This is a genomic window from Kocuria sp. CNJ-770, from assembly GCF_001942375.1.
In the GTDB taxonomy this organism is placed as follows: domain Bacteria; phylum Actinomycetota; class Actinomycetes; order Actinomycetales; family Micrococcaceae; genus Kocuria; species Kocuria oceani.
The window spans coordinates 1-57,671 of the sequence record NZ_MKJW01000075.1; the positions used below are offsets into that span (position 1 = coordinate 1).

General features: G+C 73.6%; 48 protein-coding genes, 1 tRNA gene and 5 pseudogenes (1 of these 54 running past the window's edge). 41 read left to right on the plus strand and 13 right to left on the minus strand.

What is annotated here, in order from left to right; genetic code table 11:
- Positions 1–217: hypothetical protein (locus BJF77_RS03525; RefSeq protein WP_139318427.1), on the minus strand; the 217-nt coding region annotated here is incomplete at its 3' end.
- Between the two features lie 270 nt (positions 218–487).
- Here BJF77_RS03525 and BJF77_RS03530 point away from each other — a divergent pair.
- From BJF77_RS03530 to BJF77_RS03540, 3 genes are all read left to right on the plus strand, one after another.
- On the plus strand, positions 488–1,945 hold the full coding sequence (locus BJF77_RS03530) for a GuaB1 family IMP dehydrogenase-related protein (protein WP_075871290.1): 1,458 nt from the start codon (positions 488–490) through the stop codon (positions 1,943–1,945).
- Positions 1,946–2,123: 178 nt separating this feature from the next.
- Entirely contained in the window at positions 2,124–3,470 is a 1,347-nt protein-coding gene (locus BJF77_RS03535; protein ID WP_047802496.1) for a hemolysin family protein, read from the plus strand.
- A complete protein-coding gene (locus tag BJF77_RS03540) occupies positions 3,467–4,549 on the plus strand; it encodes a hemolysin family protein (RefSeq protein WP_047802497.1) in 1,083 nt (360 codons plus the stop codon). The genes BJF77_RS03535 and BJF77_RS03540 overlap by 4 nt, the downstream gene beginning before the upstream one ends.
- Positions 4,550–4,634: 85 nt before the next feature.
- Here BJF77_RS03540 and BJF77_RS03545 read toward each other — a convergent pair whose 3' ends face one another.
- Positions 4,635–5,591, minus strand: coding sequence for a diacylglycerol kinase family protein (locus tag BJF77_RS03545; RefSeq protein WP_075871291.1), 957 nt, complete (start codon positions 5,589–5,591; stop codon positions 4,635–4,637).
- Entirely contained in the window at positions 5,584–6,009 is a 426-nt protein-coding gene (locus BJF77_RS03550; RefSeq protein WP_075871292.1) for a Fur family transcriptional regulator, read from the minus strand. Before BJF77_RS03550 ends, BJF77_RS03545 begins: the two co-directional genes overlap by 8 nt.
- A gap of 132 nt (positions 6,010–6,141) precedes the next feature.
- Here BJF77_RS03550 and BJF77_RS03555 point away from each other — a divergent pair, with 132 nt between their 5' ends.
- Together BJF77_RS03555 and BJF77_RS03560 are read left to right on the plus strand one after the other, a co-directional pair.
- Positions 6,142–6,879, plus strand: a complete 738-nt coding sequence (locus BJF77_RS03555) for an MBL fold metallo-hydrolase (RefSeq protein ID WP_082157251.1) — start codon at positions 6,142–6,144, stop codon at positions 6,877–6,879.
- A gap of 40 nt (positions 6,880–6,919) precedes the next feature.
- Entirely contained in the window at positions 6,920–7,348 is a 429-nt protein-coding gene (locus tag BJF77_RS03560) for an HIT family protein (protein ID WP_047802500.1), read from the plus strand.
- A gap of 43 nt (positions 7,349–7,391) precedes the next feature.
- Here BJF77_RS03560 and hrpA read toward each other — a convergent pair whose 3' ends face one another.
- Positions 7,392–11,465 carry an ATP-dependent RNA helicase HrpA gene (gene hrpA, locus BJF77_RS03565; protein ID WP_075871293.1) on the minus strand — a complete coding sequence of 1,358 codons (4,074 nt, stop codon included), beginning with the start codon at positions 11,463–11,465 and terminating at the stop codon, positions 7,392–7,394.
- 174 nt (positions 11,466–11,639) lie between these two features.
- Between hrpA and BJF77_RS03570 the strand changes: the two genes are divergently transcribed.
- The 4 genes from BJF77_RS03570 (at position 11,640) to BJF77_RS03585 (ending at position 15,052) form a co-directional block, all read left to right on the plus strand.
- A complete protein-coding gene (locus BJF77_RS03570; RefSeq protein WP_075871294.1) occupies positions 11,640–12,647 on the plus strand; it encodes an ABC transporter substrate-binding protein in 1,008 nt (335 codons plus the stop codon).
- A gap of 146 nt (positions 12,648–12,793) precedes the next feature.
- Positions 12,794–13,732 carry an ABC transporter permease gene (locus BJF77_RS03575; RefSeq protein WP_047802503.1) on the plus strand — a complete coding sequence of 313 codons (939 nt, stop codon included), beginning with the start codon at positions 12,794–12,796 and terminating at the stop codon, positions 13,730–13,732.
- A 3-nt stretch (positions 13,733–13,735) separates the two neighbouring features.
- A complete protein-coding gene (locus BJF77_RS03580) occupies positions 13,736–14,563 on the plus strand; it encodes an ABC transporter ATP-binding protein (protein WP_047802504.1) in 828 nt (275 codons plus the stop codon).
- Between the two features lie 96 nt (positions 14,564–14,659).
- The gene (locus BJF77_RS03585; RefSeq protein WP_053004779.1) at positions 14,660–15,052 is read left to right on the plus strand and encodes a hypothetical protein; all 393 of its coding nucleotides are present in this window, start codon (positions 14,660–14,662) and stop codon (positions 15,050–15,052) included.
- A gap of 9 nt (positions 15,053–15,061) precedes the next feature.
- Here BJF77_RS03585 and BJF77_RS22475 read toward each other — a convergent pair whose 3' ends face one another.
- From BJF77_RS22475 to BJF77_RS03595, 3 genes and pseudogenes are all read right to left on the minus strand, one after another.
- Positions 15,062–15,280, minus strand: a complete 219-nt coding sequence (locus BJF77_RS22475; RefSeq protein ID WP_369821353.1) for a hypothetical protein — start codon at positions 15,278–15,280, stop codon at positions 15,062–15,064.
- Between the two features lie 27 nt (positions 15,281–15,307).
- Positions 15,308–16,455, minus strand: a pseudogene (locus BJF77_RS03590) (APC family permease); the annotation flags it as partial.
- A 151-nt stretch (positions 16,456–16,606) separates the two neighbouring features.
- Positions 16,607–16,679 (minus strand) — tRNA-Arg (locus BJF77_RS03595).
- A 105-nt stretch (positions 16,680–16,784) separates the two neighbouring features.
- Here BJF77_RS03595 and argS point away from each other — a divergent pair.
- From argS to BJF77_RS22480, 9 genes and pseudogenes are all read left to right on the plus strand, one after another.
- Positions 16,785–18,451 (plus strand): annotated as a pseudogene (gene argS, locus BJF77_RS03600) (arginine--tRNA ligase).
- Positions 18,452–18,455: 4 nt separating this feature from the next.
- Positions 18,456–19,904: a diaminopimelate decarboxylase gene (lysA, locus tag BJF77_RS03605; RefSeq protein ID WP_075871295.1), complete on the plus strand. Its 1,449-nt coding sequence runs from the start codon at positions 18,456–18,458 to the stop codon at positions 19,902–19,904.
- Entirely contained in the window at positions 19,905–21,227 is a 1,323-nt protein-coding gene (locus tag BJF77_RS03610) for a homoserine dehydrogenase (protein WP_075871296.1), read from the plus strand. It abuts the gene before it with no gap.
- A gap of 92 nt (positions 21,228–21,319) precedes the next feature.
- A complete protein-coding gene (gene thrC, locus BJF77_RS03615; RefSeq protein ID WP_047802509.1) occupies positions 21,320–22,429 on the plus strand; it encodes a threonine synthase in 1,110 nt (369 codons plus the stop codon).
- 6 nt (positions 22,430–22,435) lie between these two features.
- A complete protein-coding gene (gene thrB, locus BJF77_RS03620) occupies positions 22,436–23,392 on the plus strand; it encodes a homoserine kinase (RefSeq protein WP_075871297.1) in 957 nt (318 codons plus the stop codon).
- 324 nt (positions 23,393–23,716) lie between these two features.
- Positions 23,717–25,891, plus strand: coding sequence for a transcription termination factor Rho (gene rho / locus BJF77_RS03625; protein WP_075871298.1), 2,175 nt, complete (start codon positions 23,717–23,719; stop codon positions 25,889–25,891).
- A gap of 138 nt (positions 25,892–26,029) precedes the next feature.
- Positions 26,030–27,110: pseudogene (gene prfA / locus BJF77_RS03630) on the plus strand (peptide chain release factor 1).
- A 16-nt stretch (positions 27,111–27,126) separates the two neighbouring features.
- A complete protein-coding gene (prmC, locus tag BJF77_RS03635) occupies positions 27,127–28,047 on the plus strand; it encodes a peptide chain release factor N(5)-glutamine methyltransferase (protein ID WP_075871299.1) in 921 nt (306 codons plus the stop codon).
- A gap of 4 nt (positions 28,048–28,051) precedes the next feature.
- Entirely contained in the window at positions 28,052–29,083 is a 1,032-nt protein-coding gene (locus BJF77_RS22480) for an L-threonylcarbamoyladenylate synthase (RefSeq protein WP_075871300.1), read from the plus strand.
- A gap of 111 nt (positions 29,084–29,194) precedes the next feature.
- Here the strand turns inward: BJF77_RS22480 and BJF77_RS03645 are convergent, their stop codons facing one another.
- The gene (locus tag BJF77_RS03645) at positions 29,195–30,166 is read right to left on the minus strand and encodes an NAD(P)-dependent oxidoreductase (RefSeq protein WP_075871301.1); all 972 of its coding nucleotides are present in this window, start codon (positions 30,164–30,166) and stop codon (positions 29,195–29,197) included.
- Positions 30,167–30,336: 170 nt separating this feature from the next.
- Here BJF77_RS03645 and BJF77_RS03650 point away from each other — a divergent pair, with 170 nt between their 5' ends.
- The 15 genes and pseudogenes from BJF77_RS03650 (at position 30,337) to murA (ending at position 44,573) form a co-directional block, all read left to right on the plus strand.
- The gene (locus BJF77_RS03650; protein WP_075871302.1) at positions 30,337–31,248 is read left to right on the plus strand and encodes a glycosyltransferase; all 912 of its coding nucleotides are present in this window, start codon (positions 30,337–30,339) and stop codon (positions 31,246–31,248) included.
- The gene (locus BJF77_RS03655; RefSeq protein ID WP_255396121.1) at positions 31,245–32,090 is read left to right on the plus strand and encodes a glycosyltransferase; all 846 of its coding nucleotides are present in this window, start codon (positions 31,245–31,247) and stop codon (positions 32,088–32,090) included. The genes BJF77_RS03650 and BJF77_RS03655 overlap by 4 nt, the downstream gene beginning before the upstream one ends.
- Positions 32,091–32,257: 167 nt before the next feature.
- Positions 32,258–34,069, plus strand: a pseudogene (locus BJF77_RS03660) (polysaccharide biosynthesis protein).
- On the plus strand, positions 34,066–35,181 hold the full coding sequence (locus tag BJF77_RS03665; RefSeq protein WP_255396122.1) for a glycosyltransferase family 4 protein: 1,116 nt from the start codon (positions 34,066–34,068) through the stop codon (positions 35,179–35,181). The pseudogene BJF77_RS03660 and the gene BJF77_RS03665 overlap by 4 nt, the downstream one beginning before the upstream one ends.
- Positions 35,178–35,672 (plus strand): hypothetical protein, encoded by a 495-nt coding sequence (locus BJF77_RS20430; RefSeq protein WP_075871303.1) that lies wholly within the window; start codon positions 35,178–35,180, stop codon positions 35,670–35,672. Before BJF77_RS03665 ends, BJF77_RS20430 begins: the two co-directional genes overlap by 4 nt.
- Complete coding sequence (locus BJF77_RS03675) at positions 35,659–36,069, plus strand: AtpZ/AtpI family protein (RefSeq protein ID WP_053004730.1); 411 nt, start codon at positions 35,659–35,661, stop codon at positions 36,067–36,069. Before BJF77_RS20430 ends, BJF77_RS03675 begins: the two co-directional genes overlap by 14 nt.
- A gap of 33 nt (positions 36,070–36,102) precedes the next feature.
- Positions 36,103–36,894: a F0F1 ATP synthase subunit A gene (gene atpB, locus BJF77_RS03680; protein ID WP_075871304.1), complete on the plus strand. Its 792-nt coding sequence runs from the start codon at positions 36,103–36,105 to the stop codon at positions 36,892–36,894.
- A gap of 117 nt (positions 36,895–37,011) precedes the next feature.
- Positions 37,012–37,215, plus strand: a complete 204-nt coding sequence (gene atpE, locus BJF77_RS03685) for an ATP synthase F0 subunit C (protein ID WP_017833261.1) — start codon at positions 37,012–37,014, stop codon at positions 37,213–37,215.
- Positions 37,216–37,262: 47 nt separating this feature from the next.
- Positions 37,263–37,814: a F0F1 ATP synthase subunit B gene (locus BJF77_RS03690; protein ID WP_047802197.1), complete on the plus strand. Its 552-nt coding sequence runs from the start codon at positions 37,263–37,265 to the stop codon at positions 37,812–37,814.
- Positions 37,814–38,626, plus strand: a complete 813-nt coding sequence (locus tag BJF77_RS03695; protein ID WP_075871305.1) for a F0F1 ATP synthase subunit delta — start codon at positions 37,814–37,816, stop codon at positions 38,624–38,626. Before BJF77_RS03690 ends, BJF77_RS03695 begins: the two co-directional genes overlap by 1 nt.
- A 148-nt stretch (positions 38,627–38,774) precedes the next feature.
- Positions 38,775–40,400 (plus strand): F0F1 ATP synthase subunit alpha, encoded by a 1,626-nt coding sequence (gene atpA / locus BJF77_RS03700; RefSeq protein ID WP_047802195.1) that lies wholly within the window; start codon positions 38,775–38,777, stop codon positions 40,398–40,400.
- Positions 40,401–40,460: 60 nt separating this feature from the next.
- Complete coding sequence (locus BJF77_RS03705; RefSeq protein WP_047802194.1) at positions 40,461–41,372, plus strand: F0F1 ATP synthase subunit gamma; 912 nt, start codon at positions 40,461–40,463, stop codon at positions 41,370–41,372.
- 54 nt (positions 41,373–41,426) lie between these two features.
- On the plus strand, positions 41,427–42,893 hold the full coding sequence (gene atpD / locus BJF77_RS03710; protein WP_047802193.1) for a F0F1 ATP synthase subunit beta: 1,467 nt from the start codon (positions 41,427–41,429) through the stop codon (positions 42,891–42,893).
- 2 nt (positions 42,894–42,895) lie between these two features.
- Positions 42,896–43,168, plus strand: coding sequence for a F0F1 ATP synthase subunit epsilon (locus BJF77_RS03715; RefSeq protein ID WP_047802192.1), 273 nt, complete (start codon positions 42,896–42,898; stop codon positions 43,166–43,168).
- Between the two features lie 127 nt (positions 43,169–43,295).
- The gene (murA, locus tag BJF77_RS03720) at positions 43,296–44,573 is read left to right on the plus strand and encodes a UDP-N-acetylglucosamine 1-carboxyvinyltransferase (protein ID WP_075871306.1); all 1,278 of its coding nucleotides are present in this window, start codon (positions 43,296–43,298) and stop codon (positions 44,571–44,573) included.
- A gap of 78 nt (positions 44,574–44,651) precedes the next feature.
- Here murA and BJF77_RS03725 read toward each other — a convergent pair whose 3' ends face one another.
- Entirely contained in the window at positions 44,652–44,855 is a 204-nt protein-coding gene (locus tag BJF77_RS03725) for a cold-shock protein (protein WP_017833253.1), read from the minus strand.
- Positions 44,856–45,134: 279 nt separating this feature from the next.
- Positions 45,135–45,830 (minus strand): endonuclease NucS, encoded by a 696-nt coding sequence (nucS, locus tag BJF77_RS03730; protein WP_047802190.1) that lies wholly within the window; start codon positions 45,828–45,830, stop codon positions 45,135–45,137.
- Between the two features lie 63 nt (positions 45,831–45,893).
- Between nucS and BJF77_RS03735 the strand changes: the two genes are divergently transcribed.
- The gene (locus tag BJF77_RS03735) at positions 45,894–46,238 is read left to right on the plus strand and encodes an ATP/GTP-binding protein (protein ID WP_075871307.1); all 345 of its coding nucleotides are present in this window, start codon (positions 45,894–45,896) and stop codon (positions 46,236–46,238) included.
- Between the two features lie 15 nt (positions 46,239–46,253).
- On the opposite strand, the gene BJF77_RS03740 is transcribed toward BJF77_RS03735, so the two are convergent.
- Complete coding sequence (locus tag BJF77_RS03740; RefSeq protein ID WP_083664946.1) at positions 46,254–47,498, minus strand: AI-2E family transporter; 1,245 nt, start codon at positions 47,496–47,498, stop codon at positions 46,254–46,256.
- Positions 47,499–47,722: 224 nt separating this feature from the next.
- Here BJF77_RS03740 and BJF77_RS03745 point away from each other — a divergent pair, with 224 nt between their 5' ends.
- From BJF77_RS03745 to BJF77_RS03765, 4 genes are all read left to right on the plus strand, one after another.
- Complete coding sequence (locus BJF77_RS03745) at positions 47,723–48,682, plus strand: tetratricopeptide repeat protein (RefSeq protein WP_075871308.1); 960 nt, start codon at positions 47,723–47,725, stop codon at positions 48,680–48,682.
- A gap of 250 nt (positions 48,683–48,932) precedes the next feature.
- Complete coding sequence (locus BJF77_RS03750) at positions 48,933–49,691, plus strand: ABC transporter ATP-binding protein (protein WP_369821351.1); 759 nt, start codon at positions 48,933–48,935, stop codon at positions 49,689–49,691.
- Positions 49,692–51,375: 1,684 nt separating this feature from the next.
- The gene (locus BJF77_RS03760; RefSeq protein WP_082157209.1) at positions 51,376–51,714 is read left to right on the plus strand and encodes a DUF3039 domain-containing protein; all 339 of its coding nucleotides are present in this window, start codon (positions 51,376–51,378) and stop codon (positions 51,712–51,714) included.
- Between the two features lie 124 nt (positions 51,715–51,838).
- The gene (locus tag BJF77_RS03765; protein WP_075871310.1) at positions 51,839–53,641 is read left to right on the plus strand and encodes a DEAD/DEAH box helicase; all 1,803 of its coding nucleotides are present in this window, start codon (positions 51,839–51,841) and stop codon (positions 53,639–53,641) included.
- A 114-nt stretch (positions 53,642–53,755) separates the two neighbouring features.
- On the opposite strand, the gene BJF77_RS03770 is transcribed toward BJF77_RS03765, so the two are convergent.
- Positions 53,756–54,367 (minus strand): isochorismatase family protein, encoded by a 612-nt coding sequence (locus BJF77_RS03770; protein ID WP_047802185.1) that lies wholly within the window; start codon positions 54,365–54,367, stop codon positions 53,756–53,758.
- Between the two features lie 98 nt (positions 54,368–54,465).
- A complete protein-coding gene (locus BJF77_RS03775; RefSeq protein WP_369821352.1) occupies positions 54,466–55,815 on the minus strand; it encodes a nicotinate phosphoribosyltransferase in 1,350 nt (449 codons plus the stop codon).
- Positions 55,816–55,870: 55 nt separating this feature from the next.
- On the opposite strand from BJF77_RS03775, the pseudogene clpS reads away from it, so the two are divergent.
- The 3 genes and pseudogenes from clpS to murI form a co-directional block, all read left to right on the plus strand.
- Positions 55,871–56,208 (plus strand): annotated as a pseudogene (clpS, locus tag BJF77_RS03780) (ATP-dependent Clp protease adapter ClpS).
- A complete protein-coding gene (locus tag BJF77_RS03785; protein ID WP_075871311.1) occupies positions 56,209–56,769 on the plus strand; it encodes a DUF2017 domain-containing protein in 561 nt (186 codons plus the stop codon).
- 149 nt (positions 56,770–56,918) lie between these two features.
- A protein-coding gene (gene murI, locus BJF77_RS03790; RefSeq protein ID WP_047802181.1) for a glutamate racemase crosses the window boundary here: on the plus strand, positions 56,919–57,671 show its 5' portion. 192 nt of this gene lie beyond the right edge of the window; the window shows 753 of its 945 coding nt (coding positions 1–753); its start codon is at positions 56,919–56,921; its stop codon lies off the right edge, out of view.

Here is a 57,671-nt window from a genome sequence, read left to right on the forward strand (position 1 = left end):
CGCTGGTGGCGGGCGCGGCGGGGGTCCGCTCGGTGGAGGACTGGGCGCCCGGCTGCTCCGTCGCAGTGCCGTTGTCAGCGCTCATCGCCTCGAAGATGGGCCACCACTTCTCGTCCACCGAGTTCTTGTCCGACCGGTACTTCTCGAACAGTTCGTCGACGAGCCACTCGTTACCTGCGAATTCTTCAGGGATGGGGTGCTGTGGCTGATGTGGCACGGGGAATACGCCTCTTCCATAGGTTGATCGCGCGCAGGACCGGCTCTCCGGTCCCCGCGTTGTCGGTCCCAGCAGCATCCGGTCCCGCCGCCGGTGTTCGTCGCCGGCCGTCTCCCGCGACAGCCGACGGCGTCCTCCGGACCTGCCGGACGGTCGTGAACCGGGCGCGGCCGTACCTCCGGCGAGTCTAGTGATCTGCGCGGCGGCATGGCTAGTCCGCGCCTCCCGTGCCGCGGCGCGTGTCGCGGGCCCCCCGCTAGACTGGTCCGCGTGCGCTTCCTCAACACCCCCACGTCCGACCTGACCTACAACGACGTCTTCCTGGTCCCCGCCAGCTCCCGGGTCACCTCCCGCTTCGACGTCGACCTGACGCCCCGCGACGGCACGGGCGCCACGATCCCCCTGGTCGCGGCGAACATGACGGCGGTCACCGGCCGCCGCATGGTCGAGACGCTGGCCCGGCGGGGCGGTCTGGGCATCCTCCCGCAGGACATCCCGCTCGACGTCATCGCCGAGGTGACCTCCTGGGTGAAGAACCGCTCCCCGCGCTTCGAGACGCCCGTGGTGCTGGGCGCGGAGGACACGGTCCACGACGCCCTCGGCATCATGCACAAGCGCCCCCACGGCGCCGTGGTGGTGTGCGGCCCGGACCGTGCCTATCGCGGGGTGGTGCTCGCCGCGGACTGCACGGAGGTGGACCGCTTCACCCAGCTCGGCTCGATCATGCGCACCGACGCGCCGGTGTTCTCGCTCGCGGAGGTCTCCGCGCGCTCCGGCGAGGACGTCCTGGCCGCCGCCTACGACCGCCTCACCCAGACGCGGGCGCACGTGGCCCCGGTGCTCGACGGCGACACCGTGGTGGGCGTGCTGACCCGCAAGGGCACCGTCCGCTCGACGATCTACACCCCCGCCCTCGACGGCGCCGGCCGGCTCCGGGTCGGCGCGGCGGTGGGCATCAACGGCGACGTCCGGGGCAAGGCGCGGGCGCTGCTGGACGCCGGGGTGGACGTGCTGGTGGTGGACACCGCCCACGGCCACCAGCGCAAGATGATCGAGGCCCTCGGCCAGGTCCGCGCGGCGGCGCCGGACGTGCCGGTCGTGGCGGGCAACGTGGTCACCGCCGACGGCGTGCAGGACCTCGTGGACGCCGGGGCGGACATCGTGAAGGTCGGCGTCGGCCCCGGGGCGATGTGCACCACCCGGATGATGACGGCCGTGGGCCGGCCCCAGTTCTCCGCGGTGCTCGAGTGCGCCGACGCGGCCGCCGGCCTGGGCCGGCACGTGTGGGCCGACGGCGGGGTGAAGCACCCCCGCGACGTCGCCCTCGCGCTCGCGGCCGGCGCCAGCCAGGTCATGGTCGGCTCCTGGTTCGCCGGCACGCACGAGGGACCGGGCGAGCTCAACGTCGACGCCGACGGGCGCGCGTACAAGGAGAGCTTCGGGATGGCGTCCACCCGCGCCGTGCGCGAGCGCACCCGGGGCGAGGGCGCCTTCGCCCGGGCCCGCAAGGGCCTGTTCGAGGAGGGCATCTCCAGCTCCAAGATGTACCTGGACCCCGAGCGCCCCGGCGTGGAGGACCTCGTGGACCAGATCACCGCGGGCGTGCGTAGCTCCATGACCTACGCGGGGGCCACCAGCCTCGAGCAGTTCGCGGCGCGCGCGGTGGTCGGCATCCAGTCCGCCTCCGGCTACGAGGAGGGCAGGGCGCGCCCGGTCAGCTGGTCCTGAGCACGCGCCGGCGGGTCCCGCTCCGGTACCCTGGAGACCTCATGGACTCCTTCAGTAGTTGCCGGCCCGGCCGCGGCGGCCCCCGCCGCGGCCCCCGAGCCGGCTCACCCACCGACCCCCCACCAGCCTCCGACCGCCCGGCCCCGGGCCGGCGGTCCCCCCGGGGAGGCAGCGCCTGATGGAGTGGTTGCTGCTGGCCGCGGGCCTGCTCCTGATCCTGGGCACGGGCTTCTTCGTGGCCGTGGAGTTCTCCCTCGTGGCCCTGGACCAGACCACGGTCCGCCGCGCGATCGCCGAGGGCGACCGGGCGGCCGAGCCCCTGCTGAAGTGTCTCAAGTCACTGTCCACGCAGCTCTCCAGCTGCCAGCTGGGCATCACCCTCACCACCCTGCTCACCGGGTACACCCTGGACCTGGCGCTGCAGTCCTTCCTGCGCGAGCCGATCGTCGAGCTGACCGGCCTGTCCGTGACCGCCGCCGGCGGGGTCACGCTGGCCCTGTCCATGCTCATCTCCACGCTGCTGTCGATGCTGCTGGGGGAGCTGGTCCCGAAGAACTGGGCCATCGCGGAGGCCTTCCGGGTGGGCCGGGTCGTCGCCCGCCCGCAGCTGCTGTTCACCGCGGTGTTCAAGCCCTTCGTGCTCGCGCTCAACGGCGTCGCCAACCGGGTCCTGCACCTGTTCGGCATGGAGGCCAAGGAGGAGCTCTCCGGGGCGCGCTCGCCCGAGGAGCTGTCCTCGATGGTGCGCCGCTCCGCGAAGATGGGCACGCTCGACGTCGGCACCGCCACCTTCGTGGCCAAGACGCTGACCTTCGCCGAGCGCACCGCCGCGGACGTGATGACGCCGCGCATCCGCGTGCAGATGCTCGACTCCCACGAGTCCGTGGCGGACGTCGTGGCGCTGGCCTCCCGCACCGGGCACTCCCGCTTCCCCGTCATGGACGACTCCCCGGACGACGTCCGCGGCGTGGTGCACATCAAGAAGGCCGTGGCCGTGCCGTCGGAGCGCCGGACCGCCCTGGAGTGCGGGGCGATCATGGAGGAGGTCCTGCGGGTGCCCGAGACCGTGCACCTGGACTCGCTGCTCGTGCAGCTGCGCTCCGGCGGGCTGCAGATGGCCGTGGTCGTCGACGAGTGGGGCGGCACCGCCGGCGTCGTCACCCTCGAGGACCTCGTGGAGGAGGTCGTCGGGGAGGTCTCGGACGAGCACGACCGGCTCACCCTCGGGGCCCTGCAGTCGGCCACCGGCGAGTGGTACTTCCCCGGTCTGATGCGCCCCGACGAGGTCTCCGAGCAGATCACCGAGCTCGACATCGAGGACGGCCCCGCCTACGAGACCATGGGCGGGTTCATGATGGACCGGCTCGGGCAGATCCCGAGGCCCGGGGACGCCGTGCCCGTCCAGGGCGGGACGCTGGAGGTCGCCCGGATGGACGGCCGGCGCGTGGACCGCATCCGCTTCGTCCCGTCCGCGGACGGCCAGCAGGACGCGGGAGCCGCCGCGGCCGGGGAGGAGGCACGATGAGCGACTGGGCAGGCCTGGCGTGGCTGGTGGTCCTCCTGGCCGGCAACGCCTTCTTCGTGGGCGGCGAGTTCGCCGTCATGTCCGCGCGGCGCAGCCAGATCGAGCCGCTCGCCGAGGCCGGGAACAAGCGTGCGCGCACCGCGCTGTACGCGATGGAGCGGGTCTCCCTCATGCTGGCCTGCTGCCAGCTGGGCATCACGGTGTGCTCGCTGCTGATCCTCAACATCTCCGAGCCCGCCCTGCACCACATCGTCTCCGGGCCGCTGGAGCACCTGGGCGTGCCCGTCGAGGTGGCCGACGTCAGCGGGTTCCTCACGGCACTGGTCGTGGTCACCTTCCTGCACGTGGTCTTCGGCGAGATGGTGCCCAAGAACATGTCCGTCTCGGCCGCCGACCGCGCGGTGCTGCTGCTGGCCCCGCCGCTGGTGTTCGTCTCGCGGGTGGTCAAGCCCGTCATCGCGACGCTGAACTGGTCGGCCAACCACGTCCTGAAGCTCATGGGCATCGAGCCGAAGGACGAGGTGTCCTCGACCTTCACCCTCGACGAGCTGCAGTCCATCGTCGCGGAGTCCACGAAGGAGGGCACCGTGGCCGACCAGACCGGCCTGCTCTCCGGGGCCCTGGAGTTCTCCACGAAGCGCACCGCCGACGTCATGGTCCCGCTGCGCGAGCTCGTCACCCTGCCCGAGGACGTGTCCCCGGCGGAGGTCGAGAAGGCGGTGGCCCGCACCGGCTTCTCGCGCTTCGCCCTGACCGAGGACGACGGCGTGCTCAACGGCTACCTGCACATCAAGGACGTGCTCTCCATCCCGGGCAGCCGGTACAACGAGCCCGTGCCGGTGACCCGGGTCCGGTCCCTGGCCAACCTGCGCCCCGAGATCGAGATCGACGACGCCCTCGCCGCGATGCAGCGCACGGGCTCGCACCTGGCCCGCGTGGTCGACGCGGGCGGGCGGACGCTGGGCGTGCTGTTCCTCGAGGACGTCATCGAGGAGCTCGTGGGCGAGATCCGCGACACCACGCAGGACCGCCGCCAGCGCCGCGGGGACCGGGTCGACTCCTCGGAGCCGCCGGGCTGACCTGCGGGGCTGTCCTGCAGGGCTGCACCGCCGGGCTGTCCTACGGGGCTGCACCGCCGGGCTGGGCCGCCGCGCGCCGGAGGGCTCAGGCCAGGATCCGCACCGCCGCGGGGAGCACGTCCACCCGCACGGGCAGCGGGCCGAGGCGCTCCCCGTCGGCGTAGGCGGTGATCCCCGGCGCCGTCACGCGCACCGAGCGCACCCGCTCGGTGCGCACGCTGGGCAGGGCGACGTGGCGGCCCGAGAACAGCCGCGGGAACAGGACCAGGAACCTCGCCCGGCCCAGGGGCGCCACGGTGAACAGCTCCAGCAGCCCGTCGTCCTCCCGGGCGCCGGGCACGACGGGCAGCCCGCCGCCGATCGAGGAGGTGTTGGCCACGTTCAGCAGCACCCCCGTCCGGTCCTCCGTGCGGCGCCGTCCCGCGGCATCCTCGACCTCCAGCCGGTAGGCGATGGTGCGCAGCCGCACGATCTCCACGAGGACGGCCAGCAGGTACCTGCCGGGCCCGGTCAGGCGCGGCCAGCGGTTGGCGCGCTCGTTGACCACGGCGTCGAAGCCGGCGCACAGGGCGGTCCCGAAGCAGCGGGTGCGCCCGTCCGGGAAGCGGACGCGGCCGACGTCGAGCCGGCGCGGGACCGGGTCGTCGAGCCGGCGCAGGATCCGTCCGGCCGCGCCCACCGGGTCCCGCAGGGGAACGGCGAAGTGCCGGGCCAGGTCGTTGCCGGTGCCGCAGGGCACCACGCCCAACGGGATCTCGATGCCCTGCTCGGCGAGCTCCACGAGCACCTCCAAGCCGGCCTGCACCATCCCGTCCCCGCCCACGACCACCAGGGCGCGGGTGGAGAGGGCGGCGGCGCGGAGCCGGTCGCGGACCAGCGTCATCAGGGTGCCGAGGTCCCCCGCCGAGAGCACCACGGCGTCGTCGCCGCCGGTGCGGAGCAGGTCCGCGGCCAGGTGCGCCTCCGCGAGGGCACGGCCGCGGCCGGCGCGGGGGTTGACGGCGAGGACGAAGGTGCCGCGGGGGAGCGCGGGCTCAGCCATCGGCGCGCCGCGCGCTGCAGGCGGCGCACAGGCCGGTGATCTCGACGGTGTGGTCCACCTCGGTGAAGCCGTGGGCGGCGGCGGTGCGCCCGGCCCACTCCTCCACCGTGGGGGCTTCCAGCTCCACGGCGGCGCCGCAGCGGCGGCAGACCAGGTGGTGGTGGTGGTGCTCCGCCGCGCAGCGGCGGTAGATCGCCTCGCCGTCGCCGCCGCGCAGGACGTCCAGCTCACCGAGCTCGGACATCGACTGCAGGATCCGGTAGGTGGTGGCCAGGGAGACGGACTCACCGCGCTCGCGCAGCAGGGCGTGCAGGTCCTGGGTGGAGATGAAGTCCTCGAGGGAGGCCAGGGCCTGGCTGACGGCACGGCGCTGCCGGGTGTTGCGGACCTCACCGCCCCCGCTGGTTCGCACGCTCACGCCTCGTCCTCTCGTCGGTCTGCTCCGCCGGGCGGCCCGGCCCGGGCGCCGGCGCCCGGACGCGTCCGGGCGAGCCACCAGCTTAACAAGGCCGGTGCCGGCCCGCTCCCGGGGCCGGGCTAGGCTGGGCCCATGGAGCTGATCAAGTACACCCACTCGTGCGTCCGGCTCGAGAACGAGGGCCGGGTCCTGGTCATCGACCCGGGCAACTTCTCCGGGCCGGAGGAGCTGGCGCGGGCCCTCGACGGGGCGGACGTGCTGCTCGTGACCCACGTGCACCCGGACCACCTGGACGCCGAGCCCGTGCAGGAGCACCTGCGGGCGCACCCGGAGATCCAGGTGCACGCCCCGGCGCCCGTGGCCGCCGGGCTGCGGGAGGCGCTCGGGGAGGAGGCCTCCGTGCACGACGCGGCGCCGGAGACGGTGCTGGAGCTGGACGGCTTCACGGTCCGGACCTTCGGCGGTCAGCACGCCCTGATCCATCCGCTGATCCACACCGTCGACAACGTGGGGTACCTGGTCAACGACACCGTCTACCACCCCGGCGACTCCTTCGTGGTGCCGCACGGGGTGGAGGTCCCGGTGCTGCTCGCCCCGATCCACGCGCCGTGGAACAAGCTCTCGGAGGTCGTCGACTTCGTCGTGGCCGTGCGCCCGCGCCAGGTCTTCCAAATCCACGACGGACTGCTCTCGGCCAACGGCTTCGGCATCATCGAGGGTCAGCTGACGGCGTTCGCCGCCAAGTACGGGGCCGAGTACCGCCACCTGGACACCGGGGAGCGCGTGCGGCTGCAGCCGCCCCGCCCCGTGCCGGGCCGGCGCGCCGAACGCGCGGACGGCGGCGCCGCGGCCGCCACCCCACGGACCTGACCGCGGACACCCCGTCCGCACGAGGAGCGAAGGAGCACCTGTGAGCACCGTGTTCACCAAGATCATCGAGGGGGAGATCCCCGGCCGCTTCGTGTGGCAGGACGAGCGCTGCGTGGCGTTCCTGTCCATCGAACCGCTCGGGCCGGGGCACACGCTGGTGGTCCCGCGCGAGGAGTACGACCACTGGATCGACCTGCCCGAGGACCTGGCCGCCCACCTGATGGTGGTCTCCTGGAGGATCGGCCGGGCCCTCGACGCCGTGTGGCGGCCCGCGCGGGTCGGCCAGATGATCCAGGGCTTCGAGGTCCCGCACACCCACGTGCACGTGTGGCCCGCGAACTCCGTCGAGCAGTTCCAGTTCGCCAACGCGGACCGGCACCCGGACGCGGCCGCGATGGACGAGGCCGCCAGGCGGATCCGGGCGGCCCTGGCCGACGCCGGGCACGGCAGCTCGGTCCCGCAGCCCTGACCCGGCCCGCCGGGGCGGACCCCGGCGCGCGGGCCCGTGCGGGTCAGGCCCGGGCGGCCTCCAGCGCGTCCTTGAGCGCCTTGCGGATCCGCTTCTCCGACACCGTGTGGGCGGTGCCCAGCTCCTGGGCGAACAGGGAGACCCGCAGCTCCTCGATCATCCAGGCCACCCGGCGCAGCTCGTCGGGCACCGGCGCCGAGGGCGGCAGGGTGTCCAGCGCGGCGTCGTAGTCGTCCTCGAGCTTCTGCACCGCGAGCATGTTCACCGTGTCCCGCTGCAGGTGCCCCGCGAGCTTCTCCAGCCGCACCTCCATGGCCCGCACGTAGCGGGGCAGGTGCTGGAGCTGGTCGTAGCCGGTGGCGGCCACGAACCCGGGGTGCACCAGGTGCTCGAGCTGGGCCTTGACGTCGTTGAGCGAGTTCACCGCGGCGAGGGAGGGCGCCCGCTTCAGCTGCCTGCGGATCCGCGCGGCACCGGAGAGCACCTGCTCCACCAGCGCGGTGACCTCGAAGACCGTGTCGATGAGCTCGGCCCGCACCTGCTCGTGCAGGGTGTCGTACGCCGCGCGCGTGAACGGCGGCTCGGACGGGGTGAGCTTGTCGATCGCCGCGACCGTGCAGTCGGCGATGAGCTCGGTCACGGACCCGTGCGGGTTCTGCGTGAAGACGAGCTTCTCCCTGTTGTTGAGGTGCTCGAGCACGTACCGCTCGGGGGAGGGGACGCGCAGCAGCAGCAGGGTGATCACCCCGCGCCGCTGGGCGGCCCGCTGCTCCGCGGCCGAGGACAGGATGCGCACCGCCACGGTGGCGTCCCGGCCCGGGGTCCGCCGGCCCGGCTGCCGGTCCGCGGCTCCCCGCGGCCGCTCGGGGACGAGGGCCGGCCAGCCGGTGATCCGCTGGCCCGCCACGGTCGTCTCCACGCTGCGCGGCAGGTCGGGCTCCGGCCACGCGGTCAGGCCCGTGCGCTCCAGCGACGGCGCCGCCGGGCCGGCCGCAGGCCGCGGGGCGGGGGAGGGCCGGTCCGTGCGCCCGGAGGCCCCGGACGGCGCGGCACCGGCACCGTCGGCCGAGGGGACCGCGCCGAGGGACTCGGCCAGGGCCGCCCGGATCTCGTCGTGCAGCTCGGCCTTGAGCTGCTCCAGGTCCTGGCCCTCGCCGAGCACCCGGTTGCGGCGGTCCCGCACCTCGAAGCGCATCCGCAGGTGCGCCGGGACCGCGTCCCGGTTCCAGGACCCGGGGGGCACCACGTGGCCCCTGAGCCGGCGCAGCACCAGCTCCAGGGACGGCTCCAGGGCGTCGACGGCGGGGTCGAAGTCCTCCTGGAGCATCCGTACGGCCTGGCGGGCGACGTCCGGGGCGGGCACGAAGTTGCGCCGCACGGCCTTGGGCAGCGACTTGATGAGCGCGGTCACCAGCTCCGTGCGGAGGCCGGGGATCTGCCACTCGAACTGCGCGGGGTCGAGCTGGTTGAGGAACAGCACGGGCACCCGCACGGTCACCCCGTCGGCCTGGTCCGCGCCCGGGGCGAACTCGTAGACGAGGTCCAGCACAAGCTCCCCGTCGGCGGTCCGGCGCACCCACTGCCGCGGGTACAGGGACTCGTCGTAGTCGCGGGCGTCCTCGGCGATCAGGTCCTCGGGGTCGAGGTCGAGCAGGTGCTCGTCCTGGTGCCGGGCCTTCTTCCACCAGGCGTCGAAGTGCCGGGCCGAGACCACCGACGCCGGGATCCGGGCGTCGTAGAACGCGAACAGGGCCTCGTCCTCGACGCGCAGGTCCTTGCGGCGCAGCCGGTTCTCGAGCTCCTCGACCTCCGCCAGGCGCTTGCGGTTGCGCGCCCAGAACCGGTGCCGCGTCTGCCAGTCGCCCTCGACGAGCGCGTGGCGGATGAACAGCTCCCGTGCCAGGTCAGGGTCCACCCGCCAGAAGTTGATCCGGCGCTGGGCCACCACGGGGACGCCGTAGAGGGTGACCTTCTCGTAGGCCATCACGGAGCCCTGGGCGCGGGACCAGTGCGGCTCCGAGACGCTGCGCTTGACCAGGTGGGGAGCCAGCTCCTCGGCCCACAGGGGGTCGATCGCCGCGTTGACGCGGGCCCACAGCCGGGAGGTCTCCACCAGTTCCGCGGACATGATCCAGTCCGGGGACTTCTTGAACAGGTTGGAGCCGGGGAAGACGGCGAACCGGGAGCCGCGGGCGCCCTGGTACTCGCGCTTGCGCTCGTCCTTGAGCCCGATGTGGCTGAGCAGGCCGGCCAGCAGCGAGACGTGGATCTCCCGCTCCTTCCCGGACGGGTCCACCTCCCGGCCCTTGCCGACCCGGATGCCGACCTGCTGACCCATCTGGCGCAGCTGGGCGTAGAGGTCCTGCCACTCGCGGATCCGCAGGAGGTTCAGGAACTCCCGCTGGCACAGCTTCCGGAACCGGGTCGAGGAGAGCTCCTCCTGCTGCTCCTGGACGTAGCGCCACAGCAGCAGCCAGCTGGTGAAGTCGGAGTTCTCGTCGAAGAAGCGCTTGTGCAGCTCGTCGGCCTGCTGCCGCTTCTCCAGGGGACGCTCCCGGGGGTCCTGGACGGTCAGCGCCGCCGCGAGCACCATGACCTCCCGGGCGCAGCCCCGCCGGTCCGCCTCCACGATCATCCGGCCCAGCCGGGGGTCCACCGGCAGCTGCGCCAGCTGGCGTCCGACCGGGGTCAGCGGCCCGCCCGCGTCGTCGTCCCGGCGCTCCCGCGGGGCGGTGCCCCGGGCCTCCTTCAGGGCGCCGAGCTCCCGCAGCAGCGCCACGCCGTCCTTGACGGCCCGCGACTCCGGCGGCTCCACGAACGGGAAGCGCTCGATGTCCCCGGGCTCCTTGACGACCCCCACGGAGGTCATCTGCAGGATCACGGACGCGAGGCTGGTGCGCAGGATCTCGGGGTCGGTGAACTCCGGGCGGGAGAGGTAGTCCTCCTCCGCGTAGAGGCGGATGCAGATGCCGTCCGAGACGCGCCCGCAGCGGCCCGCCCGCTGGTTCGCGGAGGCCTGGGAGATGCGCTCGATCGGCAGCCGCTGCACCTTGGTGCGCGCCGAGTACCGGGAGATGCGGGCGGTGCCGGGGTCGATGACGTACTTGATGCCCGGGACGGTCAGTGACGTCTCGGCCACGTTGGTGGCCAGCACGATCCGCCGCCGGCCGGACGGGGCGAACACCCGGTGCTGCTCGGCCATGGACAGCCGGCCGAACAGGGGGAGGACCTCGGCGTCGGCCATCCCCCGGATCCGTTTCAGCGCGGCCTGCAGCGCCTCCTGGGCGTCACGGATCTCGCGCTCGCCGGCGAAGAAGATCAGGATGTCCCCGGGCGGCTCGTGCGAGAGCTCCTCGACCGCGTCGCACACCGCGTCGATCGGGTCGCGGTCCTCGTCCTCGAGGCCGTCGCCGGCGTCCTCGGCGTCCGGCCCGCCGTCCCCGGACCGGGGCTCGGAGAGCGGGCGCCAGCGGATCTCCACGGGGTAGGTGCGCCCGGACACCTCGATGACCGGCGCCGGCTCGGGCTCCCCGGCGGCGGCGTCCGGTCCGGCCGCGCCGGTGGGCTCCGGGGCGAAGTGCCGGGCGAAGCGGTCCGGGTCGATCGTGGCCGAGGTGATGATGACCTTGAGGTCGGGGCGCCGGGGCAGGATCCGCCGCAGGTAGCCCAGCAGGAAGTCGATGTTCAGCGAGCGCTCGTGCGCCTCGTCGATGATGATCGTCGAGTACCGGCGCAGCAGCCGGTCGTGCTGGATCTCGGCGAGCAGGATGCCGTCGGTCATCAGCTTGATCCGGGAGTCCGCGCCCACCTCGGAGGTGAAGCGCACCTGGTAGCCGACGGTCCCGCCGATCTTCTCGCCCAGCTCCGAGGCGATCCGCTCCGCCACCGAGCGCGCGGCGATCCGCCGCGGCTGGGTGTGCCCGATCAGCCCCTGCTCGCCCAGGCCGAGCTCGAGGCACATCTTCGGGATCTGCGTGGTCTTGCCGGAGCCGGTCTCACCGGCGATCACGACGACCTGGTGCTCGGAGATCGCGCGCTTGATGTCCTCCCGGCGCGCGGAGACCGGGAGGTCCTCGGGGTAGACGACGGTGCGGGGGCGGCTGGGCGATGCTGGCATGACCCCCCGATCCTACCGGCGACGGGCCCCGGTCCGGGCCCGGGCGCGGTGGACGATCCGGGCCCGGCGCTCCGCCGGCGGAGCCGTTCTGTCATCATTTGTGAGCTGCCTCTCATTTCTCGACCGAACGGCAGGTAATATCCCTGACATCACCCGTTCCAGAAAGGACACACCATGCAGCGACTGTTCCCGTTGACGGCGGCCCTCGCCTCCTCCGCCCTCCTCCTCACGGCCTGCGGCGGCTCCGACAGCTCGGGCGCCGCCGGCTCCGGGGAGTCGGGCACGGCCGTCGAGGAGGCCACCGTCGGGATCAGCCAGTTCGTGGAGCACCCCTCCCTCGACGCCGCCCGCGAGGGCTTCGTCGCCGCGCTGGAGGAGGGCGGCTACACGGAGGGCGAGAACCTCACCCTCGACCTCCAGAACGCCTCGGGCGACCAGGGCACCTCCACCAGCATCGCCTCGAACCTCGCCGGCTCCGACGCCGACCTCGTCCTGGCCATCGCGACCCCCTCGGCCCAGGGCGTGGCCCAGGCCGTCACCGACCGGCCCGTGCTCTTCACCGCCGTGACCGACCCGGTCGAGGCGGGGCTCGTGGAGTCCCTGGAGAACCCCGGGGGCAACGTCACGGGCACCACGGACATGAACCCCGTGGCCGAGCAGATCGCGCTGATCAAGCAGCTCGACCCGGACGCGAAGTCCGTGGGCATCATCTACAGCTCGGGCGAGACCAACTCGCAGGTCCAGGTGGAGATGGCCAAGGAGGCCGCCGCCGAGGAGGGCCTGGAGGTCGTCGAGAAGGCCGTGACCAACACCTCCGAGGTCGCCCAGGCCGCCGAGTCCTTCGACACGGACGCGATCTACGTGCCCACCGACAACAAGGTGGTCTCCGGCCTGGAGGCGGTCATCTCCGCCGCCGAGGCCAAGCAGATCCCGCTGATCGCGGGCGAGGGCGACTCCGTGGAGCGCGGCGCCCTCATCACCAAGGGCATCGACTACGAGCAGCTCGGGCGCCAGACCGGTGAGATGGCCGTGCGGATCCTCGCCGAGGGCGCCGACCCGGCCACCATGCCCGTGGAGTCCCAGGAGGAGACCGAACTGGTCATCAACATGCAGGCCGCCGAGCGGATGGGCGTGGAGGTCCCGCAGGAGCTGCAGGACTCCGCCGCGCAGGTCATCGAGTAGGCCCCCGGACGGGCCCGCACCGTGTCCCCGGCGCCCGGTGACCCCGGGCGCCGGCCGGCCCGGGCCCACCCCACCACAGTCGGGGCGCCCCCGCCCGATCGGCGGCGGCGCCCCGTGTCCCACCAATCAGAACGGATCCACCAGAAGTGATAGCCGGTATCGAACTCGGACTGCTCTACGCGGTCATGGCGCTGGGCGTCTACCTCACGTTCCGGGTGCTCGACTTCCCCGACCTGACGGTCGACCAGTCCTTCACCACGGGCGCCGCCACCACGGCGATGATCATCCTCGGCGGCGGCAGCCCCTGGCTGGCCACCGCCGCCGGCTTCGTGACCGGCGCGCTCGCCGGGCTGATCACGGGCCTGCTCCACACCAAGGCCCACATCAACGGGCTGCTCGCGGGCATCCTCACCATGACCGCCCTGTACTCCATCAACCTGCGCGTGATGGACGGGCGGGCCAACCTGTCCCTGTTGCGCGAGGACACGATCTTCACCCCCCTCGCCGAGCTGGGCGTGCAGGGCACGTGGATCGGCATCGCCCTGTTCCTGCTGGGCGTGGCCGTGGTGAAGGTGCTGCTCGACTGGTTCCTCTACACCGACGCCGGCCTGGCCATGCAGGCCACCGGCGACAACCCGGAGATGATCCGCTCCTTCGGGGTGAACACGGACCACCAGAAGATGCTGGGCCTGTGCCTGTCCAACGGGCTGGTGGGCCTGGCCGGGTCCCTCGTGGCCCAGTACCAGGGCTTCGCCGACATCGGCATGGGCATCGGCCTGATCGTCGTCGGGCTCGCCTCCGTGATCCTGGGCCAGGGCCTGTTCGGCTCGCGCACCGTGGTCGTCGCCACCCTCGCGGTGGTCCTCGGCTCGATCGTCTACCGCCTGGTGATCACCGTCGCACTGCAGGCCGGGCTCAACCCGTCCGACATGAAGCTGATCTCCGCGGTCCTGGTGGTGCTCGCCCTGGTGGTCCCGCAGATGCAGTTCTTCCGGCGCCGCCGGGAACGGCACCTGGCGAGCCAGGCGGCACAGCTCGTCGACGACCTGACCGACACGCCCGCGACCACGAAGGCAGGTGCCTGAGCCGTGCTCACCATCGACAACGTCCACAAGACGTTCTTCGCCGGGACCGTCAACGAGCGCCGCGCCCTCGCCGGCGTCTCGCTGACCCTGCAGGAGGGCGACTTCCTCACCGTGATCGGCTCCAACGGCGCCGGGAAGTCCACGATCCTCAACGCGATCTCCGGCACCCTCATCCCGGACACCGGCACCGTGCGCGTGGACGACACCGACGTCACCCGGCTGCCCGAGCACAAGCGGGCCCGGTACCTCTCCCGGGTCTTCCAGGACCCCATGAAGGGCTCCTCGCCGACGATGACGGTGGAGCAGAACATGGCCATCGCCCTCCAGCGGGGAAAGCAGCGCGGACTCGTCCCGGGACTCACCGGCGCGCGCCGGCAGCTGTTCCGGGACAAGCTCGCCAGCCTCGAGCTCGGGCTGGAGAACCGGCTGGGCGCGAAGGTCGGCCTGCTCTCGGGCGGTCAGCGACAGGCCCTGTCCCTGCTCATGGCCACGTTCTCCGAGCCGCGCATCCTGCTCCTCGACGAGCACACCGCGGCCCTCGACCCGCAGCGGGCGGACCTCGTGTCCCGGCTCACGGCGGACATCGTGGCCGAGCAGCGCCTGACCACGGTGATGGTCACGCACAACATGGAGCAGGCGCTGCGCCTGGGCAACCGGCTGATCATGATGCACGAGGGGCGGGTGCTCTTCGAGCTCGACGCCGCCCAGAAGCAGACCATGACCGTGCCGGGCCTGCTGGAGCAGTTCCGCCGGCTCCAGCCGGGGGCGGAGCAGGGCGCCTTCGACGACGCTACGCTGTTCGAGAGCGTCAAGACCGAGGACGGCCACTGACCGCACGTCCGTGACCGGCACGGACGGGGCGGGCCGGACACGGCCCGCCCCGTCGCCGTTCCCCGCGCGACCCCACCAGCCCAGGAGGCCCCGACCGTGCCCGAGTCCACCGAGCAGCAGCGCGCCCGCCGCCGACGCACCGGGGGGTGGATGCTGGCCGTGGGGGTGGTGGCGCTGTTCGCCTCCACCTTCACGGTGCCCGAGGCGCTCCACGACCTGGCCCGCGTCTCGGCCGGGCAGGAGGCCGGGCTGACCACGCGCGGGGTGGTGGTCACCGTGGTGGGTGCTGCGACCCTGCTCGGCGGCGGGGCCCTGGCGATCCTCGGCTTCAACTGGCGGCGGTCGGTGGGGGAGGGCCCCCACCCGGAGGACCTGCTGCTCGACGAGCAGTTCGGCGACGCGCCCGTGCGCCCGTACGACCCCGACGAGCTCCGCCGCCGGCCGCGGCGCCTCGATCCCGAGGACGGGCCGCGGGACGACCGGTCCTGACCCCGTGTGTCAGCCGCGCAGGCCCGCCCGGCCGGAGGCGTCCTCCGCGGCCGCCGGGGAGACCCCGTCCGCGGTGACGTCCTCGCGGCCCGGGGCCCCGGGGCGCCGGCCGGTCAGCCGGGCGACGGCGTAGAGCAGGGCCCCGGCCCCGATCAGGAACCCGCCGCGCCACCACACCTCGGCGCTCTGCTGGGACAGCAGGACGAGGCAGGACAGCACGGCCAGCACGGGCAGCGGCGTCCAGGCGCGGAAGTGCTCGTGCGCCACCGGCTCCCGCCGCAGCACGAGCACGGCGATGTTGGAGCTGAGGAAGACGAACAGCAGCAGCAGCACCAGGGTCTCGGCCAGGACCACGACCCCGCCGGTGGTGGTGAGCACGACGGCCACGGCCGTGGTCCCGGCGATCGCCGCCCAGGGGGTGCCGCGCCGCGGCAGGACCCGCCGGAAGGCCCCGGGGAGCAGCCCCTGCACCCCCATGCCGTAGGCAGCCGGCTGGCCATGATCATGGTCAGCAGGGCACCGTTGGCCACCGCGACGAGCGCGATGAGGCTGAACAGCCAGCCCGGGACGGCGATGCCGGAGGCGGCGACGACGTCGAGCAGCGGGGCGCTCGAGGCCGCGAGCCGCTCCGCCGGCAGCACGACGGACGCCGCCGTGCCCACCAGCACGTACATCACCCCGGCCGCCGTCAGCGCGCCGAACAGCGCCCGGGGGTAGGTGCGCGAGGGCTCCCGGAGCTCCTCCGCGACGTTGGCGGAGGTCTCGAAGCCCACGAAGGAGTAGTAGGCCAGCAGCGCCCCGCCGAGGACCGCGGGCAGCGGGTCCACGCCCTCCCCGAAGCTCAGCGCCCGACCGGGGTCGCCCTCGCCCCGGCCGAGCAGGAGGGCCGCGGCGACGACGACGATCAGCAGGCCGGTCAGCTCCACCGCGGTCATGACGACGTTGGCCCGCAGGGACTCCTTGATGCCGCGCGCGTTCAGCAGGGCCACCAGGACCAGGAAGACCGCGGCGCCGGCCGTCGGCGGGACGTCGAGGAAGACCGAGAGGTAGTCGCCGCTGAAGGCCAGGGCCAGGGCGGCCGCGCTGACCACGCCGGCCGCGAGCATGCAGAACCCGACGAGGTAGGAGACGAGGGGCACGCCGAAGGCCCGCTCGGCGAACACCGCCGCGCCCCCCGCCCTCGGGTACTTGGTGACCAGTTCGGCGTAGGAGGCCGCGGTCAGCAGCGCAAGCACCAGGGCCAGCAGCATGGGCGCCCAGGTCACGCCCCCGACCCGGCCCGCGATGGTGCCCACCAGGGCGTAGACGCCGGCGCCGAGGACGTCGCCGAGGATGAACAGGAACAGGAGCGGTCCCGTGATGTCCCGCTTCAGGGCGGAACCGACAGTGTGCTGTTGAGTCATGGGGGGCACTCTATGCGCCCCGCCGGGCGGGGGCGTGCGGCCGGGGCGCGGGCACGCCGGAGGGGCGACAGAGAGGGGCGACAGCGAGGTCGACAGGCGGGACGACACAGGGCCCCGGACCGTTCGGTCCGGGGCCCTGTGTCGTACGGGGTGCCCGCGGTAGGATTCGAACCTACGGCCTTCTGCTCCGGAGGCAGACGCTCTATCCCCTGAGCTACGCGGGCCTTTCACCGCCTCAGCGATGAACCTCGACGATACTAGCAGGTTTTGCGCGGCTGTCGTTCCCCGTCCGGCACGGGGCCTGTGGGGCGCCCGGTTACACTGGTCCGGTGACTCCAGAACAACTTTCTCTCGCTGTATCCGCATGCCTGCAGGACGCCGTGGCCCAGGGCGATCTCGCCCTCGCCGACGGCGCCGCGCTGCCGGAGGTGCGCATCGAGCGACCGAAGAACCGGGAGCACGGGGACTGGGCGACGAACGTCGCCATGCAGCTGGCCAAGAAGGTGGGCAGGGCCCCCCGCGACGTCGCCGCCGTCGTGCAGGACCGGCTGCAGGGCACCCCGGGCGTGGCCGCCGTGGACGTGGCCGGCCCGGGATTCCTCAACATCACCCTCGACGCCGCCGCCGCCGCCGGGATCGCCCGCACCGTGGTGGAGCAGGGGGAGGCCTTCGGCCGGGCGGACTCGCTGGCGGGGACGTCCATCAACCTCGAGTTCGTCTCGGCGAACCCCACCGGCCCGGTGCACCTGGGCGGCACGCGCTGGGCCGCCGTCGGCGACTCCCTCGCGCGGGTGCTCGAGGCGCAGGGTGCGGAGGTGGTGCGGGAGTACTACTTCAACGACGCCGGCGCGCAGATCGACCGCTTCGCCCGCTCCCTGCTGGCCCGCGCCCAGGGCCTGCCCGCCCCGGAGGACGGCTACGGCGGGGAGTACATCACCGAGATCGCCGAGCGGATCGTGGCCGAGAACCCCGGCGTGCTCGACTCCGGGGACCCCCAGGAGGCTTCCGGGCCGCCGGGGTGGAACTGATGTTCGCCGAGATCAAGTCCTCGCTGCACGAGTTCGGCGTGGACTTCGACGTGTACTTCCACGAGCAGTCGCTGTTCAGCAACGGCGCGGTGGAGGGCCTGCTGGAGCAGCTCAAGTCCTCCGGCGCCCTCTACTTCGCGGACGGGGCGTGGTGGCTGCGCTCCAGCGCCTACGGCGACGACAAGGACCGGGTGGTCGTCAAGTCCGACGGCCAGGCCGCCTACATCGCCGGGGACATCGCCTACTTCAAGAACAAGCGGGACCGCGGCGCGGACCTGTGCATCTACATGCTCGGCGCCGACCACCACGGCTACGTGGCCCGTCTCAAGGCCGCCGCGGCCGCCCTGGGCGACGCCCCGGAGCGGGTGGAGGTGCTGATCGGCCAGATGGTCAACCTGGTCAAGGACGGGGTGCCGGTGCGGATGTCCAAGCGGGCCGGCACGGTGGTGACCATGGAGGACCTCGTCGAGGCCGTCGGCGTGGACGCCGCCCGCTACTCGCTGACCCGGTTCTCCGTGGACTCCAACATCGACGTCGACCTGGACCTGCTGACCCGCCGCTCCAACGAGAACCCGGTCTTCTACGTCCAGTACGCCCACGCCCGCACCTGCGCCGTGGGCCGCAACGCCGAGGCCGCAGGGGTGTCCCGCACGGGGGCGGACGGCGAGGTCGTGTTCGACGCCGCCCTGCTCGACCACCCGATGGAGGGTGAGCTGCTCGCCGCCCTGGGCCAGTACCCCTCCGTGCTCGCGCAGGCCGCCGAGTTCCGGGAGCCGCACCGGGTGGCCCGCCACCTGGAGGTCCTCGCCGGGACCTACCACCGCTGGTACGACGTCTGCCGCGTGGCCCGCAGCGACGACGACGTCACCGACCTGCACCGCACCCGGCTGTGGCTCAACGACGCCGCGCGCCAGGTCCTGGCCAACGGCCTGGGCCTGCTCGGCGTGTCGGCCCCCGAGAGGATGTGATCGCATGACCGCCCACCCCACCACCCGCCCCGGGGGCTCGCCCCTGGCCCCGCCGTGGCTCAGCGTGCCCGAGGACCTCGACGCGCTCGACCCGGCCATCTGGCCCGAGGCGTTCCGGCGCGACGCCGAGGGAGCGCTGACCGTGGCCGGGATCCCCGCCACGGAGCTCGCCGAGCGCTACGGCACCCCCTCCTACGTCTATTCCGAGGACACGTTCCGGGCGCGCGCCCGGGAGTTCCGCACGGCCTTCACCGAGGCGTTCGCGCGGATCGGGGCGGAGGTCTCCGTCTACTACGCCGGGAAGTCCTTCCTGACCACCGAGGTGGTGCGCTGGATCCGCGAGGAGGGGCTCAACGTCGACACCTCCTCGGGCGGGGAGCTGGCCGTGGCCCTGCGCGGCGGCATGGAGCCGGCCCGGATCGCGCTGCACGGCAACAACAAGTCGGCCGCCGAGATCGCCCGTGCCCTCGACAACGGGCTCGGGCGGATCGTGGTGGACTCCCTCGCCGAGATCGAGCTCGTCGCGCGCCTGGCGCGCACCCTGGGCGTCGTGGCGCCGGTGATGATCCGGGTGACCCCGGGGGTGCACGCCTCCACGCACGAGTTCATCGCCACCGCCCACGAGGACCAGAAGTTCGGCCTGTCCCTGGCCGCGCCCGAGGGCGGCGGGGACAGCCCCGCGATGCAGGCCGTCGCCGCCTGCGTGGTGGACCCCGACCTCGACCTGCGCGGCCTGCACTGCCACATCGGCTCCCAGATCTTCGACGCCGACGGCTTCGGCAAGGCCGCGGAGCGGGTGCTGACCTTCATGGCACTGGCCGACGAGCGCTTCGGACTGACCCTGCCGGAGCTCGACCTCGGCGGCGGCTACGGCATCGCCTACACCGAGGCGGACACCCCGCGCCCGGCACGCGAGATCGCCGAGTCCCTGGCGGACCAGGTGGCCGCCACGGCCCGGTCCCTGCACATGGCGGTCCCGCACCTGTCCATCGAGCCCGGCCGGGCGATCTCCGGGCCCGCCGCGTGCACCCTCTACACCGTGGGCACGCTGAAGACCGTGACCGTCGAGGACGGCGCCCGGCGGCGCTACGTGTCGGTGGACGGCGGGATGAGCGACAACGCCCGTCCCGTGCTCTACGGCGCGGACTACACCGCCGTGCTCGCCAACCGCCGTGCCGAGGGCGCCCCCGTGCTCTCCCGGGTGGTCGGCAAGCACTGCGAGTCCGGGGACGTCGTGGTCCGCGACGTCTACCTGCCCGAGGACCTCGCCCCCGGCGACGTCCTGGCCGTGCCGGCCACGGGGGCCTACTGCTGGGCCCTGGCCAGCAACTACAACTGGATCGCCCGCCCGCCGGTCGTCGCCGTGCGCACCGCCGCGGACGGGCCCGAGGCCCGGCTCATCGTGCGGGGCGAGACCGAAGATGACCTGTTCGCCCGCGACCTGGGAGCCTGATTGAGCGACTCGACCCCCGCGACCCCCCGCCCGACCACGACCGTGAAGGTCGCCCTGCTCGGGGCAGGAAACGTCGGCGCCGAGGTGGCCCGCATCCTGCTCGACCACGGCACCGAGATGGCCGCCCGCGTGGGCGCCCCCCTCGAGCTGGCCGGCATCGCCGTGCGGGACCTCGCCGCGCGGCGCACGGTGGAGCTGCCCGAGGAGCTGTTCACCACCGACGCCGAGGCCCTCATCGACGCCGCGGACGTGGTCATCGAGCTCACCGGCGGCATCGAGCCCGCCCGCAGCCGCATCCTGCGCGCCCTGCACGCGGGAAAGCCCGTGATCTCGGGCAACAAGGCGCTCATCGCCCGGCACGGCCGCCAGCTGCAGGACGCGGCCGACGACGCCGGGGTGCCGCTCTCCTACGAGGCCGCCGTGGCCGGGGCGATCCCGATCGTGCGGCCCATGGCCGACTCCCTGGCGGGGGACCGGGTGGACCGCGTGCTGGGCATCATGAACGGCACCACCAACTACATCCTCGACCAGATGGACACCACGGGCGCGCAGTTCGACGACGCCCTCGCGGAGGCCCAGCGGTTGGGCTACGCCGAGGCGGACCCGACCGCCGACGTCGAGGGACACGACGCCGCGGCCAAGGCCGCGATCCTGGCGTCCCTGGCCTTCCACTCCACCTACACCATCGACGACGTCTACTGCCGCGGCATCACCGGCGTCACCGCCGAGGACGTCGCCGCGGCCGCGGAGGCCGGCTACGTCATCAAGCTCCTCGCCGTGTGCGAGCGCTGCGCGGGCGGCGTGAACCTGCGGGTCACCCCCACCATGATCCCGCGCGAGCACCCCCTGGCCGGCGTGCACGGGGCCTACAACGCCGTGTTCGTCGAGGCCGCGAACGCGGGGTCCCTGATGTTCTACGGCGCCGGCGCCGGCGGCGCCCCCACCGCCTCCGCCGTGCTGGGGGACTTCGTCTCGGCGGCCCGCCGCCTGGTGCTGGGAGCCCCCGCCCAGGGCGCGGAGCCGCACGCCCAGCTGCCCGCGGTGCCCATGGACGACGTGCGCACCAGCTTCTCCATCACCCTCACCGTGCAGGACCGTCTCGGCGTCCTGGCCCGGATCGCCCAGGTCTTCGCCGACCACGGCGTGTCCATCCACACGATGCAGCAGAAGGACGACCCGCACGGGTCCACGCAGCGCTCCGAGATCCGCCTGGTGACCCACCGGGGCTCGAACAAGGACCTCGTGGCCACCGTGGAGTCCCTGCGCGAGCTGCCGTTCGTCGAGGACGTCACCGGCGTGATCCGCGTGGAGCACGCCGACTGACTCCCCGGCGGCGCCCTCCCGCACGGCGCCGCCCTCCCGGGGCACCAGCACCCCACCGCACCCTCCGCAGTCCACAGGAAGAGATCCAGCACATGGCACACGTCTGGCAGGGCGTCATCAACGAGTACCGGGACCGGCTGCCGGTCACCGACTCCACCGAGGTCATCACCATGGGGGAGGGCGGCACGCCGCTCATCCGCGCCCGCGCCCTGTCGGAACTCACCGGCAACACGGTCTGGCTGAAGTTCGAGGGGATGAACCCGACCGGTTCGTTCAAGGACCGGGGCATGACCATGGCGATCACCAAGGCCAAGGAGGAGGGCGCCGAAGCCGTCGTGTGCGCCTCGACCGGCAACACCTCGGCGTCCGCCGCGGCCTACGCGAAGCAGGCCGGTCTCACCTGCGCGGTGCTCGTGCCCGAGGGACGGATCGCCATGGGCAAGCTCTCCCAGGCGGTGGCGCACGGGGCGGACATCCTCCAGGTGGACGGCAACTTCGACAACTGCCTGGAGGTCGCGCGCAAGCTCTCCGAGTCCTACCCCGTGTTCCTGGTGAACTCCGTGAACCCCCACCGGATCGAGGGGCAGAAGACCGGCGCGTTCGAGGTGGTCGACACCCTCGGCGACGCCCCGGACTACCACCTGCTGCCGGTGGGCAACGCGGGCAACATCACCGCGTACTGGAAGGGCTACCAGGAGTACGCCCGGCCCTACGACTCCGCGACCGCCGGGCAGCTGCCGGCCGCGTCGACGAAGCTGCCCGTGCTGTGGGGCTTCCAGGCCGAGGGCGCCGCCCCGCTGGTGCTCGGCCACCCGGTCACCGAGCCCGAGACCATCGCCACCGCCATCCGGATCGGCAACCCGGCGTCCTGGGACACCGCGATCGCCGCCCGGGACGAGTCCGGCGGGCTCATCGGCTCCGTCTCCGACGACGAGATCCTCGCCGCCCACCGCTGGCTCTCCGCGCGAGAGGGCGTGTTCGTGGAGCCCGGCTCCGCCGCGGGCGTGGCCGGGCTGCTCCAGAAGCACGCCGCCGGCGAGGCGCCCACCGGTGCCACGATCGTGATCACCGTGACCGGCCACGGGCTGAAGGACCCGCAGTGGGCGGTGAAGGCCGCCGAGCTGGAGGACCCCTCGCTGGTCGAGCCGAAGCGCGTGCCGTTCGACGTCGTGGCCGTGGCCGCGGCGCTGGGCCTGGAGTAGGCGCGGATGTTCGAGATCGGGCAGCGGGTCGAGCTGAGCGTGCCCGGGTCCACGGGCAACGTGGGCCCCGGCTACGACAGCCTGGGACTGGCGCTCGGCCACTACGACGACCTCGCGGTGACGGTGACCGGGGCGGGACTGGAGTTCGAGCTGCACGGCGAGGGCGCCCAGGCCGTGCCCCGCACCGCGGAGCACCTGGTGGTGCGCGCCATGCGCGCCGCCTTCCGCGCCGCGGGCGTCGAGGACCTGCCCGGACTGCGGCTCGAGGCGACCAACCGCATCCCGCACGGACGGGGCATGGGCTCGAGCGCCTCCGCCGTGGTGGCGGGCGTGCTCGCGGCGAACGCGCTGCTGCCCGCCGGGCGCGCCCTGGACGACCGCCGGCTGCTGCAGGTCGCCGCCGCGATGGAGGGCCACCCGGACAACGTGGCCCCGTCCCTCTACGGCGGCCTCGTCATCTCCTGGAGCGGGCCCGACGGCTACCGCAGCGCCCCCTTGACCGTGCACGAGGACGTGGTGCCGGTGGTCGCGATCCCCGACTACGAGGTCCCCACCCGGCTCGCACGGTCCCTGGTGCCCGCGACCGTCCCGCACCACGACGCCTCGGTCAACGCCGGGCGCACGGCTCTGCTCGTCGAGGCCATGACCCGCCGCCCCGAGCTGCTGCTGCCGGCCACCGAGGACCGGCTGCACCAGCCGTACCGGGCCTCGGCGATGCCCCCGAGCGCCCGGCTCATGGCGGCCCTGCGGGACCGGGGGCTGCCCGCCATGATCTCCGGCGCCGGCCCGACGGTCCTGGTCCTGGCCGCGGGCCCGGCGCAGGCGGCGGCGACCGAGCGCGCCCTGACGGAGCTCACCCGGGCCGGCGCCGACGCCCCGGGAGTCTCCTGGCGTGTCCTGCGTCTGCGGGTCGACGGGCAGGGTGCTAAGCTGGAGAAGCACCCGCAGAAGATCCAGGGGTAGGAGACCGCGCCCGGCGCGGTGAGGACAGCGGGCATCATGAGGGGCGTCGCCCCGGGCGGATGCCCTCGATCTCTCGCCTCCACCGCTCCGATCCTCCGGTGATCCCCCGCCGGCACCTGCTTCCACGATGCCGACGGTGCACCGGCCCGCTCTCTGCGGACCGGGGCGCACCACGATCTGACGGGTGACACCATGTTCGCCCAGGCTGCCGCGCCCTGAAGTGCGCCCCGCCGCCGGCGGCCCGCGTGCGCGGCCCGCCGGGAACCCATCACGGTCCTGGACTCTGAGATCCACGGACCCCCCACCGAGGGAGAAGGACACTTCGTGACCGAGACCACCGACCTTTCCACGGGTACGGAAGAGACCACCACCGACACCAGGAACGCGGGCCTGTCCGCGCTCAAGCTGGCCCAGCTCCAGGCGCTCGCCTCCCAGCTCGGCATCACCGGCGCCCGCCGGATGCGCAAGAGCCTGCTGGTCGACGCGATCGCCGCCCACCAGCGCGGCGGCGCCGTGGCCGACCGCGACCGCGCGGTCGAGCAGAAGATCGCCCAGACGGTGGAGAAGACCGCCGGCCAGCAGCCCGCCGCTCCCGCCGAGCGTCCCGCGGAGGACTCCGGCCGGCCCGCCGCGGCGGGGCAGCCCGACGGCGAGCAGGGCGGCCAGGACGCCCCGCCGCAGCGGCGCACCCGCTCCCGCCGGGCCACCAGCACCGGCGTGGTGGCCCCCGCCGAGCAGGACGGCTCCACGCGTCCGGCCGAGGCCGGCGAGCCGAACGGCCAGTCCGCCCCCGAGCAGTCCACGCCCGGACAGTCCACCCCCGCGCAGTCCGGCGAGGACGCCTCCGGCTCGGAGGGTGAGGGCGGCCGCGGCCGCAGCCGCAACCGGCGCAACCGCAGCCGTGAGGACAACGGCGGCAACGGTCAGGAGAGCTCGCAGCGCGCCGAGGAGTCCCGTCCCGCGGCCGAGGGCCGTGACGAGGACCAGAAGCAGGACCGCAGCCGCAACCAGAACCGCGGCCAGGACAACCGTCAGGACAAGGGCGGCCAGGACAACCGGGGCCAGGACAACCGTCAGGACAAGGGCGGCCAGGACAAGAACGACGGCCGCGGCAAGGGCGGCAGGTCCCAGGAGTCGAAGGGCCAGGACAACCGCCAGGACAACCGGGGCCAGGACAGGAACGGCCAGGACGGGGAGGGCGGCAGCCGGCGCAGCCGCCGCAACCGCAACCGCAACGACCGGGACCGGGACCGCAACGACCGCGCCGAGCGCAACGAGCGCCGCAACCGGCGGGGGCGCAGCTCCGGCCCCGAGGTGGACGACACGGAGTTCACCGAGGACGACGTGCTGCTGCCCGTGGCGGGCATCCTGGACGTGCTGGACAACTACGCGTTCGTGCGCACGTCCGGCTACCTGCCGGGCCCGAACGACGTCTACGTCAGCCTCGCCCAGGTCAAGAAGCACAACCTGCGCAAGGGTGACGCGGTGGTGGGCGCGATCCGTGCCCCGCGCGACGGCGAGCAGCAGAACAACACGCGGCAGAAGTTCAACGCCCTCGTCCAGCTGACCACGGTCAACGGCAAGAAGGCCGAGGACAACAGGGACCGCGTGGACTTCGGCAAGCTGATCCCGCTCTACCCGCAGGAGCGGCTGCGCCTGGAGACGGAGCCCAAGAAGATCGGGCCCCGCGTCGTCGACCTCGTCGCGCCCATCGGCAAGGGCCAGCGCGGCCTGATCGTCTCCCCGCCCAAGGCCGGCAAGACGCTGATGCTGCAGGCGATCGCCAACGCGATCACCACGAACAACCCCGAGGTCCACCTCATGATGGTGCTCGTCGACGAGCGCCCCGAGGAGGTCACGGACATGCAGCGCACCGTGAAGGGCGAGGTCATCGCCTCGACCTTCGACCGCCCGGCCGACGACCACACCACGGTCGCCGAGCTGGCGATCGAGCGGGCCAAGCGCCTGGTGGAGATGGGCATGGACGTGGTGGTCCTGCTGGACTCCATGACCCGCCTGGGCCGTGCGTACAACCTCTCGGCCCCCGCCTCCGGCCGCATCCTGTCCGGCGGCGTGGACTCCGCGGCCCTGTATCCGCCGAAGAAGTTCTTCGGCGCGGCCCGCAACATCGAGAACGGCGGCTCGCTGACCATCCTCGCGACCGCCCTGGTGGAGACCGGGTCCAAGATGGACGAGGTCATCTTCGAGGAGTTCAAGGGCACCGGCAACATGGAGCTGCGCCTGTCCCGTTCGCTCGCGGACAAGCGGATCTACCCGGCCGTGGACGTCAACTCCTCGGGCACCCGCCGTGAGGAGAACCTGCTCTCGCCCGACGAGATCAAGATCATGTGGAAGCTGCGCCGGGTGCTCTCCGGCCTGGACCAGCAGCAGGCGCTGGAGCTGCTCACGAACAAGCTGCGGGACACCCAGTCCAACACCGAGTTCCTGCTCCAGGTGCAGAAGACCACGCTGTCGGCCCGCTCCGAGAGCGACCGCTAGCGCACCCGCTGCCGCCGCGGCCCGCACCGGACACCCGGTCGGGCCGCGGCGGCGTCGTCGTGTCCGGGCCCCGCGCCCGCGACCCGGCGCCGTCGTCCCCGCCGCCGTCGTCCCCGCCGCCCGAAGAAGGAGCGTCCCATGCCGGACCCGATCCAGTCCCTGCTCGACGAGCACGCCGAGCTGCAGCGCCAGCTCGCCGACCCCGCGGTGCACGCCGAGCCGGGCAGGGCCCGGAAGCTGGGACGCCGCTACGCCGAGCTCAACGGCATCGCCGAGACCCACCAGCGGGTGCGGCGTCTGGAGGAGGACCTCGGAGCCGCGCGGGAGCTCGCCGACGAGGAGCCGGAGTTCGCCGAGGAGATCCCCGCGCTGGAGGAGCAGCTCACCGCGGCGCGGGAGCGGCTGCGCCGGCTGCTCGTGCCCCGCGACCCGGACGACGGGCGCAACGTCATCCTGGAGGTCAAGGCGGGGGAGGGCGGGGACGAGTCCGCGCTGTTCGCCGGGGACCTGCTGCGGATGTACCTCAAGTACGCGGAGGCCCGCGGCTGGAAGACCGAGTTCATCTCCACCAACGAGTCCGACCTCGGCGGCTACAAGGACGTCCAGGTGGCCATCAAGTCCACCGCCACGGACCCCGCCGAGGGCGTGTGGGCCCGCCTGAAGTACGAGGGCGGGGTGCACCGCGTCCAGCGGGTGCCCGTCACCGAGTCGCAGGGCCGGATCCACACCTCGGCGGCCGGGGTGCTGTCTTCCCTGAGGTCGACGAGCCGGAGGAGGTGGAGATCAGCCAGAACGACCTGAAGATCGACGTCTACCGGTCCTCGGGCCCGGCGGGCAGTCCGTGAACACCACCGACTCCGCGGTGCGCATCACCCACCTGCCCACGGGCATCGTGGTGGCCATGCAGAACGAGAAGTCGCAGCTGCAGAACCGCGAGGCCGCGATGCGGGTGCTGCGCGCCCGCATCCTGGCCCACCAGCAGGAGCAGGTCGACGCGGAGAACGCCGCGCAGCGCCGCTCCCAGGTGCGCACCATGGACCGCTCCGAGCGGATCCGCACCTACAACTTCCCGGAGAACCGGATCAACGACCACCGCACCGGGTACAAGGCCTACAACCTCGACCACGTGATGGCCGGGGACCTCGAACCGGTGGTGCGATCCGCGATCGAGATGGACGAGCAGGCCCGGCTCGAGGCCATCGGCCGGCAGGACGGCTGAGGGCGGGGGAGCGGGCATGCACAGGTCGCTGGGCCAGGCGGTGCGCTGGGCGGAGCAGGTCCTCGCCGAGGCGGGGATCGACTCCGCCCGCACGGACGCGCTGCTGCTCGCGGGCCACCTGCTGGGCCTGTCCCGCGGGGAGGTCGAGGCGCGCGCCATCATCGGCGGGGACGAACCGGAGGGCTACGCGGAGCTGGTCGCCGAACGGGCGCGCCGGGTTCCGCTGCAGCACCTCACCGGCGTCGCGCACTTCCGCTACCTGACGCTGTCCGTCGGGCCCGGTGTGTTCGTGCCCCGGCCCGAGACGGAGACCGTGGTGCAGACCGTCGTGGACGAGCTGCGGAGGCAGCTGGCCGCGGGGGTGCACCGTCCCCGGGTGGTCGACCTGGGCACGGGCTCCGGGGCGATCGCCGCCTCGGTCGCCCACGAGGTGCCGCAGGCCCGGGTGCACGCCGTGGAACTGTCCGAGAGCGCCCACGCCTGGGCCGCGCGGAACCTGCGCGGCACCCGCACCGTGCTCGTCCGTGGCGACCTGCGCACCGCCTTCCCCGAGCTCGAGGGCCGCTGCGACGTGGTGGTCTCCAACCCTCCGTACATCCCGGCCGACGCGCTCCCGCGGGAGCCGGAGGCGCGCGAGCACGACCCGGAGCTCGCTCTGTACGGCGGCGGCGAGGACGGACTCGAGCTGCCGCGGGCCGCCCTGGCCTCGGCCCTGCGGCTGCTGCGCCCGGGCGGGTTCTTCGTCATGGAGCACGCCGAGGTCCAGGCGGAGCCCGTCGCCCGCGCCTTCCGGGAGGCGGGCCTGGTGGACGTCGTGGGCCACCAGGACCTCACGGGACGGGACCGTGCCACCGCCGGACGGACCCCGGAGGCCGCCGCGCCGGCCCCGGACGGAACGGCCCCGGACGGAACGGCCCCGGACGAGATGGGAGAATGACACCGTGAGCCACACCGTCTACGACTGCAGCAGCATCGCCCAGCGCACCGCCGGGCTCAAGCACGCCGCCCGGGCGCTGGCCGCGGACGCCTGCGTGGTGCTGCCCACCGACACCGTCTACGGCATCGGCGCCGACGCCTTCTCCGCCCGCGGCGTCGCGACCCTGCTCGCGGCGAAGGGCCGCTCACGGGCGATGCCCCCGCCCGTGCTCATCGCGCACGCCGGGGTGCTGGACGGGCTCGCGGACGAGGTGTCCGACGACGCCCGCGCGCTCGCCGCGGCCTTCTGGCCGGGCGGGCTGACCCTGATCCTGCACGCCCACCCGTCCCTGGGCTGGGACCTCGGCGAGACCCACGGCACCGTGGCCCTGCGCGTGCCCGACGACGAGCTGGCGCAGGCCCTGCTCATCGAGAGCGGTCCGCTGGCCGTCTCCTCGGCGAACCGCACCGGCCGCCCGGCCGCCCTGGACGCCGGGGCCGCGGTCGGGATGCTCGGCGAGGCCGTGGAGGTCTACCTCGACGACGGCCCGCGGCCCGCCGGCCGGCCCGGCACCCCGGAGGGCGACCCCGTGTCGTCCTCGATCGTCGACTGCACCGGGGAGACCCCGCTGCTCGTGCGCCACGGCGCCGTGAGCCTGGCCCGGCTGCGTGCCGTGGTGCCCGCGGTGACGCCGGCGGACGGGGACGAGGAGCTCGAGGGCGCTCCCGCGGCGGCTCCAGCCGATGCCGCGGACCGGCCCGAGGGCTCCGGCTCCCACGCGGTGAGCGAGATCGACCCGGAGGCGGGCCCCGGTCCGGAGGCGGCCCCGGCACCCGCCCCGGCGGACCGTCCGGCCGCACCCGCCCCGGCGCAGGCGGCCGCCGCGCAGGGCCTTGCGGCCTCGCTCGTAGCCCGCTCCGTGCCCGGGCCGTCGGTCCGCCCCGCGGTGGACCAGGACCGCACCCGGGCCCAGCACCCGGCCGCGCCCGGTCAGCCCCGGCCCCTGTCCGTCGACGAGGCCGCCCGGCTCGTGGCCCGGGGCCTGGACGGCGCCTGAGGCGGGTCCGCGGCGGGCCGGCGGAGCGCCGCATCCCCGCGTGCGGGCCGCCGGAGCGCACCCTGCGCGGCCGCCGGCGGACCCGGGGACCGGACGGTCCCCGGCGCCGGCTCAGCGCCGGCCGACGGCCAGGTGGGCCTGGCGCAGCACCTCGGTGATCCGCGGCTCCGGCAGCTCGCCGTGCTCCTCGGCCCAGCCGCGCACCTGGCGCTGCCCGAACCAGGTGACCTCCAGCCGGCGCACGAGCCCGTGCCAGCGGTTGCCGGCCAGGCCGGACACGGCGAAGCCGGTGTCCACCGCGGCCCGGCACAGCAGCGCCGGGAGGTGCAGCGGCTCGCGGCGGCCGGCGTCCCGCAGGATCGAGGCGGTGGTCGCCCCCTCCCAGGGCTGCAGCAGGACCGGGGGCAGCTCGCCGGGGTGGCGCCCGGCGCGGGAGACGAACTCCGCCAGGGCGTGCACGGAGCTGACCGGCGTGGGCGCGGAGCCGTCGCCGGCCACGGAGCTCAGCCGCGAGGACGCGAAGCGGGCCAGCCGCGCGGTGGTGCGCCGGCCCGAGCCCTGCACCGAGGTGGCGCGCAGCGCCGTGAGGGCGGGGCCCCCCGGGTCGGCGGCCCAGTCCCGGCGCAGCTTCAGCAGGGCGCTCTCACCGAGCGCCTTGGAGAAGGAGTAGGGGGAGAAGGGCCGCACCGTGGGCGTCTCGTCCAGGACGTCGATGTCGCCCTGGACGGCGGCGCTGCTGAGGTGCACGACACGCCGCACGCTCGTGCGGCGGGCGGCGAGGGCCACGAGCACCGGCAGCAGCGCGTTGGCGCCCAGCAGCGACTCCTCGTGCGTCTGGTCCGGCGCGGCGAGGCCGGCGGCGTTGACGACCACGTGGGCCCCTGCGAAGGACTCGGCGAGGTAGTCGATCACCGACTCGAGGCGCCCGGCCTGCTCCAGCAGGTGGTGGACGGTGTGCGCGCCGGACGCCAGGCGGGGGGCGGAGACCGGGACCACCGTCTGGCCGTCCGCCTGCAGCCGGGCCACGGTCGCGGAGCCCACGAACCCCGTCGCTCCCAGGACTGCCCACGTCGTCGATGTCACGGTGCTTCCTTCCCGCCGGTCTGCGCCGGTCGCCGTCGTCCGGGCCGGAGCCCCTGGGCTCATCGTACAGACCGGCCCCGGCCGCGCCCGGTTGCTAGACTCGGCACGATCCGGCGCCCACCCCGGCACCCTGCCGCGCCGGAGCCCGCTACCGCACCTGGAGGATCCGCATGCCGTCCGACCCCACGCCCACGGTGGCGGTGGCCTGCGTGACCCAGGACCGGCACGAGGACGTGCTGACCCTGGTGGCGGCGCTGCGGGCGCAGACGGTGCCGGTCGCGTCGCTGTGCCTGGTCGACGCGGGCCGCGAGGCGGTGCCGCGGGACGCGCTCGAGGAGGCGGTCGGCGGCCGGTTCGCGCTGCACCACGTGCGGTCCCTGGCCAACCTGGGCGGCGCCGGCGGGTTCTCCCTCGCGATCCTCACCGCGCTGGCCACCGGCGCGGACCGGGTGTGGCTCATGGACGACGACGCCCGCCCGGAGCAGCCCGACTGCCTGGAGATCCTCCTGGAGGAGGCCGCGCGGCGGGAGCTCGCCGTGGTCTCGCCGCTGATCGTCGCCCCGCAGGACCACACCGCCCTGGCGTTCTCCTACCGGCTGGACGGGCGGCTCACGCACGCCCGCTCCGACCTCGAGCCGCTGGGCTTCCTGCCCGGGTACGCCACCTTCTTCAACGGCGCGCTCGTGGCCGAGGACGTGTTCTTCCGGGTGGGGCTGCCGGACCTCAAGCTGTTCCTGCGCGGGGACGAGGTGGACTTCCTGATCCGGCTGCGCCGCTCCGGCCTGCCGTTCGGCACCACCACCCGGGCGGCGGTGGCCCACCCGCCGGGCTGGGCCGAGGAGCACGTGGTGATCCCGGGCCGGCTCAAGGTCGTGGTGCCGGAGACCGCGTTCAAGCGGGCGCACTTCTTCCGCAACCGCGGCTGGACCACCTGGCGCTACAAGCGGCCGGTGCAGCTCGCGGCCGACCTCGTCGGCTACCCCCTGTACTACCTGCGCCGCCGGGACGTGCGCGGCCTGGTGTCCTGGGCCGGCCGCTACGTCGGCGGGATGCGCGGCCGGGGCTTCGGCGGGCCGCGGTGACGGCGGCCCCCGCGGCGGTGCCCGAGTTCTCCGTCCTGATGTCCGTGTACCGCGGCGACACGCCCGAACGGCTGCGCCGGGCCGCGGAGTCGACCACGGTGGAGCAGCAGCGTCCGCCGGCGGAGCTCGTCCTCGTGCGCGACGGCCCGGTCCCCGCGCCCCTCGAGGCGGAGCTGGGCCGGCTCGCCCGGGAGCTGCCCGTGGCCGTGGTGCGGGTCGACCTCGAGCGCAACGAGGGGCTCACCGCCGCCCTGAGCGCGGGCCTGGCCCGGTGCCGGCACGACGTCGTGGCGCGGATGGACGCCGACGACGTCTCCTACCCCCGCCGCTTCGCCGTGCAGCTGCCGGTGATCGAGGCGGGCGCCGACGTGGTCGGCTCCTCGATGCACGAGATCGGCGAGGACGAGGCCCGCCCGCTCGCGCTGCGGCGGGCCCCGGTGGGGCAGGACCGGATCCTGGCGGTCTCCCGGCGGCGCAACCCGCTCAGCCACCCGTCCGTGGTGTTCCGGCGCTCCGCCGTGACGGCCGTGGGCGGCTACGAGGACGTGCCGCTGGCGGAGGACTACTGGCTGTGGGTCCGGCTGCTGCGGGCGGGGGCGGACCTGCGCAACGTGGCCGAGCCGCTGGTGGGCTACCGCGTCTCGGCGGGGGCCTACGAGCGCCGCGGCGGCATGCGGATGTTCCGGGCCGACCTGGCCCTGCAGGCCCGCCTGCTGCGGTCCGGGCACGTCGGCTTCCTACAATGGGCCGTGAACGTCGGGGTCCGCGCGGGGTACCGCTTCGTCCCCACCCGGCTCCGGGAGCTCGCCTACCGGGCCATGGCCGGGACCGGCCGCCGGTGACCGCGGGCCCTGCGCCCCGCCCGCCGGCTCCGACCGTGAGCGGCCCCGACCACGAAAGGAACGACTCGATGAGTGGTGAGCCCGAGCGCACCCCCCGCTCCGGGGCGTCCGCGCTCCCGGCCCCGCCGGGGTCCCCGGAGAAGCCGGTGGCGTGGCTGTGGATCCAGATGCTCCTGGACTCCGCCGCCTGGATCGTGGCGCTCGTGCTGGCCCTGGTGCTGCGCTACGAGATGGCCCTGCAGTTCATCACCGTGCCGGGGCTGCTCGTCGTGTCCGCCGTGGCGGTGGCCGCCCAGCTCGTCGTGGGCTTCTCCTTCGCCCTGTACAAGGGGCGCTACTCCTTCGGCAGCTTCGACGAGGCCAAGCTGCTCGTGGTCGTCACGCTCATCGTCACGGCGGTGCTCCAGGTGCTGCTCCTGGTGGTGGGCACGAGCATCGGCATCCCCCGCTCCACCGCCCTGATCGCCTTCCCGTTCGCGTGCCTGTTCATGGCCGCCTTCCGGTACCTGAAGCGGATGTACCAGGAGGCCTCGGCCCGGCCGGGCGCCGCCGCCCAGCACGTGGTGATCTACGGTGCCGGCTATCTCGGGACGTTCCTGGTGCACCGGATGATGCAGGACCCGAACTCCGACTTCCTGCCCGTGGCCCTGCTCGACGACGACCCCGCGAAGAAGCACCTGCGCATCTCCTCGGTGCCGGTGCTGGGCACCCTGCACGACGTCCGCGACGTGATGGCCCGCACCCGGGCCTCCGTGCTGATCGTGGCGATGTCCAGCCCCGAGCCCCGGCTCATGCACCGCGTGGCCGATGCCGTGGCCGGCACCGGGATCCGGGTCATGACCATGCCCCCGCTGGGCGAGGTGCTCACCGCCAAGCACAAGGCCGTGGACTTCCGGGACATCAGCATGGAGGACCTCATCGGCCGCCGCCCGGTGGACATCGACCTGGAGGAGATCGCCGGCTACGTCACGGGCCGGCGCGTCCTGGTCACGGGCGCGGGCGGCTCCATCGGCTCGGAGCTGTGCCGCCAGCTGGTGGGCTTCGAGCCCGCGGAGCTGATCATGGTGGACCGCGACGAGTCGGCGCTGCAGGGCACGCAGATCTCCATCACCGGTCGCGGCCTGCTCGACGGGCGCGACACGGTCCTCGCCGACATCCGCGACCCCGAGTCCGTCAGGGCGATCTTCCGCGACCGGCGCCCGGAGGTCGTCTTCCACGCGGCGGCCCTCAAGCACGTGTCGCTGCTCGAGCAGTACCCGGACGAGGCGTGGAAGACCAACGTCCTGGGCACCCTCAACGTGCTGCAGGCCGCGGAGGAGGCGGAGGTCGAGGTGTTCGTGAACATCTCCACGGACAAGGCCGCCAACCCCACCACGGCACTGGGCCACTCCAAGCGCGTGGCCGAGAAGCTCACCGCCTGGATGGCGGACCGGACCGGGCGCCGGTACGCGTCCGTGCGCTTCGGCAACGTCTTCGGCTCCCGCGGCTCGATGCTGCCCCTGTTCACCGAGCAGATCCGGCAGGGCGGCCCCATCACGGTGACCGACCCCGAGGCCACCCGGTACTTCATGACCATCCCGGAGGCCTGACAGCTCGTCATCCAGGCCGGGGCGATCGCCCGGGGCGGGGAGGTGCTGATCCTGGACATGGGCGAGCCCGTGCGGATCATGGACATCGCCGAGCGGCTGCGCGTGATGAGCGGACGGGAGGACGTCGAGATCGAGATCACCGGACTGCGCCCGGGGGAGAAGCTGCACGAGGACCTGATCGGCCTCGGCGAGACGGACGAGCGGCCGTTCCACCCCAAGATCTCCCACGCCCGCGCCGACCGCCTGGACCCGGCCCAGCTGGACCGGCACACCTGGAAGGTGCGCGGCGGGATGGTCTACACCGGTACGGTCCCCGTGGTGCGGCCCTCCACCCAGCCGCCGCCCACTTCCGTGCAGCGCCCGCGCAGCCCCTCCGGGAGGGCGTCGTGAGCGCCGCCGCGCCGCTGCCCGTGCTGCGTCCGGCCGGGCTGGACCTCACCGACCCCGGAGCCGCACCGGACCCGGAGGAGCTGCGCCGGCTCGGCGAGCTCGTCCTGACGGTCGGGGCCCCCGCCCTCGTGCTGAGCCTGCTGCTGCCCCTGGTGGTCAAGCCGCTGCTCGCGCGCTGGGGCGTGCTGGACGTGCCCAACGAACGCTCCTCCCACCAGCGCACCGTGGTGCGCGGCATGGGCCTGGCGGTGGCCGTGGCCGTGCTCCTGGCCTACGGCGGCGCCCTGCTGGCCGGGGCGGTGGAGGTCGACCGGTCGGTGGCGCTGGTCGTGCTCGCGGTCGCCGCGCTGTGCGCGGCCCTCGGGTGGGTCGAGGACTACCGGGGGGTGTCCGTGCGGGGGCGCCTGGCCGCGCAGCTGGGCATCGGGCTGGCCGCCACCGGCGTGCTGGTGAGCGTGCTCGGCACCTCGGTGTGGTGGCTGCCCGTGGGCACCCTGGCGATCGCCGCCTACGTCAACATGGCCAACTTCATGGACGGGATCAACGGGATCTCCGGGCTGCACGGGCTGGCCGCCGGACTGCTCTACGCCTGGGCCGGCGCCTCCAACGACCTGACCTGGATGGTCGCCGCCGGCCTGGCCGTGGCCGGGGGCTTCGCCGGGTTCCTGCCGTGGAACCTGGGCCGCGGCACCGTCTTCCTCGGCGACGTCGGCTCCTACCTGCTGGGCGGGTCCCTGGCCGGCATCGCGGTGGCCGCGTTCCTCTCCGGCGTCTACGTCGAGTACCTCCTGCCGCCGCTGGCCGTCTACGTCGCCGACACCGCCGTGACCCTGCTCCGCCGCGTCCGGGCGGGGGAGGACTGGTACCGCCCGCACCGCTCGCACGTGTACCAGCGGCTCACCGACGCCGGGCTCTCCCACGTGGGCTCCTCCCTCGTCGTCACGGGCGTCACCGTCCTCGTCAGCGTGGTCTCGGTCCTGGGCCTGCGCACCGGGCCCACGGCCACGGTGCTCGCGGGCGCGTTCGTCCTGGCCGTGCTGGGGCTCTACCTCGTGCTGCCGGAGCTGCTCGTCCGCCGCGGCGCGCGCCGCCGGACCCGGGCCCCGCGGTGAGCGGGCCCGCGCTCAGCGCCCTGGCCGGGGCCGGGCTGATCGTCGCGAGCCACCTGATCACCCTGCTCGTGGCCCGGGCGACCGCGGGCGCCCCGGGCCCCGTAGCGGCCCCCGCCCTGGCGCTGAGCTACGTGCTGAAGGTGTTCGTGCTCGGCTGGGTGCTGCTGACCGTGCCCGCCCCGCCCTGGCTGTCCCCGGGCTGGCTCGCCGCAGGCCTGCTGGGGGCGCTGGCCGTGTCCCTGGTCCTGGCCGGGCGCACGAGCGCCCGGCGGACCCGCGCGGCCCTCGGCCCGGTGCTGCGCGCCCGGCAGGAGGACCCGCGGCAGGACCCGCAGGGGAACCCGCAGCAGGACCTCCACGGGCGCCGCGAGCCGGGCGTGCCCGGGGACCCGGGCGCGGACCCGCACGGCAACCGGCACGACGGGTCCGCGCGGTCCGCCGGGGCCCCGGCGCACGACGACAGGAGGACCGGGCGCCATGAGCACGGATGACCGCGACGGCACGACCGGCGGCCCCGCGGACCCGCCCGGACCGGCCCCGGAGGAGGGCCCGGCAGGCGCGGAGGAACACGGCCGGGACGGGCCCGCCCGGGGTCGGGGACTGCGCACCGCGGGGGAGCTCGTGGAGGGCGGCGGCCTGTCCGGCGGCCTCACGACACTCCTCTACGTGGTGATCGGGATGGGGTTCTGGAGTTTGGTAGGGTGGGGTGCGGATCGCGTGCTGGGAACCCGGTGGATCGTGGTCCTGGGCGCGTGCATCGGTGCCGCCTCCGGGATCTACGTCGTGTACCTCCACATGCAGGAGGGGCTCCGTCGCAGCCAGGCCTCCGACGGAGCTGATCCTCCCAACCCGCACCAGTCCGGCCCGGACTCGGCGCCCCGACCGTGACAACCGGCCAGAGCACTGCAGAAAGGACCCGCATTGAACGCCGCCCTCAGGCTTCCCGCCACCGGAGGATTCACCGCCCCGACCGTCGATGAGATGCACCTGCCTCCGTTCTTCGAGCTGGGCACCTTCGAGTTCGGCAAGCAGATGCTGCTGGTCCTCCTGTCGGTCGTCCTGATCGCCGGCTTCTTCATGTGGGCCATCCGCCGCCGCGCGCTCGTCCCCTCGAAGGCCCAGTACCTCGGGGAGAGCGGCTACGGCTTCGTCCGCAACCACCTCGGCCGGGACATCATCGGCGAGAAGGAGTTCCGCCCCTACGTCCCGCTGCTGTTCACGTTCTTCTTCTTCATCCTCGTGAACAACCTCTTCGGCTCGATCCCGATCCTGCAGCTGCCGACGCTCTCCCACGCGGGCTCCGCCTACGTGCTGGCCGGCATCGCCTACGTCACCTGGGTGTTCATGGGGATCAAGCGCCACGGCCTCGGCGGGTTCATGGGGAAGATGACCATGCCGCCGGACGTCCCGAAGGCGCTGTACATCTTCCTGATCCCGATCGAGTTCCTCTCGAACCTGATCATCCGCCCGGTCACCCACGCCCTGCGTGTGTTCGCCACGATGTTCGCCGGTCACCTGGCGCTCATGGTCGCGGCCTCGATGACCGCGTACCTGCTGACCCAGGGCGGGCTGCTGAGCATCGTCTCCGTCGGATCCACCGTGCTGGGCATCTTCATCTACTTCCTGGAGATCCTCATCCAGGTCCTCCAGGCCTACATCTTCACCCTCCTCTTCGCCGTCTACGTCCAGGGCGCCCTGCAAGAGGGCCACTGACCCCGGCGGAGCCCCCGTCCGGCCCCGGCCGGACACCCCAGCTCCATCCTCCAACTGTTCAGAGCCGACACGGCTACGACGCCCGGCCCCCGGGCACCTAGAAAGGAAACACCCCTCATGACTGGTTCGCTCAGCGCTATTGGTTACGGTCTGGCTGCCATCGGCGGTGGCATCGGCGTGGGTCTGATCTTCGCCGCGTACATGCAGTCCGTCGCCCGCCAGCCGGAGTCGCAGCGCGTGCTGCAGCCGATGCTGTTCTTCGGCTTCGCCGTGGTCGAGGCGCTCGCGATTCTGGGCTTCGTGCTCGCGTTCATCGCCTGAGTGGCGTACCCCGTACAAGTCCTTCCTAGAGAACAGGAATCGCGAACATGACACTGTTGCTGGCAGCCGAGGAAGGGGCGAACCCCCTCTTCCCCAATGTCTGGGAAATGCTGATCACCGGCATCGGGTTCCTGATCCTGCTCTTCCTGGTCGTCAAGTTCGTCGTGCCGGCCTTCGAGCGGGTCTACCAGGAGCGCACCGAGGCCATCGAGGGCGGTCTCGCGAAGGCGAAGGCCGCGCAGGCCGAGGCCGCCGCCGCGCGTGACGAGTACAACCAGCAGCTCGAGAGCGCGCGCCTGGAGGCGCAGAAGATCCGCGAGGAGGCCCGCCTGGAGGGCGAGAAGATCCTGGCGGACTTCAAGGACCGGGCCAACGCCGAGTCCGCGCGCATCACCGAGAACGCGCACCGGACCATCGAGGCGGAGCGCTCGGCCGCCGTGGTCTCGCTGCGCAACGAGGTGGGCGCGCTGGCCACCACGCTGGCGTCGAAGATCGTGGGGGAGACCCTCGACGACGACGCCCGCGCCGGCCGGGTCGTCGACCGCTTCCTCGCCGACCTCGAGTCGGAGCAGCAGCGGAACGCGGGTGCAGCGCGGTAATGACAGACGCAGCGAACGAATACCGTCAGCAGGCCACCGCAGACGCCGAGCGCTGGGCCGGCTCCGCCAGCCCCGCGCTCGCGCGCGAGCTGTTCGCCGTGCTGGCCGTCCTCGACGAGAACGGACCCGTGCGCCGGGCGCTCGTGGACCCCTCGTACTCGGGGGAGCAGCGGGCCCAGGTGGTCCGCCGGCTGTTCACCGGCAAGGTCTCCCCGGACGCCGTGGAGATCGTCGCCGGGATGACCGCCCGGCGCTGGGGCGACGACCGCGAGTTCGCCGACGGCCTGGAGCACGCCGGGGTGGTCCTCACCGCGGCGTCCGCGGAGAACCGGGCCGGCCTCGAGGGCCTCGAACAGGTCGTCGACCAGCTCATCGCCTTCAAGACCGTCCTGGACGGCTCGCACGAGCTGCAGCGGGCGCTCAGCGATCCGCGCGCGGACGTCGAGGCGAGGACCCAGCTCACCCGCCGGCTCAGCCCGGGCGCCTCGGAGGAGGCGCTGCTGCTCCTGGAGCAGGCCGTGCTCTCGCCGCGCGGCGCCCTGGTGGGCCGTCTCGTGGAGCGCTTCGCGGAAGAGGTCGCGGCGCGCCGCCAGCGCTGGATCGCCCACGTGAGCACCTCCCGCCCGCTGACCGACGAGCAGCGGGCCCGCCTGCAGCACCAGCTCAACACGCTGTACGGCAAGGACCTCAAGCTCACGGTCGACGTCGATCCGGCGCTGATCGGCGGGCTCAAGGTGCAGGTCGGCGAGGAGGTCATCGACGGTTCCGTCGCGGCCCGCCTCGACGCGCTGCGCCAGCGGATCGGCGCCTGAGCCGAGGCTCGCACGCCGCCGTGGCGGGGGCACCGCCCCGCCGGCCGGACGGCACCGGCCGGTGGACCGGCGCAGCGTTCCGCCACGACAATGGACTCACGGTCACCGCCGACGCAGTGATCACGAACTAGGAGAGCAGGGACAGGACATGTCCGAAGTCACCATCAATGCCGACGACGTCCGTAGCGCGCTGAGCGAATTCGCCGCGTCCTACGAGCCCGGCACCGCAGAACGAACCGAGGTCGGCCGCGTCAGTAGCGCCTCCGACGGCATCGCCCGCGTCGAGGGCCTGCCCTCGGTCATGGCCAACGAGCTGCTGCGCTTCGAGAACGGCGTGCTGGGCCTCGCGCAGAACCTCGACACCCGCGACATCGGCGTCGTGATCCTCGGCGACTTCCGCGGCATCGAGGAGGGCCAGGAGGTCCAGCGCACCGGGGAGGTCCTCTCCGTGCCCGTGGGCGACGCCTACCTCGGTCGCGTGGTCGACCCGCTGGGCATGCCCATCGACGACCTCGGCCCGATCGAGGCCGAGGGCCGCCGCGCCCTGGAGCTTCAGGCCCCCGGCGTGACCATGCGCAAGTCGGTGCACGAGCCGCTGCAGACGGGCATCAAGGCCATCGACGCCATGATCCCGATCGGCCGCGGTCAGCGCCAGCTCCTCATCGGCGACCGGCAGACCGGCAAGACGGCGATCGCCGTCGACGCCATCCTCAACCAGCGCGCCAACTGGGAGTCCGGGGACGTCAACAAGCAGGTGCGCTGCATCTACGTGGCGGTCGGGCAGAAGGCCTCGACCATCGCCGGCGTGCGCCAGACCCTGGAGGACAACGGGGCGCTCGAGTACACCACGATCGTCGCCGCTCCGGCCTCCGAGGCCGCGGGCATCAAGTACCTCGCCCCCTACGCCGGCTCGGCCATCGGCCAGCACTGGATGTACGGCGGCAAGCACGTGCTGATCGTCTTCGACGACCTGTCCAAGCAGGCCGAGGCCTACCGTGCCGTGTCGCTGCTGCTGCGCCGCCCGCCGGGACGCGAGGCCTACCCCGGCGACGTCTTCTACCTGCACTCCCGCCTGCTCGAGCGCTGCGCCAAGCTCTCGGACGAGCTGGGCGCCGGGTCGATGACCGGTCTGCCGATGATCGAGACGAAGGCCAACGACGTCTCGGCCTTCATCCCGACCAACGTCATCTCGATCACCGACGGCCAGATCTTCCTGCAGTCGGACCTGTTCAACGCCAACCAGCGCCCGGCCGTGGACGTGGGCATCTCGGTGTCCCGCGTCGGCGGCGCCGCGCAGGTGAAGGCGATGAAGAAGGTCTCCGGCACGCTGAAGCTGGAGCTGGCCTCCTACCGGTCGATGCAGGCCTTCGCGATGTTCGCCTCGGACCTCGACCCGGCCTCGCGCCAGCAGCTGACCCGCGGCGCGCGCCTGATGGAGCTGCTGAAGCAGAAGCAGTACACCCCGTACCCGGTCGAGGACCAGGTCGTGTCGATCTGGGCCGGCACCAACGGCCACCTCGACGAGGTCGAGGTCGCCGACGTGCTGGACTTCGAGCAGGCGCTGCTGGACCACGTCCGCCGCACCACCAACGTCATGGACTCCATCGTGGGGACCGGCAAGCTCGAGGACGACGCGGTCGCCGCCCTCGAGACCGCCGTGGCCGAGGTCAAGCGCGACTTCCGGGGCACCAAGCACGGCATCGAGCCGGGGCACGAGGAGCACGAAGCCATCGACGCCTCGAAGGTCGACCAGGAACGGATCGTCAGGAAGTAACCGGTCGGTCCGGTGCGCCGCCGCGGCGGCGCACCGGACACGGTGACGAAAGGAAGTCACATGGGAGCGCAGATTCGGGTCTACCGGAACAAGATCGCGTCGACCAAGTCCATGAAGAAGATCTTCAAGGCCATGGAGATGATCGCGACCTCGCGCATCAACAAGTCCCGACAGGGTCTGCTCGCGGCGCGTCCGTACGCGAACGCGCTGACCCGGGCGGTCTCACAGGTCGCCACCCAGCACAACGTCTCCCATGTCCTCACCACACGGCCCGACGAGGTGCGCCGGGCCGCCGTGGTGATCATGACCTCGGACCGCGGCCTGGCCGGCTCCTACTCGTCCAACGTGCTCAAGGAGGCCGAGGGCCTGCTGGAGCTGCTCCACGGGCAGGGCAAGGAGACCAAGGTCTACCTGATCGGCCGCAAGGCCCAGGCCTACTTCGACTTCCGCAGCCGCCCGTACGAGCGCAACTGGACGGGCGACACCGACAACGCCCGCCCGGAGCGGGCGCGGGAGCTGCGCGAGGTGCTGGTCGAGGACCTGGAGACCGCGTACGAGGACGGCGGGGTGGACGAGATCCACCTGGTCTACACGTCGTTCCAGTCGATGGTCACCCAGGAGCCCCGGGTGCTGCGCCTGCTGCCGCTGGAGGTCGTGGACGCCAACGCCCTGACCGACGAGGTCGCCCAGGAGTTCGACGAGCTGGAGGAGCCGGACAGCACCTTCGAGTTCGAGCCGAACCCCGAGGAGTTCCTCGACGCGGTGCTGCCGCGCTACATCGACGCCCGCCTGTACGCCAGCCTCTCGCACGCGGCCACGAGCGAGCTCGCGGCCCGGCAGAAGGCGATGAAAGCCGCCGGCGACAACGCCGACGAGCTGATCAAGAAGTACACGCGCCTGATGAACAACGCCCGCCAGGCCGAGATCACCACCGAGCTCACCGAGATCGTGAGCGGCGCCGAAGCCCTGTGACGGGCCGCCCGGCGATCCAGCAACTGACCACCACGAACAAGTGAAGTGAGAGAAATGACTGCCACCATCAGCGAACAGGCCGGGCAGCCGGTCTCGGGCGGCGCCACGGGCCGCATCGCCCGGGTCATCGGGCCGGTCGTCGACGTCGAGTTCCCGGAGCACGCCGTTCCGGAGATCTACAACGCGCTGACCGCCCAGTACGAGCTCAACGGCGAGACGCGCACGATCACGTTCGAGACGGCCCAGCACCTGGGCGAGAACATGGTCCGCGCGATCTCCCTGCAGCAGACCGACGGCCTGGTGCGCGGCACCGAGGTCAAGGACTCCGGCGGGCCGATCTCCGTGCCCGTGGGCGACGTGGTCAAGGGCCACATCTTCAACGTGCTGGGCGACGCCCTCGACGTCGAGACCTCCTCCCTGGAGATCACCGAGCGCTGGCCGATCCACCGCAAGGCCCCGTCCTTCGCGGAGCTCGAGGGCTCCACGGAGATGATGGAGACCGGCATCAAGTCGATCGACCTCCTCACCCCCTACATCAAGGGCGGGAAGATCGGCCTGTTCGGCGGCGCCGGCGTGGGCAAGACCGTGCTCATCCAGGAGATGATCACCCGCGTGGCCCGCAACTTCGGCGGTACCTCCGTCTTCGCGGGCGTGGGCGAGCGCACCCGTGAGGGCAACGACCTCTGGGTCGAGATGGAGGAGGCGGGCGTCCTCAAGGACACCGCCCTCGTGTTCGGCCAGATGGACGAGCCGCCGGGAACGCGTCTGCGCGTGGCCCTGACCGGCCTGACCATGGCGGAGTACTTCCGCGACGTGCAGAACCAGGACGTGCTGCTGTTCGTGGACAACATCTTCCGCTTCACCCAGGCGGGCTCGGAGGTGTCCACCCTGCTGGGCCGCATCCCCTCCGCCGTGGGCTACCAGCCCACGCTGGCGGACGAGATGGGCGTGCTCCAGGAGCGCATCACCTCCACCCGCGGCCACTCGATCACCTCGATGCAGGCGATCTACGTGCCGGCCGACGACTACACCGACCCGGCCCCGGCCACGACGTTCGCCCACCTGGACGCCACCACGGAGCTCTCCCGCGACATCGCCTCCCGCGGCCTGTACCCGGCGATCGACCCGCTGGCCTCGACCTCGCGCATCCTCGACCCGCAGATCGTGGGCCAGGAGCACTACGACGTCGCGATCCGCGTCCGGGCGATCCTGCAGGAGAACAAGGAGCTGCAGGACATCATCGCGATCCTCGGCGTCGAGGAGCTCTCCGAGGAGCAGAAGGTCGTCGTCGCCCGCGCCCGCCGGATCGAGCAGTTCCTCTCCCAGAACACCTACACCGCCAAGCAGTTCACCGGCGTGGAGGGCTCCACGGTGCCGCTGGCGGAGACCATCGAGGCGTTCGGGAAGATCACCGAGGGCGAGTTCGACCACGTCCCGGAGCAGGCGTTCTACAACGTCGGCGGCCTGGACGACGTCATGCAGCGGTGGGACGAGATCAAGACCCGGACCGGCGGCAAGTAGTCATGGCCGAGATGATCGTCGAAATCGTCTCCCTCGAGCGCTCGGAGTGGACCGGTACGGCCCGGATGGTGCGCGTGCGCACCTCCGAGGGCGACATCGGCATCCTGCCCGGGCACGAGGCCGTGGCCGGGCTGCTCCGGCCCGGTGACTTCGCGCTCGACCCGGTGGACGGCGCCCGTGTCGAGGGCACCATCGACTCCGGGTTCGTGTTCGTCGACAACGACCGGGTCACGATCGTGGCGGACAACGTGGAGCTCGCCGGCGCCGCCGCCTGATCCGCCCGGCCGCGGGGCCTCGGCCCCGCTCTGCACGCACAGCCGCGGCCTCCGCACCACCGGTGCGGAGGCCGCGGCCGTACCCGGGGCCCGGCGGGCACCCGGCCGAGACCGCCCAGGAGAGTGGATGGAAGAGAAGATCGTCGTGCACGGACCGACCGCGGTCGAAGGCACGCTGCGCGTCTCCGGGGCGAAGAACAGCGTCCTGAAGCTCATGGCCGCGGCGCTGCTGGCCGAGGGCGAGTCCACGATCAGCAACGTGCCGGAGATCCAGGACGTGACCATCATGGCGGAGCTGCTGCGCCGCCTGGGCTGTGCGGTGGCCTACGACCGGGTTGAGAAGACCGTGCGGATCGACGTCCCGGCCGTGCTGCACCACCAGGCGGACTACGACCTGGTCCGGGCCATGCGCGCGTCGATCTCCGTGCTGGGCCCGCTGGTCGCCCGCTGCCGGGTCGCCGAGGTGGCGCTGCCGGGCGGGGACGCGATCGGGGCCCGCGGCCTGGACATGCACCGGGCGGGGCTCGAGGCGATGGGCGCGGTGCTGCAGATCGAGCGCGGCTACCTGGTGGCCTCCGTCCCGCAGACCCTGCGGGGGACGCACTTCCGGCTCGACTACCCCTCGGTGGGGGCCACCGAGAACCTCATGATGGCCGCGACGCTGGCCGAGGGCACCACCGTGATCGACAACGCGGCCCGGGAGCCCGAGATCGTGGACATCGGGCGGATGCTGCAGGGCATGGGCGCCCGGATCGAGGGCCTGGGCACCAACACCGTGACGGTCGTCGGCGTCGCGTCCCTGCACCCGGTGGAGCACCGGACGGTGCCGGACCGCATCGTCGCCGGCACGTGGGCCTTCGCCGCCGCCGTGACCGGGGGGACCGTGCGGATCGAGGGCGCGGAGCCGGGCCACCTGGCCGTGGTGCTCGACAAGCTGCGCGCGGCCGGGTGCCGCGTGGACACGCACGACGGCTGCCTGGTGGTGGCCGGGCCGCAGCGGCCCCGGGCGATCAACGTCTCCACCCTGCCGTACCCGGGGTTCCCCACCGACCTCCAGCCGTTCGTGGTCGCCCTCAACGCGGTCGCCGAGGGCTCGGGGATGGTCACCGAGAACGTCTTCGAGGCCCGCTGGGGCTTCACCGCGGAGCTGGAGCGCCTGGGGGCCAGCGTGCGGCTCGACGGCCACCATGCCCTCGTCGCCGGGATGCCCGTGCTCTCCGGGGCACCCGTGGAGGCGAAGGACATCCGGGCGGGCGCGGCCCTGGTGATCGCCGGCATGGCCGCGGTGGGCACCACCGACGTGCACGGCGTGGAGCACGTCGACCGCGGCTACGAGCACTTCGTGGAGCAGCTGGCGGCGGCCGGGGCCGCCGTCGAGCGCCACCTGGCCGGCGCCGCGTACTGAGCCGCCGCCCGGGAACGGAGGAGCCCCGCACCCGGGACGGGTGCGGGGCTCCTGCTCAGCCGGTGCGCGGAACGCGGATCAGATGAGCGTGACGCCGGTGGCCTGCGGGCCCTTCTGGCCCTGGCCGATCTCGAACTCGACGCGCTGGTTCTCCTCGAGGGTGCGGAAGCCGCCCGACTGGATCTCGGAGTAGTGGACGAAGACGTCCGAGTCGGAGTCGTCGGGGGTGATGAAGCCGAAGCCCTTCTCGGCGTTGAACCACTTGACGGTGCCCTGGGCCATGAAATCTCTCCTTGCGAGATGGTGCGAAACGTGTGCACAGGTCGTGCACGGGAGGGCGGTAGGACGAGATGAGCCGAGGACCGTCGGGCCGGCCCCGCGGGGCCGGAGGTCGGGATCCGGGTCGAACATCACGCTCGCTTACCCGTTCTGCGAGCATGCAAAACATGGAACGAAGAACATGTTCAGCTTCACACATCCCCCGGGGGCGGTCAACGTTGTTCGCCTGCTGATCATCCGCGCCGTCGGGGTGTTCGCTGAGCGCGTGACGCGCCGCCGGGCTCAGAACAGCCGCGCGTCGCTGTCGTCCACCCCGCGCATGCCGTCGTAGTCGAGGGTGAGGCAGGCGATGCCGCGGTCCTCCGCGAGCACCCTGGCCTGGGGCCTGATCAGCTGCGCGGCGTACACCCCGCGCACGGGCGCCAGCAGGGGGTCGCGGTTGAGCAGCTCCAGGTAGCGGGTGAGCTGCTCCACGCCGTCGATGTCCCCGCGGCGCTTGAGCTCCACCGCCACGGTCGCCCCCGCCGCGTCGCGGGCGAGGATGTCCACCGGCCCGATCGCGGTCGGGTACTCCCGCCGCACGAGCGTGTGCCCGGCCCCCAGCAGGTGGATCTGCTCGGCGAGCAGGCGCTGCAGGTCGGCCTCGACCCCGTCCTTCACCAGGCCCGGGTCCACGCCCAGCTCGTGCGAGACGTCCTCGTGGATCTCGAAGAGCTGGATGACCAGGCGGTCGTCGCTCTTGGCCGCCTGCACCGTCCACGTCTGCACCACGCCCTCGGCGGCGAGCTCGGCCTCCGGCTCGCCCACGTGCAGCCGGGCCGGCGGGCTCATCCAGTTCAGGGGCTTGTAGCTGCCCCCGTCCGAGTGCACGAGCACAGAGCCGTCGGCCTTCACGAGGAGCAGACGGCGGGCGGCGGGCAGGTGGGCGCGCAGACGCCCTTCGTAGTCGACGGAGCAATCGGCAATGACGAGACGCACGGGGACCAGCCTAACCAACCCCGGGCACGCCCCGCGTCGAGGCCCGTGTGAGAGGATGTCGCCGTGCCCCGCTCCAACCACTCCTCGCGAGGCCGCCGGGCCGGCGGCCCGGCCGCCGGTGCCCGCGCCAGCAAGTGGCAGCGCGCCGCGGCGCGGGAGCCCTGGTCGGTGGAGCGGGTCCTGGAGCCGGCGCCCACGGTGGAGCGGGCCCCCGACGGCGACTGGATGGTGCGCCACGTCCGTCCGGCCAACGCGGTGAAGACCTACGTCTGCCCCGGGTGCGGCCGGTCGATCCCCCCGGGGATCGCCCACCTCGTCGTCTGGCAGCAGGACTCCCTCCTGGGCGCACGGAGCGCCTTCGAGGACCGCCGGCACTGGCACGAGCGGTGCTGGCGCACCCGCCGCTGAGCAGCGCCCGGGGTCTCAGCGGTCGTCCTGGCGCGGGACGAACACCTCCCGCACGAGGATGAGGGCCGCCGCGGCCGTGGGGATGGCGATGAGCGCGCCGAGCACCCCCCACAGCGCCCCGCCGGCGGCCACGGCGATGACCGCGATGGCGCCCGGCACGGCCACGGCCCGGCGCATGATCCGCGGTGAGACGAAGTAGGCCTCGACCTGCAGGTAGGCGAAGTAGCCGATCGCATAGGGCACGGCCGTCTCCCAGCCCGCGGTCACGGCCACGAGCGAGACGAGGATCCCGGCCAGCACCCCGCCCACCAGCGGCACGAAGGCGAGCAGCGCCACGACCAGCGAGAGCAGCGCCGCGAACGGCACCCCGGTGATCAGCATGAGGGCCAGCGCCACCGCGGCGTTGAGCAGGGCCACGCACGCCTGGCCCACCACGTAGTTGCCGACCCCGCGCAGCATCCGGTCGCCCAGCTCCTGGACCCGGGCGCGGCGGGAGGCCGGGGCGAGCCGGTAGGCCCACTGCGTCATCACCGGCAGGGAGGCCAGGAAGTACAGGGTCAGGGCGAGCACGATCAGCGTCCCCGCCACGGCGCTGAGCACCACCGAGCCCAGGCCCACGACCCCGCCGAAGAGCCCGCCCAGCAGGTCGCTGTCGGACCCGACCCGACCGCTCAGGCCCTGCAGCCACTGCTCGGTGGAGTCGCGGACCCCGAACCGGGCGTCCAGCTCCGCGAAGCCTCGCGAGGCGAGGAGGTCGTCCACGAGCGGGGGCACCCGCTCGGCCAGCTGGGCGGCCTCGGCCACGATCCGGGGGACCACCAGGGTGATCACGGCGGCCAGCGCCCCCGCCAGGCCCAGTACCACCAGCGCCACCGCCCCCGGGCGCGGCACCGACCGGGCCTCGAGCCACCGCACGAGGGGCTCGAGGCCGAGGGCGAGGAACGTGGCCGTCACGACCCAGCCGACCAGCGGCCCGACGTTCGCCAGCACCCACCAGCCGAGCAGCGCCAGGCCCACCCCCACGGCCAGCAGGAACCCGGTCTGCACGGGCCGGACCAGCCCCGGTTGCTGCGGCGGACGCGCCGGGCGCTCCCCGAGCTCGGGCGGCACCTCGAAGCGGCGGCGCGGCCGCGCCCCGGGCAGGGGCCGCAGGAAGCGGTCGACGGCGTGGGTGCGGCGCGCGCGGGCCGGCTCGGGGCCGACCGGTTCCGGGCGGGCCGGCCCGGGCTCCTGCGCGGGCCCGGGCTCGGGTGACGTCATGGCTGCTCCAGTGCGGTCGGCGGCGCCGCGGGCCCTTCTGCGCCGTCGTCCGGCCGGGCCGCGGTCACGCCGGAAGCGTACACCGGCCCGCTCCGGTGGCCGAGCCGCCGTCCGCCGTCGATAATCGACGGTAGACCCGCGGCGCCCGCCGCGCCGCCGCCCCGGACCCGCCCGGCCGCCTCCGGCCCGGTCGGGTCCATCCCCGAGTTCCCCAGGAGACGCTTGTGAACGAGTTCCCGCACCAGCAGCCGCGCAGCGCCGCAGAGCCCGCCCCGCAGCCCGAGCCCACCCTGCCGGCCTCCGTGCGGGGGGCCGTGGACCTGGGCCCCGTGCCCGCCCCGGCCGCCGCGCCCCGAGGTCAGGCCGGGGAGGCCGCCGGGGGCTACCGCCGGGAGGTGGGCACGGCGGACTTCCAGGAGGTCGCCGAGCTCTCCACGCAGGTCCCGGTCGTCTTCGCCCTGTGGGCGCGCTTCAGCCAGCAGTCGGTGGCCTTCGCCGACACCCTCGAGCAGGTCGTCGACCGCTACCGCGGCCGGATGCTGCTGGCCTCCGTGGACGCCGAGGCGTCCCCGGAGATCGCCCAGATGTTCCAGGCGCAGTCCGTGCCGACCGTCGTGGCCCTGCTGGGCGGACGCCCCGTGCCGCTGTTCAACTCGACCGTCCCGGCGGAGCAGGCGGCCCAGCTCCTGGACGAGCTCCTGGGCCTGGCCGAGCAGAACGGGATCTCGGGCACCGTGGAGCCCGTGCGCGCCGACGACGAGCCCGAGCCGCTGCCCCCGCTGCACCAGGAGGCGGCGGACGCCCTCGAGGCGGGGGACCTCGACGCCGCCGAGGCCGCCTACCGCAGGGCCATCGCCGAGAACCCGGGCGACCGGGACGCCAAGCTCGCCCTGGCCCAGGTCCACCTCCTGCAGCGGGTGCTGCCGCTGGACGCCGCCACGGTGCGCGCCGAGGCCGCCGCCGCCCCGGACGACGTCGCGGCGCAGCTGGCGGTCGCCGACCTCGACGTCTCGGGCGGGCACGTCGAGGACGCCTTCCGGCGGCTGCTGGACCTCGTGCGCCGCACTGCGGGGGAGGACCGCGACACCGTGCGCCGGCGCCTGCTGGAGCTCTTCGACGTGGTGGGCGCCGAGGACCCCCGGGTGGTCACGGCCCGGGGCGCCCTGATGCGCGCCCTCTTCTGAGGCCGCGCTCGGCCGCCCGGCGCTGAGGGCCGGCCGTCGCTGCGCCGGGCGGCGGGCCCGGGCTCCGCCGCCGGGGGAGCCCGGACCCGGAGCCGGCCGGCGGGATCCGTCGTGGCGCCGGAGGCGCCCCGGACCCCGCCTGCCTACGCTGGTGGCATGAGCCACCACGCCGCCCCCCTGCCCCCGCCCGGTCCCGTCCGCGGCACCGGACCGATCCGCCCCACCGCCCGGCGGGCAGCCCGCGCTGAGCGTGCGCGGGCTGGTCCGGGTCTTCGGCCGGCCCGGGGCCCCGGACGCCAAGGTCGCCGTGGACCGGGTCGACCTCGACGTGCCGCGCGGGTCCTTCTTCGGACTCGTGGGGCGCAACGGCGCCGGCAAGACCACCATGCTGTCCATGGCCACCGGCCTGCTGCGCCCCACGGCGGGGACGGTCCGGGTCGCCGGGGTGGACGTCTGGGCCGAGCCCCGCCGGGCGAAGCAGCTGATGGGCGTGCTGCCCGACGGCGTGCACCTGTTCGACCGGCTCACGGGCCGGCAGCTGGTCACGTACTCGGGCCTGCTGCGCGGGATGGACCGCGAGGTCGTGGCCGAGCGCGCCGAGGACCTCCTGCGGGCCATGGACCTGCTCGGCGACGCCGGCACCCAGGTGCAGGACTACTCCGCGGGCATGACCAAGAAGATCGCCCTGGCCGGCGCCCTCGTCCACGCCCCGAGCCTGCTCGTGCTCGACGAGCCGTTCGAGTCGGTGGACCCCGTCTCGGCGGCCAACATCCGCCAGATCCTGCACGGCTTCGTGGCCGCCGGCGGCACCGTGGTGGTCTCCAGCCACGTCATGGACCTGGTGCAGCGGATGTGCGACCACGTGGCGGTCATGGACCGCGGCCGGGTGCTCGCCGCCGGCACGGTCGACGAGGTGCGGGCGGGAGCATCCCTGGAGGACCGGTTCGTGGAGCTCGTCGGCGGCCGCCGGGAGACGGGGGAGGAGCTCTCGTGGCTGCGCCCGGAGTGAGCCCCGGCCTCGCGCCCGCCCCGCACGGACCCGTGCCCGGCCGCGCCGGTGCGGCGCTGCCGGTCCGGCACCTCGTGGGGCTCAAGGCGAGGATCCTGCTGAACACCCTCAGCCGCAGCACCTGGGTGCTCGTGGGCACCGTCGTGGGCGCGGCCTACTTCCTGTTCCTGCTGGTCACCTCGCTCGTGGGACTGTTCCTGCTCGGCCGCGAGGAGCTCACCCTCGTGCGGACCGTGCTGGTCCTGGCCGGGTCCGCGGCGACCCTGGCCTGGTGGCTGGTGCCCGTCCTCGCCTCCCGCGCCGACGCGACCCTGGACCCGGCCCGGCTGGCCCTGTTCCCGCTCACGGTCGGCCAGGTCCAGTGGGGCCAGGCCCTCGGCGCGCTCGTCGGGGTCCCCGGGGCCCTGACGGCGCTCGCGCTGGCCGGGACCGTGCTCGCCTGGCGGTCCTCGGCCGCGGCCGTGCTCACGGCCCTCGTCTGCCTGCCCCTGGCCCTCGCGCTGCTGTTCACCGGCTCCCGCTGCGTCACGGCGCTCGCGATCGGGCTGAGCCGCCGGCGCCGGCTGACCGAGCTGCTGTCGGTGGTCGCGCTCGTGGGCCTGGTCTTCCTCGGCCCGCTGTTCGCCGGGGTGCTCAGCGGGCTGGAGCTCGTGTGGGAGCGGCTCCCGGAGTACGCCGCGGCCCTGGCCTGGACGCCGTTGGGGGCCGTCTGGGCCCTGCCCGCCGACGTGGCCGCCGGCCGGTGGGCCGCGGCCGCCGCGCGGCTGGCGGTGACCGGGCTGACCGTGCTCGCCCTCGTGCTGCTCTGGCGGGTCGCCCAGCAGCGCGCCCTCACCAGCGCCGCCGGGGAGCGGGCGGCGGCGACCGGCGGGAGCGACGGCGCGGGGCTCCTCGACCGGCTGCCGCCCCGCCCCTGGGCCGCCGTGGCGGCCCGCTGCCTGATCTACTGGATCCGGGACCCGCGCTACTCGGCGGGTCTGCTCGTGATCCCCGCGATCGCCGTGCTGCTGTGGCTGACCCGGGACCCCGGCGGGCCCAACGTCCTGTTCCACGCCCTGGGCCCCATGGTGGCCACGCTGATGGCCTACACGATCTCCGCCGACGTCTCCTCGGACAACACCGCCGTCCACCTGCACCTGCTGGCGGGGCTGCGGGGCGTGCACGACCGCGCGGGGCGGGTGCTCGCCCTGCTGGTGGTCGCGGCGCCGCTCGCGGCCCTCGGGCTGCTGCTGCCCCTCGCGGTGGAGGGCCGCTGGCACCTGCTGCCGGGGCTGCTGGGCACCACGGTGCTGGCGCTGCTCGGCGGGTGCGGCCTGGCCTCGGTGATGTCGGCCCGCTACACCTATCCGGTGGCCCCGCCGGGCGCCTCCCCGCTGAAGACGCCGGAGGGGTTCACGGTGCTCAACGTGCTCGTGCAGTTCGTGGCGCTGGCCTCATGCTGCTCCTCACGCTGCCCGCGGCCGTGCCGCTGCTCGTGCACGCGGCCGGCGGGAGCGCCGGGTGGGGCTGGGCGGCGCTGGCCGCCGGGCTGGTGCTGGGCCCGCTGCTGTGCGGGCTCGGCGTGGTCGTGGGCGGGCGCTGGTACGACCGGCGGGCCCCGGAGCTGCTCCAGGAGGTCGCCCGGTTCCGCTGAGCCGGCGCCGGGTCGCACGCCCGGCGACGGCGACGGGGTAAACTGGCGCCCATGCACTCCTTCCCAGCCTCCACTCCCGGCACCCCGACCAGCGGGCTGGACGACAGCCCCTACGGCACCGACCCGGCGCAGCCGGCGGGCGGCACCGCGACCATCGAGCGCGAGGAGACCCGGGAGGTCCAGGAGCCCGGCGACCACGAGCGCTTCGCGCACTACGTGCGCAAGGAGAAGATCATGGAGTCCGCCCTCTCCGGCGAGCCCGTGATCGCGCTGTGCGGCAAGGTCTGGGTGCCGGGGCGGGACCCGCAGCGGTTCCCCGTGTGCCCCACCTGCAAGGAGATCTACGAGGGCCTGCGCCCGAGCAACGACAGCGGCGACGACCAGGGCTGAGCACGGCCCTTCCGACGAAGCGCCCGCCGCCGGCGGGCGCTTTTGCGTGGCCCGCCGCCGCGCCCTCCCACCCGCCGCGGCCCGTGCCGGGCCGCGGCACCACGAGCGAAAGGACGTCGCCACCGTGTCCCAGGACGACCAGCTGTCCTTGTTCGGCGCCGCCGCCGCCGACCTCCCCCCGGCCTATCCGGACCGCGCCGCGTGGGGGACGGCCCCCAAGCTGCGCGCCTGGCAGGCGGAGGCGCTGCAGCGCTACTTCGAGGCCCAGCCCCAGGACTTCATGGCGGTGGCGACCCCCGGCGCCGGCAAGACGACCTTCGCGCTGCGGGCGGCCAAGGAGCTCTTCGACCGCGGCACCGTCAACCGCATCACGGTGGTGACCCCCACCGACCACCTCAAGCGCCAGTGGGCGGACGCCGCCGCCCGGGTGGGGCTGGCGATCGACCCGAACTTCAAGAACTCGGACGGCTCCCACGGCCGGGACTACCTCGGCGCCGCGGTGACGTACTCGCAGGTGGCCATGAAGCCGCTGCTCCACCGCGCCCGCACCGAGGCCGGCCGCACCCTGGTGATCATGGACGAGATCCACCACGCCGGGGACGCGCTGACCTGGGGCGACGGACTGCAGGAGGCCTTCGACCCGGCCGTGCGCCGGCTCGCGCTGACCGGCACCCCGTTCCGCTCGGACACCGCCCCGATCCCCTTCGTGCGCTACGTGGAGGACGGGGACGGCATCCGCCGCTCCAGCGCCGACTACACCTACGGCTACGGGGACGCCCTGAAGGACCACGTGGTCCGCCCGGTGATCTTCCTGGCCTACTCGGGGCAGATGCGCTGGCGCACGAGCGCGGGCGAGGAGATGGCCGCGGAGCTCGGCGAGGGCTTCACCAAGGACATCACCTCGCAGGCCTGGCGCACCGCCCTGGACCCCCAGGGGCAGTGGATCCCCTCGGTGCTGCAGGCCGCCGACCAGCGGCTCACCGAGGTGCGGCGCACCGTGCCCGACGCCGGGGCGCTGGTCATCGCGACCGACCACCAGGACGCCAAGGCCTACGCCGCCCAGCTGCGCCGGATCACCGGGGAGAACCCCGCCGTGGTGCTCTCCGACGACAAGGGCGCCTCGGACCGGATCGACGAGTTCTCCGCCGGCGACAGCCGCTGGATGGTCGCCGTGCGCATGGTCTCGGAGGGCGTGGACGTCCCGCGCCTGGCCGTGGGCGTCTACGCGACGTCCACCTCCACCCCGCTGTTCTTCGCCCAGGCCGTCGGCCGCTTCGTGCGCGCCCGCAAGCGCGGGGAGACCGCGTCCGTGTTCCTGCCGTCCGTGCCCGCGCTGATGCAGCTGGCCAACGAGATGGAGGCCGAGCGGGACCACGCCCTCGACAAGCCGGCGGCCGCGGAGACCGGCCTGCCCGCCGACCCGATGGAGGAGGGCTGGGACGACGACCTGCTCGAGGAGGCCAACCGCGAGGAGAAGGCGTCCTCGACCCTCGCGCAGGGCCGCTTCGAGGCCATCGGCTCCGACGCGTCCTTCCACGGCGTGCTCTTCGACGGCGGCGCGTTCGGCGGCGGCGTGGCCGTGGGCTCCGAGGAGGAGGCCGACTTCCTGGGCATTCCCGGGCTGCTCGAGGCGGACCAGGTCTCGGCGCTGCTGCGGGAGCGGCAGTCGCAGCACGCCCGTCGTCGCTCGGGCACGGCCCGGGCCCCGGAGGCGCCGGCCGTGCCCGACCACCGGCGGCTCAAGGAGCTGCGCTCGACCCTGTCCAAGAACGTCTCGGCCTGGGCGTCGCGCACGGGCACCCCGCACGGCATGGTGCACAACGAGCTGCGCCGCGTCTGCGGCGGCCCGCCGGTGGCGCAGGCCAACGAGGAGCAGTTGCAGGCCCGCGTGAAGAAGCTCCAGGACTGGTTCATCGGCCGCAAGTGACCCCGCGCTCCTCCCCGCGAGGTCGCGGCTGTCGGCCACCGCGGCGCCGCCGGCCGCCGACAGCCGCAACCTCGCGGAGGTGAGCGGAGGAGAGCGCGGGAGACAGGGGGTGGGTCAGGAGTGGACGAGCTCGACGCCCGCGTCAGCCATCTCCTGCAGGGCGCGGGCGGTGGACTCCTCGGCGACACCGGCGGTGAGCCCGACCAGGACCCGGGTGTCGTAGCCGGCCTCGACGGCGTCCAGAGCGGTGGCCCGCACGCAGTGGTCGGCGGCCAGGCCCACGATGTCCACGGCCTCGATCTCGTGCTCGCGCAGCCAGTCGTCCAGGCTGACGTCGGGCTCGTCGTCCACGTCCTCGTCGTCACCCATGGGCACGTCCGCGTCCGGGGCGAGCAGGCCCTCGAAGCCGGAGTAGGCGGCGTCGTGCTCGCCCTTGCGGAACCACGCCTGGATCCAGTCGGTGTCCAGGTCCGGGTGCGAGTGCGCGCCGGCCGAATCGGCCACGCAGTGCACGGGCCAGGAGTGCACGTAGTCGGGCTCGTCGGAGAAGTGCGCCCCGGGGTCGATGTGCCAGTCCTGGGTCGCGGCCACGGCGGCGTACTCCCCGTGGTGGTTCTCGAGGTGCTCCGACACGGCGGCGGCCACCTCGGCGCCGCCGGTCACGGGGAGGGCCCCGCCCTCGCAGAAGTCGTTCTGCACGTCGACGACGATCAGTGCGGTCCTCATGGTGCTCCTCCTCTAGTCGGCCGGCTCCGGTGGAATGGGCTCGGGCCGGGTCGGTGCGGGTCGGTGGGGATGGGGTCGGGCCGAGCGGGCCCGGGGGCTCAGGCGACGGCCTCCGGCTCGACGACGGTGGGGATCACGGGGTCTCCCTCGCTCAGCCGCCGGGCGGAGCGGGGGAGCTCGGCCATCGAGGCGGTGTGCCTCGCCTGCGCCCGCTCCACGCCGGACGGCCCGGTCCAGCCGTCGAGCAGCTGCCCGTCGCGGACGAACTCCTCGAGCAGGGGCCGGTCGTCGCCGTCGTCGAGCGGGGACCGGCCGATGCCGACCATCTCGTGCGTGGCGGTGCCCCGCTGGTCGCGGCGGCGCAGCGCGTACTTCCGCCCGCCGAGGGAGGCCTTGCCCACGGCGGCCTTGGCCACGGGCTGCAGCGTCCCGGCGGAGTCCTCCCGGGCCACGAGCTTGTAGACCATGGAGGAGGTCGGGGCGCCGGAGCCGGTGACCACGCGGGTGCCCACGCCGAACGCGTCGACCGGCGCGGCGTTGAGGGCGGCGATCGCATACTCGTCGAGGTCGGAGGTGACGGTGATCCGGGTGTCCGGGTTGCCGAGCTCGTCGAGCAGGCCGCGCACCCACGAGGCCTGGGTGACGAGGTCCCCGGAGTCCAGGCGCACCCCGCCCAGCTCGGGCCCGGCGAGCTGCACGGCCCTGCGCACGGCCGCCTCCACGTCGTAGGTGTCCACGAGCAGCGTGGTGCCGCGGCCCATCGACTCCAGCTGGGCGCGGAAGGCGTCCTCCTCGCTGTCGTGCAGGAGGGTGAAGGAGTGGGCGGCCGTGCCCACGGTCCGGAGCCCGTAGCGGTGGCCGGCCTCGAGGTTGGACGTCGAGTCGAAGCCGCCGATCACCGCCGCGCGCGCCGCCGCGACGGCGGCCTCCTCGTGGGCCCGGCGCGAGCCCATCTCGATGCACGGGCGGCCCGCCGCCGCACCGACCATGCGGGAGGCGGCCGAGGCCACGGCGCTGTCGTAGTTGAGCACCGACAGGAAGTAGGTCTCCAGGACGCACGCCTCCGCGAACGTCGCCTCCACCACGAGCAGCGGCGAGGAGGGGAAGTAGGCCTCGCCCTCGGCGTAGCCGGAGATCGAGCCCGTGAACCGGAACCCGGCCAGGTAGTCCAGGGTGGAGCGGTTCACCACCCCGGTGGCGGCGAGGAAGCTCAGCTGCTCGTCGTCGAAGCAGAAGCTCTCCAGGCCCTCCAGCAGGCGGCCGGTGCCGGCCACCACGCCGTAGCGGCGCCCGGCCGGCAGGCGCCGGGCGAACACCTCGAACACGCTGCGCCGGTGCGCGGTGCCCGAGTGCAGGGCCGCCTGCAGCATGGTCAGCTCGTAGTGGTCGGTCATCAGGGACGTGGGCGGCGGGGTCCACGGGTGGCTGCGCTGGTTCACGGGCACCACTCTAGCGACGCCGCCGGTGCGCCCGGCCCCCGGGACTCGCTACGATGGACGGACCATGCACTGCACCCTCCCCGCCGCCGTCCGCGCCGCGGCCACCGTTTCCCCGGAGACCGGCACCCGGACCACCGGGGAGACGTCGGTGTCCTCGGCGACCGAGCGCCCCTGGAACGTGGTCGTCTGGGACGACCCGGTCAACCTCATGAGCTACGTGACGTACGTCTTCCGCTCCTACTTCGGCTACCCGGAGGGCAAGGCCCGGGCCTGATGCTGGAGGTCCACCACCACGGGCGCTCCGTCGTGGCCAGCGGCTCCCTGGAGGAGGCCGAGACGCACACGGCGGCCATGCACGGCTTCGGGCTGTGGGCCACCTTCGAGCAAGCGGGGGGACGCTGAGTGGCACAGGGATTCCGGTCGACCCGCAAGGGCATCACCGCCCGGTTCGAGGACGCGGAGAAGGATCTGCTGCAGAAGCTCTTCGCGGACGTGGCGCAGACCCTGGCGCCCGAGGAGCCGGCCGCGCAGGACCCGCTGGAGCGCATGCTCGGGGTGTCCGCGGACGCCTCCGCCCCGGAGGACTCCGCGCTGCGGCGGCTGCTGCCCGACGCCAGCCCCGACCCGGAGCGGGCCGCGGAGTTCCGCCGGTACACGGAGCGGGGCCTGCGGGAGACCAAGATGGGTGCGCTCAAGCAGGCCGCCCTGGCCCTGGAGGCCCAGCCCGTGCGCCTGGACCCCGAGCAGGCCCAGGCCTTCGGGCAGGCGCTCAACGACGTCCGGCTGGTGCTGGCCGACCGGCTGGAGATCCGCAGCCAGGAGGACGCCGAACGGGTCGGCCGCTACGACGACTGGTCCGCGATCGAGGACGTCGAGGCGTACATGTCGCTGCTGTACAACTTCGTCTCGTGGCTGCAGGAGACCTTGATGGAGGCGCTGCTGCACGACCTGCCCCGTCACTGACCCGGAGGTGATCGAGGGCTGACCCGGGGCCGACGTGCGGCGGAGCGTGCGGGGATTCCGTGCGGGGAGCGCCCGTGGCCGTGATCACACCGCGGCGGCCGCCGTGGGGTTTGGGGCGGCGGCACGCCGCGGACTACGCTCTTGACGATATGCAGGATGACGACGTCTTCGGGCCCGGCGGCCGCGCCGCGCGCGGCCCCAATCCCGGCTCACCCATCGGCGTGTTCGACTCGGGGGTGGGCGGGCTCACCGTGGCCCGCGCCATCATCGACCAGCTCCCGCACGAGGAGATCGTCTACGTGGGCGACACCGCGCACGGGCCCTACGGGCCGCTGCCGATCGCGGAGGTGCGGGCGCACGCCCTGCGGATCATGGACGAGCTCGTCGACTCCGGGGTCAAGCTGCTCGTGATCGCCTGCAACACGGCCTCGGCCGCGGTGCTGCGCGACGCCCGGGAGCGCTACACCCGGGTCTACGGCATCCCGGTGGTCGAGGTGATCCAGCCGGCGGTGCGCCGCGCGGTGGCCTCGACCCGCAACGGCCGGATCGGCGTGATCGGCACCGAGGCCACGGTGGGCTCGCGCGCCTACGACGACACCTTCGCCGCCGCCCCGCACCTGCGGATCGACTCGGTGGCCTGCCCGGCGTTCGTCGACTACGTGGAGGCGGGGGTCACCACCGGCCCCGGGCTCCTCGCGACGGCGCAGGGCTATCTCGGCCCGCTCAAGGACGCGGGCGTGGACACGGTCGTCCTGGGCTGCACCCACTACCCGCTGCTCACCGGGGTGATCTCCTACGTCATGGGCGACACCGTCACCCTGGTCTCCAGCGCGGAGGAGACCGCCCAGGACGTCTACCGTGCGCTCGTCAGCCACGGGCTCGAGCGCGAGCCGGGGGCGCCG

What these genes read in the sequence shown, in the direction of transcription:
- BJF77_RS03760 (WP_082157209.1), top strand. Translation starts at nt 51,376, where the DNA reads ATGCACTCCTTCCCAGCCTCCACTCCCGGCACCCCGACCAGCGGGCTG.
- BJF77_RS03770 (WP_047802185.1), bottom strand. Translation starts at nt 54,367, where the DNA reads ATGAGGACCGCACTGATCGTCGTCGACGTGCAGAACGACTTCTGCGAG.
- BJF77_RS03715 (WP_047802192.1), top strand. Translation starts at nt 42,896, where the DNA reads ATGGCCGAGATGATCGTCGAAATCGTCTCCCTCGAGCGCTCGGAGTGG.
- murA (WP_075871306.1), top strand. Translation starts at nt 43,296, where the DNA reads ATGGAAGAGAAGATCGTCGTGCACGGACCGACCGCGGTCGAAGGCACG.
- BJF77_RS03740 (WP_083664946.1), bottom strand. Translation starts at nt 47,498, where the DNA reads ATGACGTCACCCGAGCCCGGGCCCGCGCAGGAGCCCGGGCCGGCCCGC.
- atpE (WP_017833261.1), top strand. Translation starts at nt 37,012, where the DNA reads ATGACTGGTTCGCTCAGCGCTATTGGTTACGGTCTGGCTGCCATCGGC.
- BJF77_RS03690 (WP_047802197.1), top strand. Translation starts at nt 37,263, where the DNA reads ATGACACTGTTGCTGGCAGCCGAGGAAGGGGCGAACCCCCTCTTCCCC.
- BJF77_RS03675 (WP_053004730.1), top strand. Translation starts at nt 35,659, where the DNA reads ATGAGCACGGATGACCGCGACGGCACGACCGGCGGCCCCGCGGACCCG.
- BJF77_RS03650 (WP_075871302.1), top strand. Translation starts at nt 30,337, where the DNA reads ATGCCGTCCGACCCCACGCCCACGGTGGCGGTGGCCTGCGTGACCCAG.
- hrpA (WP_075871293.1), bottom strand. Translation starts at nt 11,465, where the DNA reads ATGCCAGCATCGCCCAGCCGCCCCCGCACCGTCGTCTACCCCGAGGAC.
- thrC (WP_047802509.1), top strand. Translation starts at nt 21,320, where the DNA reads ATGGCACACGTCTGGCAGGGCGTCATCAACGAGTACCGGGACCGGCTG.
- prmC (WP_075871299.1), top strand. Translation starts at nt 27,127, where the DNA reads ATGCACAGGTCGCTGGGCCAGGCGGTGCGCTGGGCGGAGCAGGTCCTC.
- lysA (WP_075871295.1), top strand. Translation starts at nt 18,456, where the DNA reads ATGACCGCCCACCCCACCACCCGCCCCGGGGGCTCGCCCCTGGCCCCG.
- BJF77_RS03545 (WP_075871291.1), bottom strand. Translation starts at nt 5,591, where the DNA reads ATGGCTGAGCCCGCGCTCCCCCGCGGCACCTTCGTCCTCGCCGTCAAC.
- BJF77_RS03555 (WP_082157251.1), top strand. Translation starts at nt 6,142, where the DNA reads ATGGAGCTGATCAAGTACACCCACTCGTGCGTCCGGCTCGAGAACGAG.
- atpA (WP_047802195.1), top strand. Translation starts at nt 38,775, where the DNA reads ATGTCCGAAGTCACCATCAATGCCGACGACGTCCGTAGCGCGCTGAGC.
- BJF77_RS03705 (WP_047802194.1), top strand. Translation starts at nt 40,461, where the DNA reads ATGGGAGCGCAGATTCGGGTCTACCGGAACAAGATCGCGTCGACCAAG.
- BJF77_RS03570 (WP_075871294.1), top strand. Translation starts at nt 11,640, where the DNA reads ATGCAGCGACTGTTCCCGTTGACGGCGGCCCTCGCCTCCTCCGCCCTC.
- atpD (WP_047802193.1), top strand. Translation starts at nt 41,427, where the DNA reads ATGACTGCCACCATCAGCGAACAGGCCGGGCAGCCGGTCTCGGGCGGC.
- BJF77_RS03535 (WP_047802496.1), top strand. Translation starts at nt 2,124, where the DNA reads ATGGAGTGGTTGCTGCTGGCCGCGGGCCTGCTCCTGATCCTGGGCACG.
- BJF77_RS03725 (WP_017833253.1), bottom strand. Translation starts at nt 44,855, where the DNA reads ATGGCCCAGGGCACCGTCAAGTGGTTCAACGCCGAGAAGGGCTTCGGC.
- thrB (WP_075871297.1), top strand. Translation starts at nt 22,436, where the DNA reads ATGTTCGAGATCGGGCAGCGGGTCGAGCTGAGCGTGCCCGGGTCCACG.
- BJF77_RS03540 (WP_047802497.1), top strand. Translation starts at nt 3,467, where the DNA reads ATGAGCGACTGGGCAGGCCTGGCGTGGCTGGTGGTCCTCCTGGCCGGC.
- BJF77_RS03695 (WP_075871305.1), top strand. Translation starts at nt 37,814, where the DNA reads ATGACAGACGCAGCGAACGAATACCGTCAGCAGGCCACCGCAGACGCC.